This window comes from Rhodoblastus sphagnicola, assembly GCF_002937075.1.
Classification (GTDB): Bacteria; Pseudomonadota; Alphaproteobacteria; order Rhizobiales; family Beijerinckiaceae; genus Rhodoblastus; species Rhodoblastus sphagnicola.
Map to the genome: position 1 here is coordinate 1 of NZ_NHSJ01000100.1, position 51763 is coordinate 51763.

Genomic DNA, 51763 nt, shown 5'->3' on the forward strand with positions numbered 1-51763 from the left:
CTCCGCCGCAGCAATCGGCGCGTCGATCAGTGTTACGATTGGCGCTGGCGGCGCCGGCGGAACGTCAGTTTCAGGAGCCTCCGCGGTTGTTGGAAATAATGGCGCGGCGGGCGGCAACACATCGTTTGGCTCGCTGCTGACCGCCTTTGGCGGCGGCGCAGGTGCTGGAGGCCAGCTTGCAGCGGCCTCGGGCGGCGGCGGCGGCGGGACTCCGTGGCTTCAAGGGGGGAATGCGTCCGGCTCTACGGGGGGGACATCGCTATCAATAGGAAGCGCCGGCTCGTCCGGCGCGGCGGTGGCGACTGTCGGCCTCGCAGGAGGTGGGAGTGGAGGCGCTGGATCTTCTGCGGCTGGCGCCGCTTTTACTGGAGGATCATCGCTGTTTGGGGCGGCAGGTGGGGGATCTGGAGCGGGGATCACTGCTGGTAACGCGGTGTCTAACGGGGCGACAGGTGGAGCGTCGATCGCAACCGGGACGCAAGGGACTGCTGGCGCGGGGGCGGGAGGAGTTGGCACATCTCCGGCGCTGTCCGGCAGACAATTCAATTTGTTTACTGGCGCTGGAGGTGGTGGCGGCGCGTCCGCCTTGGTGACGGCGTTTGCCGGCGGCGCAGGCGGAACTCCTGGTGGCGGCGGCGGTGGTGGCGGCTGCGCGCAGGTCAATGGCGCGTCTGGCGCAGGCGGGGCGGGTGGCGCGGGCTACGTTATTATCGTGGAGCATTTCTAATGCCCCAATCCTGTGCGCTCCTCGACCAAACTGGCGTCTGATAGCACACTATCGAATGGGACGGCGTCAGCGCCACGCTGACCAATGGCGCATGGGTTGCGCCCGCAGTTACACCCATCGTCCCACAATCGGTCAGCCGAGCGCAATTCTTCGCGGTGGCGGCCAATGCCGGGATTATCACCATCGCCCAGGGCGAAGCGCTTTTCGCTAATGGAACGATCCCGGCGAACCTCGCGACTGCGATCGCGACGTTCCCCCTGGCGGAGCAAGATGCCGCTGAAATCGCGATTCTTGGCGAGCCAACCTATTGTCGCACCGACCCGTTCGTTGCGGCGCTTGGCGCGGTCCCGCAAAGCCTTCCCTGAAAGGAATATCGATGACCTTCCTCACCGATCCGCGCGGGTTCACCGCGACGGAATTCGTGGCCTATGCCCGCGATCTGAAATGGGCGCACGGCTGGCGTCCGCAATTCGTCACCCTGCACAACAGCGCCGAACCGAACTTGGCGCAGTGGACGCACTTTGGCTTAGGCAAGGACCAGGGCGCCAAGCGCGTCCGCAACCTGAATGCTTATTACAAGGGTCTCGGGTGGCACAGCGGCCCGCACCTCTTCGTCGCGCCGGATTTCATCTGGCTCGCCTGCGATCTCGAACATGATGGCGTCCATGCGTCCTGCTACAACAAGACTTCGATCGGCGTCGAAATGGTTGGCGATTATTCGGTGGAATCTTTCGACAGCGGCGGCGGCGCAAACGTCCGCGACAATGCCGTGGCGGCGGTCGCGGCGATCTATCGCGCGCTCGGGACAGACCCGGTCACGCTGCGCTTCCACAAGGAATGCGCGCGCGATCATCACGACTGCCCAGGCAAGCATGTGGACAAGGCGGATTTCGTCGCGCGCGTGAAAAAGGCGGTGACGTGAGCCTCACCGCCGCGCTGAGCGAATGTGCGGCCAAACTCTCCCTATTTCTGGAGCGGAACATGGACATGAAAGCCTATTACGCCTCGGCGGCCATGATCCTGAAATTCTGGATCGCCGTCGGCCTCACCCTCGAACAAGCCTGCGGGATGCTGGCCCAGGCGGACGCGGAAAGCTCGCTCGATCCCAAGGCGGTCGGCGATCACGGACAGGCTTTCGGGCTGAACCAATGGCACGAGAGCCGCGTCGACGCCATCCGCAACGGTTGCGGCGTCGACTTGCGCGCGTTGCCCCCGCTCGAAGATCAGTTGAAGGCGGCGCATTGGGAACTGACGCACACCGAAAAGCGCGCCTGGACGGCGATCAAGCAGGCGAAAACCGCCTATGACGCCGGCTATGCCGCCTGCCGGTTCTGGGAGCGTCCCGGCGCGCCCGGCCAATACGCTAAGCGTGGCCAGAAGGCCGAAAGCTGGAAAACCCACTTTTTGAAAAACCCGGTCGCCTGACCGATCAAACCGCGCGTCGGGCGCCGGCGGGCGACGCGCGGTCTTTCACCGCGCCGGCAACCCTTTGAAGGTCTGAAAATGAAACAAGTTCTGTCCATCAGGGCGGCGCTGGCGCTTGCCTTCGTTGTCATCTGCGTCATCCTCGGGTTTACGCCGGCCAATGCCGCGGACGCCGCCGCCGCTTCGACCGATGTCGTCGTCCCCTGGGGCGCGTGGCTCTCGTCCGCGCTCGCCAGCATCGTTTCGATCGCCATTACGTTTCTGTCTTACGCGGTCGCCAAATGGGCGCCAGCCTATGTCAAGGTCTTCGTGACCGACGACCTTATCAGCAAGGCGGTCAATTACGGCTTCGGCGCGGTCGAAGGCGCGGTCGCCGGCAAGTCGCTCGACATCAAGACCGCGAACGCCGTGATCGCCTCGGCCGCGAATTACGCCGTCCAGTCCGAACCTCTGATCGCCAAATGGCTCGGCGCGAACCTGATGCCGACCATCCTGGCCAAACTCTCGGCGCTCGGCGTCCTGCCGGCGGACGCCTCCGCCGCGAATACCGGCGCCGGCGTGACCGGAGCGGCGAAATGAGCGAAGACACACAAGACATCCTCGCGGGCTTTGGCGTCGTCGCCGTGGTCATCGTGTTTATCGCGGCCGCTCTTGGTTTCTACCTCGCGCATTTGGGAATCACAGGGCCGCAGGCGTGGGGGCCGTGACCGCCGCGCGCCTCCAGACTATTGAGCAACTGCTCAAAAAGGTCGATGCGCTCAATATTAAAAAGCTGATCGCGGACGTTGAATCCGCGATCAAGCATCCGACGATTCCCGGCGCCATCGAGGCGCTGGAGGAGGGCGCGGCGGACGGGTCGGTCATCGCTGGACTTATTCCTGGCGGGGCTGCAATCGCGGTCGATCTCGGCCTCGCCGCAACTGTGCTCAGCCTGCTGGACGAGGCGGTGAACGCCGCTCCGCTCGCTCCGGATTTCGGCGCGCGCCTCGCCAAGGTCCATATCCATGCGCCGGCGCTGTTCACCGTCAACCACGGTCCGATCAAGTCGATTTTCGGCGACGACGACGGCCCGGAACGCGTCTTCGGCTTCACGCCGGACCCCTGAAACCCACCACGATGGAAGAACACCATGATCCGCATCTCTCTTGCGGGCGCGCTGGCTTGCGCCCTGTTCGCTTCGACGGCTTCGGCCATGTCGTACAAACTTCCCACCGCTGACCAAATCCAGCAGGACGCCAAGACCGCCGCCGCCGTCGCACAAATCTTCGCCTGCGACATCAGCGCCGCCGCCAATATCGCGCTTGTCGCGGAGGAAGCGGCGAACTCTGGCGGTCAGGTTGTCCGCACCGGAACCACGACCAAGATTGTCGGCGTCTCGACTGCGCTTTGCGGCGCCATTGGCGGCGCGTCCTCGACCATCGCCGTTTCCGCCGTTCCGGCCTCCAGGTAATGGTCGCCAGGGCCGCGCGGCCTCGGTCTCTATTGCGGGAGACCGGGTCCGGTGACGCGCCGGGTTGACTGGGACGCCGCCGCTTGAGGCGCGATCCATCCGTGAAAGCAAAGCAGGACGACGCATGTGATTATGGCCGAGATTCCCAGTTGGCTGGTGACATTGGGCGCCAGCGTCCTGACGGCGGTGGGCGGTTTCATTCTCGCTCTGGTCAATCGCGGGCCGGCGATGCAGACCGCGCTGGACGCCCGTCTGCAAACCTTGATCGACGGCTATGAGCGGCGGGTCGATGACCTGATGCTGGAAGTTCATTGTCTGCGAGAGGAGGTCGTCAATCTTCGTCGCGCGCTCGCCGAAGCGCATTACAAGAGTGGTTTCGGCGCCTGACTCTCGCCCCTCCGGGGTATTGAAAATCCGCCCCGTCCGGCTTGCGCCGGTGTAGCGCGGCAAATCAGATGGCCAAATGCGTCAGATCATTTGGCCAGACCCTCGTTTTTGCAAAAGGCCCCTTGAGCTAATTGCTCACAATGATCTCCCGCGCCGGTTGCTGTCTGCCGCTCCCCGGAGCCGAATAGGTCAGGGAAACTGCTTCGACCTTGAACCGTCTGTAGACTCGGCGTGTTTCTGGCAGGTCGTTTATCGTCAGGATGAAACGGCCTTCAATGCGGCTTAAAGCCTCCGCCATGTGCTCGTGCTGCGCTGGATCGAATAGGTCCTTCCCGTAATAGTCTTCCGTGCCGAAATAGGGCGGGTCGAGGAAGAACAGCGTGCGCGGACGGTCCCAGCGGGACAGAAATGCCGCCCAGTCCAGGCATTCGATCGTCACGCCGGCGAGCCGCGCATGGATGGCTTCGAGCGCCACCCCCAGCTTGATCACGTCGAACCGCGCCGGGCCGCCCATCTGGACGCCGAAGGTGCGGCCGGCGACCTTGCCGCCGAATGAGAGCTTTTGCAGGTAGAGAAACCGCGCCGCGCGCTCCAGATCGGTAAGGCTGTCGGGGGTTTGCGCCCGCAGCCGCTCGAACTCCGCCCGGCTGGTGAGCTGCCATTTCAGCATGTCCATGAACGCCTGGTAATGACGCTGGAGGACACGAAAAAAGATTGCGACATCCCGGCTCATGTCATTGATCACTTCGCAGCGCGGCGCGGTTTCGCGGCGGAAAAACACTCCGCCCATACCGACAAACCCCTCGGCGTAGACCTCATGAGGAGTCGCGGCGATCTTTTCCGCCAGCCGGCTCGCAAGCTGCCTTTTGCCTCCGATATAGCCAGCCGCCGGCTTGGCGCGCGGGGCGGCTCTGAATTCCTGATGATCTTCCATTGCACAAACATTCGTGATCGCGCACCATCGCACGGCCGCCGTAGGCCAGTGAGAGGGGCAGCGTGATGTGCTGATGCGTTGCGCGGGTTTGGTCGCCAAACTCACCCCGCGTCCGGGTTTAGGCCCGGCCCTTCTCGCAGCGGTCAACCGCTCGAGTCCTCTTTCGCCGGCGGGTTGGCCGCCTTCACCTCGCAGTCGAAGCTGATCTCGATCCCCGCGTGGAAGGCCGTGCTCTTGTGCTTGATCGTCCAGTCCCGATCGTCGTCATCACCGAAGCCGCTCGTGGTGATGATTCCGCCCGCCGCCGGCGCGATGATCCCGGCCCGCAGCGCGCCCCGGAAATGCGCCTCGTTGCGCTTGAAGTGCCCGGAATGCGCCGAAGCCGCATTCTTGGCCTCGGTTTCCGTCCCGAAAATGTGCGGAAACACATAGTCCGGCCCGTTGCTTTCATCCCCCGCCGAGAATGTCTTGCGCTTGCCCGACGCCCGATCGACCATGCTGGCCTTGCATTTGCCGCGCTTGGGCCGTTCCTTCGCGCCGAGCGACCAGCCATCGTGCAAATCGTTGGGCGTCACCACCAGCGCCGGAATGTCCGCGCCCGAGGCGCTCTGGCCTTGGCCCTTGGGCACGATCACCAGCCGGCCCTCGGCCACCTTGGCGATCGCGCCGACGCTCCGCGCCAGCCTGGTGGCGAAATGCATGTCGGATTCGCCGTGCTGGGCGACCACCTTCTCGATCTTGATCTGTGCGATCGAGGCGTGGACGGCGGCGGCCAACCCGTTGTCGCCGGCGAGTTGTTGGAACACGTCGCCATAGGTTTTCGGCGCCTTCCAGTTGCGGTTCTTCTGGGTTTTTAGCGTCTTGTCGAGCTGTGCGGCCTGCGCCGTAATGTCGAACACCGCCGCCTCGCCGTGCTTGGTGACCTCCTGGACCTTGAAACTGCCCTGTTTGGCGATGCCGGTTTCCCGCCAGCCGAGCACGACCTCCAGCACGGCGCCCGTCGCCGGCTTGCTCAGCCGGCCGTCGTAGTTGGACACCTTCAGCCGCAGCGTGTCGGTTTTCTCGCCATCGGTCTCATCGATCCGGGCCGCCAGCACGCGGCCGGCGAGGCGCCCGCTGATGTCCTGGCCGTTCAGCCAGATTTGCACAATTGGGTTCATGTCAGTCCCACAGGCTGAATGTAGCGAGGGTTTTGGCCGGGGCCGGCGCGATATAGGGCAGGATGATCGTGGTGGCCTGCGGCAGCACCGGGCCGAGATCGGCGAGGCCGGGATTGGCGGCGAGCACGGTTTCGGCGGCTTGCGCGACCGAGGCGCCGTAAAATCCGGCGCAGATCGCGTCGAGCATCTCGTTTTGCCCGGTGACATAGGTGGTTGAGCCGCTCATACCTCATTCCTCACGCTGGCCAAAATGCGAAAATGCCGCCGCCGAAATCGTCGGCCGCGCTGAATTTAAGGGTGTATTCGACCTTTTGCGGTCGGCCGTCTGGCAGATGACTGGAGGCGCGATATTCGACCTCCTCCAGCCGGAACAGCCCGAAGGCGTCGCCGCCGCCGGAAAACAGCATGTCCACCGCGCCGGCGCCGGCCGCTTGCTGCATGGCCACGATCTGGCCAAACGGGTCTCCGTCCATGGCGGCGGGGTAGATCGTGCCCTTGACGGTCAAATCCTCCTCGGCGGGGCCGAGATATTGCCCCGGCGGCCGGCGGCCGAACACGGGCGGTTTTGACCAGCGCCCCGCCCATTTGTGGGTCAACTCCTCGAACGAGGCGGCGCCGGCGTTGAAGGAATAATCGCCCCAAATCAGCAGAGACATCAGCGGTGCTCCGGTCCGTCATGGAGCGCGCCGCTCGACGGGCTGAATGAATGGCCGCCGCCGCCGGGTCCGAGGCCGCCGAGCACCTGTTTGAGCTTCATCGCCTTTTCGATCGCCACGTCGAACGAGGCCGTATCGATCTTCGGCGAGAATGTCCCGTTGATCTGCTGCAGCACGGAATGGGCCTCGTTGCCCTTGGTCACCGCCAGATCGAGCTGGCTTGCGTCCACGTTGGGCGTCACCTGCTCGCCATTGAGCATTTGCAACGTTTGGATGGCGCTTTGCCCCCGCTGTTGCACTTCCTGGAGCGCCTGCGTGGCGCTCGCAAGATTTTCGGGTGTTGGAAGAGGCAGGCCTACCGTGCCGGGCTTGCCGCCTGGACCAAACCACGGCTTGTCTGTCGGCGATGGGAAGGGGATAGCATTTTCCCCCTTGTTGCCAGGGACTGAGCCAAGCATCTCGCGGTTGGCGGCCCCCGCCGCCGCAATTATGGGAATTCCTGCGAGCGCAGCCAGCGTCGTCCAAAGGGGGAGACCACCAAGTGCGCCCAAAGGTGCAGCGCCCTTCGGCAGCGGGCCTTTTGTTGGCAGGCCAGAGCTAAGCGCCAGCTTGCCCGCAGCCGCGTCCAGCGCAGCCGCAGCTCCGGTGAGTTGCGTCGCCGCTACGGATAGGCCGAAGCCCTTGTAGAGTTGGTAAGCCAGATAGCCGGAGCCAGCGAGCGCGCCAGCGCCCAGGCCGGCGCCGATCCCCGCCGCAGCAATGGGATGCTTTGACGCCGCCTCGGCCAGGGCGTTAATGCCGGACGTGATCTTGTTGAGCCCTGCGGCGATGGCGGGCATGGCGCCCCGCGAGGTGGCGGCGCTGAGGTCATTCAGCGATTTGGTCAGCGCGGTGAACGAGGATGCCGCCTCCTGCGCCTGATTGGCGGCCGCCTGTTCCGCATCCGCCGCCGCCTCCAAATTCCTCTGGTGCTGCTTGATCGCCTCCTCCTGCTGGAGAAGCTTGGAGACGAGGTTGGCGGCTGTCCCTGGCAGAGCCTTGTTGGCGAAGGCTATCTGATCCTCAAGCGATTTGATGCCATTGGCCTGCATCGCCGGCTTGAAAACCTCCCAGACCCATCGGTCCGGGTTGGTGGCGAGCAGATCGTCGCCCTTGAGTTTACCGCCGTAGCCAGTGACCTTGCCGGCCTTGTTTCGGTGGATTTTGCCATCGTCGGCGAACAGACCTATGTCGCTCAGGAGTTGCGATGCCGTTCCCCGATGCTCCAAGCCGCCGCGCAGCGTCTTCACCATCATCGACAGCGCGTCGCCGGCCGAGGAGCCGCGCAGCTCTTGGATCAGGCTCGGCATGGTGGCGTTGATGAAATGGTCGGACAGCGTGCCGCCCGCCGACTTGGAATATTTCGCGGCCTCGTAAATCTGTTCCGGGGTGATCGTCTTGCCGAACACCTGCATGGCCTTCACCTGACCGTCCAGGTAGGCCTTGAACTGTTCGGGGCTATTCATGCGGCCAAGGGACTCGGCGGCTTTCACGATCAGCGCGAGTCCGCTGTTGTCGACACCCATGCCTTTCAGCACGGAGCCCGCGCGCGCGAGGTCGTTGATGATGTGGAACGTTTCTTCGGGATGTTTCACCGCCGAGCGCGCCTCGGTGAACAGCTCCTCGATCTCCGTCACGCCCATGTTGGGCGCGCCGCGCTTGGCCTCGATCGCGGCCTTCTGGATGCGCGCGATCTCGCTGGCGGGGATGCCTGCGTTGAGCGCCTTGACCTCGACATGCTGGCGCTCGGCGCCGGCCTTGATGGTCTCCTCGCCCATATGCCAGATCGAATGCGCCGAGACGGCCGAAGCGGCCCCGCCCAGCATCAAGGCGCCCGCGCCATGATGCCGCTGCTCGCGCTCGATGCGCGCCTGTTCGCGTCTTTCGCGCGCGGCGGCGGCTTCGCGGTCCCGCTCAGCCTTCACATAGGCCGCCGACCGCTGCCGCTGCAGGCCCGCCTGCGCCGCCGCCTGCTCCCTGGCCGACCGTTCGATCGCGGCGACCGTCCGCTGTTCGCTGGCGACCACGCGCTCGTTGGCGGCAACGATCTCATTTGCCGCAGCGGCGGCGCTTTCGGCCTTGGCCCGTTCCGCCGCCTCGACCGCGCGCGCGGCCTCCATCTCGGCCTTCTGCGTCGCCAGCATTTCCTCGCGGCGACGGACGAGGCCTTGCGACGCCCGGTCGAACGTCGCCTTGTCCCACAGATCCTTGGTGGTGCCGGTGGTGCGGATCGTGTGCAGCGCGTCCATCTCGCGCTTGAACTTTTCCGCCGCCGTCTCGGCGTTCTTCGCCGGCCCGGAGAACTGATCCACCAGCTTGAGGATCATCGAGACGGACATGTCAGTCATCTCAAGACCTCAAGTTTGGGCGAGACGGGCGCGGGCGCGCTCCCAGAGGCGCGCCAGCAGGGGCAGTTTCAGCCCGCGCAATTCGGCGAGCGTGTAGGGGTAGCAGAGACCGACATCGAGAATAAGATCGTCGAAACCGCCGGGGCCTAGCCCCACAAAAGCTTTCCCAGCGCGACATCCAGCGCCTTGGCATCGACCGAGGCCATTTTTTGCAACGCCTCGATCGGCAGGCCAGTGAAAGCCGTCAGGAGCCCGAATGTGTCGAGTTTCGCATCCTTGCGGGTGGAGCGCTCGTAATCGGCGCCCGTCGGGATGCGCAGGGCCACTTGCTTGTACGTGACGCCCTTCAGCTTGAACGGCCGCTTCAGCGCGACCGTCTCGCCGTCGAACGTCTCACCGGCATCGAAATCGACGATTTTAGGCTCGTCCGCAGCCGCGCCGCCCATGGTTTCCTCGCTCATGAAATCCTCGTTCAATCCCGTTTAAAGCGCCCAGGCTCAGAGAGCATTCGCGATCCAGGTATATTCGTCCGTGCCGCCGATGATGTATTTGTTGGCCTCGACGTCGATGTCGTAGATCGTTGTGCCGTCGATGATGAGCTTCAGCGCGTCGAGCGAGGATTTCACGGTGAGCTTGGCAAGCTTGCCCGCCTCCCAGCCGCCCGGATCGAGCGTCATGAACTGCCCGCGACAGGTCAGGCTGGCCGTGTGCGTCGCCCCGCCGTCGCCGTCGAGCGCGGCCGTGTTCGACAGCGTGATGCTCTTCTTCGAGAACAGCCCGGCCTGTTTGATCACCTGGGGATCGTAGGAATTGAAGGTGACCTCCCACTCGAATTCCTTGTAGCCCATGGCGATCTGGCGCGTGCCGAGCATGCCGCCGCCGCGGAACTTCTCCATGACCTTTTCGATTTTCGGCGTCGAGCATTTCTCGGTCGAGCCGAGCTTGCCCACGCCGTCAACATAGCTGTTGAACGCTTGCAGGACATAATCGAGCTGGTTGGACATAAGGGGCTCCTCAACCGCCGTTCAGGCTGGCGGCCACCGCCGTCACCAGCGCCGTGTAATAATCCTGGTTGCGGTGCGCGTAGTTCTGGATGTGCTCCATCGGCGCGACCGGCTCGGGGTCGAAATCCCACGCCCAGATGCCCTGGCTGGTTTGCTGCGGCGTGTTGCGCTCAGGATCGAGCCAGACCTTGCCGCCAACAATGGCGCCGAGCTTGGCCAGATAATCGAAATAGCCCTGCATGCTCGCGGCCATCTCGCGCAGCAGCTGCACGGAGGGCGGCTTGTCCACCGCCCAGGCCTGCACCGCCTGCACCGCCTCGTAGATCATGTCGGCGCAGGTGCGCACCGCCTCGAACACCCATTGGGGATCGTTGGAACAGGTGCCGTTGCCCCAGCGCCGCCAGCCGGGATAGCCGTTGTCGGGCGCCGACAGCGTAAGGATGATTTGCTCGGCGTTGAGCAGGTTGGCCTGGTCGTTCGGGCTGTCGGTGTAGTCGATCGGCGAGGATACGCCGCCCACGCCATTGTAGGCGAAGTTGGACGGCGAGAACCAGAATCCGTTTTCCAGATGCACGCGGGCGGTCAGGCCGGCGGCCGACGCCGAGGTCGGGCGCGCCACATAGGCGTTGGCCGTCTCGTCCCACACTTCTACGCTGGGATAGAACACGTTGATGCGGGCGCTGGTGAAATCGTTGCGATAGGCGATGGCGTCGCTGTCGGAGGTCGAGGGGCAATCGGCGTAGATGCGCCCGCGCAGGTCGGTTGCGATCGGCAGCAGGGCGGAGACGACGGGATTGACGCCCGGCGCGCCGCCAGCCACGGGACGGTCCGAGGTGAAGCCCGGCGCGATGAAAGTGCGTGGCTTCACGCCGGTCAGCGCGAGCGCGTTGCGGAAGGCGTTGACGCCGGTTTTTTGCGCAACCGATCCGACCAGGTCGGACAATTGCGAGCCGCGATCGGCCGTGCTGGCGACACGCACCACCACCACGGCGGCTCCGGCTTCCTCGTAAATCTGCGAGACGGAGTTAAGCAGCGTTCCGGACGTCCCCAGTTTCGCGGCGAGGCGCGGCGTGGCCGCGAGCAGGACCGGGGTGTTGAGCGGAAAAACGTCGGGGTCGGCGGCGTCGGCGGTGCCGATCAGGCCGATCGGCGCGGAAGCGGCGGTTTTTACCGGCCGAATGCCATCGTTCAGTTCGATGGTTTCGGTGCCGTGCAGGAATTGCGTGGTCATGAGCGCCCGCGTCTGGTTGAGAAATCTCAGGCCAGACGTTGCCCGCGCGACCCCGCGCCTTCCACGCTGGTGGGGCCAGCGGGAAACAAAAAGCCCGGTGCGGGTTCCGAGGAACGCGGCCGGGCTTTGAACGGAGCTTAAATCGAATTTATCCGGTGGGCAAATGGGCGCGCGCGACGTTACGCCATCACGTCGAGACCCGGATAGGTGGCTTCGAGGCGAAAATTCATGAGATTCTCGTTACTGAGCAAGCGCCGCATACGGAAATATCGTCACCTGAATCACCTCCTTTTGGGTCGAGTATCCGATGATGAGATTTGTGCCATCATAATCGACGCCGGGGTAGGATGGGCCGCCCAATTTGGCGGATCCCGCATAAACAGGATTCGGCTGCACGCCCGACCTGACCGCATAGACCGACTGCAGCGACCCGTCCGTGCGAAATATGCTGAGCGTCAGCGTGTCGCGATACGACGATTGATCCAGCGGGTTATGCACCAACCCTATTCGCCCATCCGGCAAGAGGATGCCTGCACCGTTCGACGGCTCGTTGGGAATGTCCGTGGGCGTCAGCGGCCCCCAGGTTTTGCCCGCATCGGTAGATTCCTGCCCCCAATACAGAGTCAGGCGGTTTGACGACCATGTGCCGAATTTTCGCCAAAGCCGTTGCAACCGCTGACCTGTGGAATCCGTCGCCAGAGTGACCGGCTCGATAAACAGGCCCGTCGCGGGAAAACCAGGAAACTGAGTCGTCCCGACCCATGACGACGGCTGCGTGGCGCCCGGCCAAGCGCCGCCGTTCGGGCCGAAAACATTCGCGGATCCGAACAGCAAGGGGGATACAGCAGGGTCATATGCGCCGACAGGATACCCAGACAGCGGGGTATAAGGCTCTGTCGAGATCAAGAACGGCGCCCCGACAGTTCCATCTGCCTTGCATTCGGTGGCGACGAGCGCCAGAGCTGTGACGGTGGAATCCTGGATCGACGATACGAGGTACAGCCGCCCTCCGTTTTTGACAAATTGCCTGGGCCATACCAGTCGACCACCGGCGCCGCCGACCATGGCATCGGCTTGGGCGGCGACGAGCGGTGCGCCAAAATTTGCGCCGCCGTTTGTGGACGACGACACCGCCGCGATTTGACCTCGACCGTCCTCGCCATTCAGACCGCTCGAGAATGCGACCCAGAGTCGCCCCGGCATGGACGCAACGCGCACATGATGATGGTATCTGTGCGACGCCAGCACCCCGTCCGTGGGTGTAGTGCCGTCCGGAGTGATGACTGTGGTTGTCACCGCCGACGGGATTGCGGTGTATGGTCCCCGCATGGCGACTGCGCCGGCTCCCCAACGTAGAAAATGCGACGTAGTGGTCGAAATCGTGCGCGAGGACGCAAATCCGGCGATGAGGCCCGAGACCTCGTAATCCGTCATGATGTTTGCCGACAAAATCAACGCGGCGATTTTGCCGTTGAAATACGACGCGCCCTGCATACCGATGTAGACCATCGTTGATGCGGTGGCAGAGGTTGCCCCCGTCGTCTGAAACGGCGTCTTGACGTCCATCGCCCAGTTGACCTGGTGCGTCAATTTCGCGTTGGTGAAATCGAATCGCGCGATCTCCACGTCCCACCCGGTATCAATCGGGAGGCCGGTCGTCTGAGCAAACGCATCCGTATCAAGCCGGCGCCCGCCGGCCTCGATCGCCCCGTTGTTCAGCCCCATGATCAGGCGGGTGGAACCGCTCCCCGACGACGCGTAGAATATCGGCTGCGCCGCACTGGTCAGTGTCGTGTCGTATGCGCGCAGAGCAGCAACAGTGACACCTGACGCGCCATTGGCAAATGCGGAGAGGGCCGACGTCGCATCGATGTAATTGGCGACGCCATCAAAGTCCCAGACGCCGCGACCGTCCGTGACCGTCCACAGAGGCATCTGAGCGACGGTCGAGATCGTGATATGACGACCCGCGCCGCTTTCGTCGTAAACCCGCGAGATCAGGCCGGGCGAACCCGCCAGCCATGCCCCTATGCGGGCGCTGTTTGGCCAGCCGTCGATGGCAGCGCGCGGCGCGTAAACGTCCAAAGTCGAGAGATCACTCTCGCGCGTGATTTGGTAAAGTGGCCCCGAATAGCTGCTGACGAGCCGACGCGCGCCATAAACGGCGTAGGGGGACGAGACTTGATCCAGAGGGGATTCGAGGGATGACGCCAGACTAACCGGCGCGCTCGGCGGAATTGCCGGAGGCCCTCCGGCGACGACGGCGGTCGCGCCAAAAACCAGCAGGAAGACGAGAGAGAGCAACCGCTTCATGGTCAATTCCCGGTGTACTGGACGGCGTCGGTCGTGACCGTACCCATGATGCAGATCGAGGACAGATTGGTGGCGCCGTAGGCGGCCGCCTGGCCGGGCGCGAGGCCAAACCCAGTGGACGCCGACAGCGTCGCGCACGGCCCGACCAGCACGGCCGCCGAGTTTGACGAGAGCGCCTGGATGACGACGCCATTGACCATCGCCTGCGACGGCAGCGCGGCCGGCGTCGCGGTCGCGATCTGGCGATTGGCGAAAATCGTCGCCGGATTGCCGGCCGACGCCACGCCGATCCGCGTCGAGGCGGCGTTGGCGCCCTGCAATGCGTACCAATTGCCGTTGGCGGTGAGCGCCGGAGAAATGGCGCCGAACGGCAGGAAAATTGCGCCGGTGGAACCGGTCGGCGTCGTCGCGGAATCCATCAGCCAAACGCCCTCGGTCGAGAGCGAATTGACGATGATCGTGCCGGTCCCGATCTGCGTCCAGCCCGTGATCGTCTTGACCGTCGTGTCAGCCCGCGCCGGAGGGGCGACTGCGAGCAGCAGCGCCAACACCGCGCCGATAAGCCGTACAAAAACCCTCATTTGAGTCCCCTTCAAGGCGTCGTCACGCCGGCGCTGATCGCGATGGCGAGCGGCGCGGCGCAGAGGTTGAGCGTCTCGCCGTCGCCCTCGGCGAGGATGTCGGCGACGGCTGTCGTCCCGGCATAGGGCGCCAGGAATTTGGTCTGCGCGGCGGTGAGCACATAGTGCAGGACGCCGCTGGCGTCGCCGGAGAGCGCGCCATTGGACGAGGACAGATCGGCGAGAATATTCGTCGATCCGACCGCATCGCGCACCTGCATCCGAAACACGATCCCGGTGAGATCGACGCCGGCCAGCACCGTGAGCGCGCCGCGAAAATCAGCGTTGGTCTCGATGGTGAGCGACGGCGACAGCGCCACGCCGGCGAGTTGGGCGATGTTGGTCATTGCCGCATCACGCGTTGACGCCGGCGATCGTGATCGCGGCCGGGGTGGAGATCGTGGCGCCGGCGGCGTTCAATTCCGCCGCGACAGCGCCGAGCGCGGTCTCGAACGCGGCCAAGGCGCTGGCGAGCGAGCCGCTCGCGCCCTGAGCCGCCGTCGCCGCGTTGGCGCTGGCCGTCAGCGCGGTTTGCGCCGCCAGCAGATCGAGCGAGGCTTTCTGCACGCCCAGAACCCGCGCCGCGAAGACGCTGGCCGAGGACGCCCCGAAAGCCGCCGCCAGATTGGCGAAGGCGGTTTTCAGCGGATCGGCCGTTGGCGCGTCGCCGGCGTTGCTGTTGAGGATCGACGCGGCATTGGCATAGGCCGTGGTGTGATTGGCGTCCGGCGTGATCTGGGTGACGATCGCGGCGCAGGCGGCGCCAGCGGCGGCGATGACGGCCGCGCGCATTTGCGGTAGCGTCGGAGCCGCCAGTCCCGTCGCCGGCAATCCCGCCGCAATCAGCACGGCGTCGAGCGCGGCGAAAGTGGCCGCGCCGGTCTCGTCGACCGGCCACGCCGGCGCCACGCCGCCGCGCGCGGCGACGAAGGCGAGGTAATTGGCGTCCGTGGCGGCCACGAGGGCGCCCTTGGCCGAGGAATAGATGACGGGCGACGTCTCGCCGACCGGTTGGCCAGACCAGAACCAGGCGGGTGGTGTGTATCTCATTTAAGGAGTCCGTTCGTGTTGGTGCCTGCGATGGTTCCGGGTATCCAGTACTCGCCCTGGCCTTGCGTGTTGAGTTCGGCGAATTCGATCGCGAACCGCTTCCCGGTCGGCGTCCCGTTGAAGGTGACATAGCCCGACGCGAAGCTCAGGGTTCCGGCGGCGCCACAGCACATGTTGGCGATCGCATAGGATGAGCCGCTGTAGGACAGCGCCAGCGGCGCGCCGACGCCGCCGAAAATGATCGAGGCGCCCTGCGCTGCGTCGGCGAACCAGCCGCTGGCGCCGGATGCCTGGACATTGCCTTTGAGATACAGGGCCGCGGCGCCGTTGACGTCGATCTGGCCGTTGGCGGCGGTCGGACCGAAATTGCAGTTGGAGATGTGGACGACGGCGGACTGGTCGGCGATCAGGCCGCTGCCCGCGCTCGACTGGATGGTGCAGCCGGACAGCGACAGGTTGGTGTTGACGGCGCTGACCGAAAAGCCGGTCGGCGACTGGGTGTTGAATATGGTCTGACCCGCGCCCGCGCAATTGACGATCCAATTTGAAATGCCCGACGCGCCTAGCGTCAGATTGTCGTATGTGCCCGCCGCGATGTTCAGCGTCAGGCCCGGCGAAGAGAATTGTGAGAGATAGCTGGCCGCGTGGTCCGTCGTCTTCCACGGCGCGGTCGCGGCGGTCCCCGGGTTGGAATCCGAACCGATCGCAGGGTTGATGAAGAATGCGTTCGCTGGCGCCGTGTTGGTCTGGCTGATGGCCTGCTTGACCGCGTTGGTTCCGGGCGCCTGGAGGAAAGCGAGGAATTTGGCAGGCGAGATGTACAGATTGTCGGCGGTCCCCGCGATAATGTCGGCGACCAGCGCCTCGGCGGGAATGGTCGATTGAAATTGCGCGATCAGCGCCTGGAGCGTGGTGTTTTCCGCGACCAGGGCGGCGGCGGCGGCGTTGATATTGTCGGCGAGAGCCATGGTTACCTCAGATCGTTGTCAGGTTGATCGCCGTGGCGATGGCGTCGATGCGCCGGCGCTGTTTGTCGAGCGCGGCTCGATGCTTCAGTTCGTGGCCTTGCAGCATGAGAATGGTTTGGTCGGCCTGCGCGATGGCCTGGAGCAGCGTGGCCAGCGCGGCGTCGATCGAGAGCACGTCGTCGCTGGTGGCATAGGTGACGGCGGGCGTGAGGATCAGCGGCGTGGCGTCGTCGACCGAGACGGAAACGGTCAGATTGAACGCCGAGACCTGTCCCGTCGCCGAGGTCGATTTCTCGATCTGGGTGTTGGCGACCACGACGACATTGCCCTGCTCGTCGAGGATCGCCACTTCGCGGATCCAGAACGGGCCGATCGCATTGCCAGAGCCGTCCACCGCCGGCAGCGGGCAGACGATATCGATCTGCTGCAAATTGCCGGGATTGACGGAGGCGCTCATGATCGGCGCCGCATAGACCATATGGATCAGGCCGCTTTCGATCGAGCCGAGCAGCGGCACGGCGCCATTGCCGTCGCCCACGGCGAAACTCACGAACTGGACCTTGGCGCCACCGGCCTCGGCCGCCGTGACGCGCTGTTTGTATTTGGCCGTAGTTTTCGAACCATAAGTCATTGCATTGGCTCCACCTGGACGTCGCCATGCACCCACAGCGCCGCGCCGAACACGGCGCCGCCCAGCGCGCGCGGATTGGGATCGTCGGGCAGGATCTGGATCAGACCGCCCACCGCGCAGGCCGCGCCGAACACGTTGCCGGCGGCGGGCGCCTGGTAACGGAGCGCCGGCCAGTCCCGCACATTTTTCCGCGCCATAACCGAGGTCAGCACGGAACCGGAATCGGGCGGATCGCGGGTCGGATCGAGCGTGACCAGCGCCTCGAAACCGGGCCAGGCGAGTCCGGCCTCGAAGAAGTCGCGGATCGTGACGGGATAGCCGAGGTCGAACGAAATCTCCGTTTCCAGCATGGCCGGCGTTCCCGCCAGTTCGTGCTCTACGAAGGCGTTTTGCGCGCGGGCGCGATTGAAATAGGAATCGGCCGGATCGAACCGGCGCAGGCTGCGCTCCCAGCACAACAGCGGCAGGAAGGCGGCCGAACATTGCATCGGCTGGCGGTTGCGCCGGATCGCCTGAACGTCGAGCGCCAGCATGCGCGCGCCAGCCGATGACAGCGCATGTTCGGTGGGCGATGCGGTCGGGGGCAGCATGGACTCGGTCATGAGCCCCTCCGCGACCACGTCAGATTGACGCCGGCAAGGATCGGCGCGGCAAAGGGATCGCCGCCGATCGCGGCGCCGGGCCGCGCCAGCGTCACGTCATTGACGAGGCCGGCGGCGTTATAGGCCAGCACCGCCGCGATCTGGTTGGGCGTGACGCGATTGCCGATGGTCGCGCGATCGGCGCAAAAGGTTTTCAGCGCCGCCGCCCGCGCCGCGACCACGGCGAGCGGATCGGCGCCGGTCTCCAGCACCAGATTGGCCTCGACCGTGTAGAACAAAGGCGTGGCGGCGAAGACGGACACGGAATCGTTGACCGGCCGCGCCGCGCGGTCCGAACAGGCGGCGAGCACGGCGGCGAGCACATCCGCGCTGGCGACGCCGCTGGGTCCAGACCCCAGGCAGTAAATCCATACCGCGCCGACCGGGACGCCCGTCGTCTCGTGGCCGTAAACCGCGACATCGGCGATCTGCGTAGGCGAGACGGACAGGGCCAAAGCCTGATAGCGCTGTGACGTGCCGCCGGTCGCCAGCGCCTCCCAGGCCAGTTGCGCGCGCTGTTTCAGGCTGGCGTTGGACTCGCCCATGGCGCGCACAATATTGACGTCGGCCGCGCGCAGATCGACGTCGGAATCCTCGACCGCGCTCGCCAAAAACGTGCTCGCCGCCGCCTCGTTGATGCGCTGGATCATCAGGCCCTCGCGATAGGCGTAGGCCGACAGCACGAAAGTGAGCGGATTGCCCTTGAGCGCGTTGACATTGTAAGCGATCCCCGCCGCTTGCAGCCGCGCGCTCGCATCCGACAGGGTGGCGTCGAGGATGGCCTGAAACGACCAGGGCGAAACCGCCGAGGGCGTGGGCAAAGCGGCGAGGTTGATGGTCTGATACATCAAGCCCCCACCGCGATCATGCCGGCCGGCGCGACCTGGACGGATTGGCCCTGCGGGTTGGAATAATCGCCCAGATGCCCGTTGGGATAGAACACGCCGGCGATATCGAAACCGACACCGCCATCGGAGCCCAGCCGCGTCGGCGTGATCTTCGTCAGCCGGAAGCCCGGCTCCCAGGCGCGGAAGGCGCGGGCCAGCGCGGTGAAATAGCGCCCGATGGTCGGGCTGTTCTGCGGCCGGTCCAGCAGGTCCGGGATATCCGAGCCGAAAGTGCGGTTGAGCACGAGCGAGCCGATCGCGGTTTGCGCGATGCAGTTGAGCGACTGGGCGCATTCGTCCCAGCCGGTCAGCGTCTCGCCAGTGTTGCTATCGAGCCCGACGCGCATCAGGACGCGGCCTTGTCCGTGGCGGAGGCGGCGGTTTTGGCGGGCGCGGCGGCGGCGCTGGCGGCGGCTTTAAGGGCGATCACGCCCTCGCTCAGCCAGTGCGCGGCGACGGGCGCGCTGATAGTGATTTCATTGCCCTTCAGAACCTTGCGGCCGGCGATGTGGAGGTTCTCGACATCGGCGACGACGACATAGGTTTGCGTCGGCAAGGTCTTTGGCGTGCGGTCGAAAAAGGGCATTTAAACACCTTTCAAGCTTGGTTCAGCGCTTCGGGTTTGATGGTGTATTTCGTCCCGCCCAGCTCCAGAACGAACTGGGGAATGGAGCCGGCGACGACATGGGCGCCATTGCCGTCCACGGATTTGAACTGACCGCCGCCGGGCTTCGACATCACCTTGGAGCCGTCATTGGCGGGCGGCTTCTGCTGGCCGGAATAGCCGGCGGCGCGGCAATAGGCGTTGGCCATGTCGCCCGACGGCGCGTAGACGTGGACGAGATCGCCCTTGGCGAGCGGCGACACATTGCCGCCGGAATCGCAGACGGGAATGTCGTGGCTGTCGTAGCCGAGATCGACCACGGCGACGTGCTTCTTGGCGTCGTAGCTCTTGACGATCGCCATCATGCCCGAGGCCAGATGGATGCGCCGCTCCATCTCCGCGAGGAGATAGGCCATGTCGTCGATCTGTCGTTGCAGGCTGGCCAGGGCGTCGTCGCTCATCCGACGCTCCCGTCCGGCTGGAATGTCCCGGCGAGCGGCGCGGCGTCGGGCGCCGAGACGGTGACGTCGGTCAGGATTTCGTCGCCGCTCTTCATCGCGACGCCGTTGATCCAGATGTCCGAGAGCGCGGCGATGGCGCCCGCCTCGATCACGCCGAAATCGGTGACGCCGAATGTGTCAGGGTCGATCATCTCGCCAATTTTCAACGGCGAGGTCCAGGTGACCTGCCAGATGGCGACGCCGGCGAGATCGGAGCCTCCCGAATATTCGTTCTGCGCGGCCAGATCCTCGGGCCGCCGCGCGCCGGCGGTGGCGAAGCGGTTTCCCTCCAGCGCGAGCGTCATGGCGCCGGCCATGGCGGCGGCGGCGATATTCCGATCCACCCTGTTCTGGCCCTTGATCTCGTCCTTGGCGATGAGCACCAAGGCCCAGCGGGTCGGCAGCATCACGCGGCCGTCGCTGACCCGGAGCGTGCGGCCGAAACCGACCAGGGCGAGCGCGGCGATCGGCGCGCGCACCGAATAGCGCTTCAGCTCTTCGAGCGTGAACGTGCCGCCATGGGTCTCGACCGCGACGCCCGGCAGGGTCTTTTCGACCTGGGCGAGGATGGCCTCGCGGAAGGAGAAGAGGGCGGCGGTCATTGCAGCACCTTGGCGACGAAGCGGGCGGCGGTCGCCTCCAGTTCCTTTGCGTTCTCGGAGGACACGCCGAGATATTGGCGCTTCGGCATAGTGACGCTCTTGACCACCGCGAATGCGACATGGCCCTTGCTCACCCACCAGAATTTCAGGGCGTTGCCGTTCACTGGCTTGATGACGCCGCCGAAGTTATGGATGCGCGCGCCGATCCAGCCCGAGCCCCAGATAGCGGCGTCGCCCTTGACAGCATGATCGATCGATCGCGCCAGATGCGCGCCGGTCTGGAAAAGCGCCGCGCGGCCGTCATACGTTTTCACCCACGGGAATCCATTGGGCGAGCGGTGCTCGACTTCGATGCGGCGCTTGGTCTGCTCAGCGCCGAGCCGCGAGAGGCCGTCGAGCAGATGATGGAAATCCAGCGACCCCATCGCGTTCAGCCGCGCGGTCGCCTGATCCAGTCCGGAGATTTCGAGTTTGAAGCCGATGCCCGACATCACAGCCTCCGCAGACGGCGGCGCAGGCTGTCGCCGGCGTCGTCGATCAGCACGGGCTCATCCGGCCCGATCGGCGTCCCGGCCTCGGCCGAGGGGATGATGTTGAGGGTGGCCTTGCCTTCGGAGAGATCGCGCAGGAAGGCGAGCGCGGCCTTTTCGGCGGCGATGATGATCTCGTTGCGCGCGGCGGGCGTGTTGGCGAGCTGGCCCACGGCGAGATCGCAGCAAAGGCCGCGCAGCAGGATGGCGGCGTCGGGCTGCGCCAGCACCGGCAGCTTGTAGCGCCGGCCGAGATAGGAATCCATGATGGCCGCGCCGGCGTCGAGCGCGCCGGAAATCCGGGTTTCGTCCGGAGCCTCGGCCGCATCATCCCACGCGAGGAGATTGACGCCCTCGGTGGACCATTTTCCGCGCAAATCTGCAATCGTCGCGTAGGCCATGCCGGCTCCTGAAAAGAGCCGGGGCTTTCGCCCCGGCAGTCTGGGAGGAAACGCGCCTGAATGGAGCGCGGGTTATCCGGGCGCCATGAACTTTGCGCCCGAATTCGTGTCAGGCCTGCGGCTCGGGCGCCTTGGGCGTCTCCGGCTCCGGCGCGGGCGCCGGTTCGACCCAGCGCACTTCGAGATAGCTGTCCGCCTCGATCTCGGCGAAAGCCTCGGCAGTGATTTCTGAAAGGTCGATTTCTCTTTCGGTCGGGCCGAACTGGACGCCGCCGCGCCAGCGCCCGTCCTCGGGACCGCGCACCTTGACCTTTTCGCCGGGAGCGCCGGCCATTTCCGGCGCGGCCTCTTCGTTTTCCGCCTGCGTGGATTTGGGTGTCTTCGCCATATCCACCCCCTCACGCCAGCCAGGGCGACATGAACACTTCGACCAGATTGCGGTCGGTGTTGTCGATCATGCCGAGCGCGCCGGACTGCACCGCGCCGCCGGGGACGCCGTCCACCGGCAGGAACTGCGACGTGATCAGGTCGCGCGCGACTTGATCCAGCGAGGGGCCGACCACCAACAGGTTCGGTTTGACGTTGAGCGGGCGGCCGAAGTCGCCCTTGAGATTGATCATGGCGGCGCGCGCGGCGCGGAAATTGGCGCGGGTCAGTGGCGCGTTGGAGGCGAAGGCGGTCTGCCAGAAGCCGTAGCCGGCATTGCAGCGGCCGTCCGTGCCATAGACATATTCGTTGCACTCGAACACGCGGTCGGAAGAGTTCGGATCGGTCTTTGAGACGAAGCCGAAAGCGCGGCGCTTCTGGTAGATGAAGGGCTTCACGATCTTCGTGGTGTCCAGCAAATACCAGGGCGCATTGGTCGGGCTGCCCACCGTCTGGACATTCGACACGAACGTGACGGTCCCGTTGACGTCCTTCACCGGATGGTTGGTGTCGAAGAAGTTCTGGCCGTCGAAACAGCGGCTGGCGAAGCCGCCGGCGAACAGGCCATAGACCAGTTCGTCGGGGAACAGGGCGACGGACTCGCCCAGGCCCGTGAACAGCGGGTTGAACAAGCCGTAGCTGTCATCCTCGATCTGCTCGCGCTTGACGGTGACCGTAGATTCGAAGGTGCGGTTCCTGATCTGGTAGCCGAAGCTGTCCAGCGCATTGGCGACGCGGTCGCCGACCCATTCGCGGATGCGCGGCATCTGGCCGAGCCAGCCGTAATTTTCGGCGGCGGCCGTGGACGAGGTTTCCATCGCCACGCGCTTCCAGGTCGGCTCGACGCTTCGCAAACCGCCGTTGAACTGGAAGTTAAAGCCCTGGAAGATCGCATCCAGGACGGAAGGCGTAATAATTCTGGGCATCGCGCGCTCCTATTCGGCCGGGGTCAGTTGAACGTCACCCAGGCGGCGCCGGTGGAATCGATGTTGAAGAGAGTGCCGGCGGCTGGCTTCGCGCCGGAATTGCTGGTCTTGGAAATCGTGTTGTCGTCACTGACGTAGACGGTGTTTCCGATGTCGGAAATCGTGACCGGGTCGGTCGCGTCATTGTTCATCAGATACGTGCCGAGATTGGCGTCGGCGCTGAGCGCGCCCGCGCCGCCGGTGCGGTTGTCGGCCGTACCGTCGGCGACGCCGACCACCTTCAGCGCCGCGCTGGCGGAAGCGGGAACGGCGACGGCGGACGAACCGGCGCCGGACAGGGCGACCATGCCGCCTTCCCAAATCACGGTGGAGGCGGCGACCGGAAACCGGCGCCAGGTGCGGTTGAGCAAAACCTTGGGCAGACGCCCGGCGGTGAGAGCGGCCATGGTGCGTCCTTACTTCTTCTGACTGGAGAGAAATTCGGCGAAGGCCTTGTCGTCGAGGCCCATGGCCACGGCGACCGCCTGCTGGTCGGAATTGAGCGCGACAGTCTGAGCGCCGGCCTGGGCGTCGATCTGGACATCGATGTCGGGCAGCAGCGCCGGCAGGTCCTTCACCATGGCGGCGAAGCGGTCAAATCCGATCTGGTCGGCGCAATTGGCAAGATGATAGTCGCGCGACGTTGGCGCGATCTTGCGGTCGCGGATCGCCTGATCGACGGCGGCTTCGGCGGCGGCCTTGAGGCGCGCGGCGCCATCGTCGGCGATCTTCTTCTCGGCCTCGGAAGCGCGGTTGAGCGCGACATGATAATCGGCCACCGGCACGAACAGGGACGGGTCGGGCCTTTGCGCATTCTGCGCGACCTGCAACCGATCGACCGCCGCGATGGCGTCGTTCTCGGTGGCCGTGTCGGGGAGGCCGAGTTTTTTGAGCAGTTCCTTCATGGATATCGACTCCTGATTGAGCGCCGCCTGTCTGAAATTGGGGCGATTGACGAGACCCGCGCCGACGACCTCGATCAGCTCGCCCCGCGCGTCATGCGCGAAGGACGGCGAGAGATAGCGGTACTCCCGGGAATTGATGGCGGCGGCGCCCTTTTGCGTCCAGGCGACGCGCCCGAAGATCTTGCCGTCGCGAATTTCCAGCGCCTCGATCCAGCCGGCGGCTGGGGCGGCCTCGCCCTTGGGGGCCTTGACCCATTGCGCGTGCTCGAAATCAATCGGCAGGTCGAGCCCGCGCCGGTTGAACGCGACGATCATCTTTTGCGGATCGGACAGCGTCCAGCTGCGACCGTCGACACCCTGGAGGCGCGGACCCGCAGGCAGCAGCTGGACCCATTCGGGAGCGCCTTCTGCCGCCTCGGCGTTCAGAGCGACCGCCGCGCCGAAAGCCGCGTCGGCGGCGTCGGAATTATGGGCGAGCGAAGTGCGGCGGGGTGTTGTCATGGCCCGGCGACAATCGCAACGGGGCCGGATTGCCTCCACGCTGGCGCCGCCAGCGGGAGCAAATCCTCGTCAGGTGAAACCGCGTGCGAGGGGCGCTTAAAACATCGCCGTTAAAGCACCATTGAAAGCCTTGGGCGGCCTTCGCGTCCGATCACGCCCGGATATGGCGGCGCAGCGACAATAGGGCTCAGCGGGCCTCCCTGCAATGGTTCCTATTCGGCAATGTCCTGCACGTAAATCGCCCCGCTTTTCTCGACGCGCAACGTCACGGCGCCAACATAAATCAGATCGCCCTCGCGACGAAACCGCCCGCCGTCGATCTCCGCCTGCAAGGCTGCGTACTGTTCCGGCGTCGCGCCGATCCGCGCGGCGTCCGCAACCGACAATCTGATCACCGAGGAACTGAGATCCAGCTGCTGCTTCTGGTCGTCGGGTAGCGAGGCGACCGGCGCCGCGATCTGCCCGCGCTGCAGATTGGCGACCTCGGACAAAGCCGGGTTGAACTTGATCTCGCCAGACTTGATCATCCGCGCGAGCCAGCTATCGGCAATATCCTCCACCGCGATGCGGCGCATCTCAGGCGTCATCGCGTCGATCTTGCCCACGAGGAAATCGGCCGCGCCGCGCTGGCGCACTATGCCGGGATTGCCCGCCCAGGCCGGATCGACGCCAACGGGCACATCGCGCACTTCGCCGGTGCGCTTGTTGACATGGGGACGCCGGCCGAAGCTCTGGGGACGATCGAGATTGTCTGGATCGACGCCGCGCTTTGCCGCCTCCCAGTCCGAAATCTGGCGCACGCGGCATTGGCAGCCCCAGCCGTTGGGCGGGTAATGCTCGGACCACCATTCATCGTCCACCGGCAGGATCGTACCCACCCATTCCAGATGTTCCAGACGCTTGTGGACGGCGGTCGAGATCAGATATTCGAGATAGGGTAGGATGTCCTTGGTGCGCTGGATGCGCTCCCATTCGCCGGCGGCATAAGCCGAATTGACGTTCGCCCAATAGATCGTGCGCAGCCGCCGCGATGAGCCAAGCTGAACTTCCTTCATTTCGCCGGTGAGCGGGTCGCGCTCTGTCGCCTTGCCCCACCAGCCCTTGGCTTGCAGCGTCGGCCGCAGGTTCTTGCGGAACTCCTCAAAGTCCTGGCGATTGTGGATCGCCTCGGAGACCGCCGCCTTGATGTCGCCAAGCACGTCAAAGCCCGCCGACTTCGCCACGGTGAAGGCGTGGGCGTGCTCCTCGACGGAAAAATCCTCGTAGTGAAACGACGGTTTAACGCCCTTTGAATCGAAGAAGCGCAGCACCTCCGCCGGCGGCTTCTTGAACAGGTCGGAGGAAAAAGCGTCAGCCATCCAGACGCCCGCCCGGCCCGGAGCCCTCGCCGAAACCGCGCGCCTTCATGGCGGAGATCATCAGCCTTTTGGCGAGTGGATCGAGCTTCAGTTTTCCTGCGAGCCGGTCCAGCCGCGCCAGAAAGTCGTCAAATCCCGTGGCCTGCGCCAGTTCGGCTTCGACCTGTTCAACGATTGGCCCGAGCTGCGCCTCCCATTCATCCGCCTCGTCCTCGCCGATCGCATCGACCACATCGGGCTCCGTGGCCGGCGCGCTGGCATTGTGGGCAAGCCGCAACGGCCGGCCGCAGCCGCAGGCGCACCGGCCCTGCGCATTGGTCGCGGCCATGCGCTCGGCCTGGCTGGTGTCCGGCGCCGGTTCTTGCGCCGCGCCCTTCGCCGCCGCCCGCAACAGCTTCTCGCCCTCTGCTGGCTCGCGCAGCCCCACGATCTCGCGCGCCTCCGCCTGCGCCACCTCCAGCCCGACATTGACCAGCGTCGCGATCGCCGTGCTCTTGACCGCAATGTCCTGCGGCTCCGCCACCGGGAATTTTACCCATGGCGCCTTCGCGCCCGCGCCGAAATTGATCTGGACGAACCATCTGATGACGTCGCGGTTGACCGTCAGCTCGGCCTCTTCGGCGTCATCCTCCAGGATGTCGATGCGGACTTCGTCATGCACCTTGGCTTGCGCCAGGCCGCCGGCCTGGCCGTCCGTGGTCATCGTCTGCCCGAGGATCGCCTTGGATATTTGCTTGTCGAGATAATCGGCGAAAGTGGCGAACGGCTTGTCGGCGTAGCCCTTGGCTTCGAGAAACTCGATGACCATGGTCTCCGGGATGATGGCGGCGGCGTCCACCGCGATGCGCGACACCGCCTGGAGCAGCTTGCGCTTGTCCTCCGCCGTCGCGCCCGGATGATATTTGCCGACCCGCAGCGGCATGCCGTAGACGTCGAGAAACGTCATCCAGTCTTTCAAGCTGAATTGCTTGAACAGCCACGACCAGGCGCACAGCCAGGCGTAGCCGCCGCGAATGGGAATGCCTGATTTGATCTCCGGCTTGTGCACCACGAATTTCGCCGGCGGCAGCGCCGCGCCGTCGATCGCGCCAAGCACGGCGATGCGCGCCTCGGTGCGCGACACATAATCGAAGGTGAAATATTTCGGGTCGCGCCAGACATAGGCGACCGGCTTGAGCAGGCCGTCATCGACCGCCCACATGATTTCCGTGACGGAAAACCCCTTGCCGAACGCATCCACCATGCTCTTCATCAGCGAGCGCCACGCCGGCGCCGCCACCAACTCGCGCACGGCATCGACAATCCGTTTATCGACGTTGCGCGCGCCCTCCTCGATCGACGGCTTCAGCCGCGCCACTTGCCGTTTGCGCGTGGACAGCACGGCGAGATAATGCAGGTCGCGCTCCTCCATCTCCTCCGCGAGTTCCAGGAAGGACCGGAGATCGCCACGCTTGGTGTTTTGCAGGATGCTGGCCAGCCGCTCGGGCGACAGGCCGCTGGCGACGCTCTGATCCCAGAACGAGCGGACGCCGATCAGTTCGGGCCGCGCCAGCTCTTCCGAAAGCTCCTCCACCTCGGGCAACGACAGCTCGCGGTCAGGGATTTGGCCGTCTTCCAGCAGCGGCGACGGGCCGTGCATGCCGACTTCGCCCTCCGGGGCCTCGCCGACGCGCGGCTGCATCGGATCGAGCGGCGCGGTTTGCTCCTTGCGCTTTTTCTTCTTGTCGCGCGCCATCAATACAGCCCTCTCGTGTCGACCAAGCCGGCATCCTCGGCCTCGTCTTTGCTGCGCTGAGCTTCCAGCGCGGTCGCGATGCTCTCGTAATCATATTCATGCAGCGACGACCGGCTGGCGGCATGGGCCAGCATCAGGGCGACGGCCGAGTCGCCGTGGCGGTCTTTTTTCACGCCCGACCGCAACGCCGGCATGAACGGCACGCCGCCCTTGACCTGGACGAGGCGGAGATCGGCGGTGATTTCCGCGTCGGCGGGAATTTCCAGCATGTCGTCTTCAAAGGCCGATTTCACCGGCTCGGCGTTCTCGCGATACCAGGGCACGTTCAGCATCACGGCCTCGGAGCGCAGCTCGCCCAGCTCCTGCTGCGCGGCCTCGGCGACGGCGAAGCCGAGCCCGGTGGCGTCGCCCTTGAACCCACAGAAGCGCGGCAGCCGCTTGAAGATGTAGCTCTGCACCTGCTTCTGGCAGTCGAACGGGATGGCGCGCATTTCGACCACGAAGGGCGTCGTGCGCTTCAGCGTGCGCTGGATGGCGAGTGGCCACAGCACGGAGAGATCGGACACGCGGCCGTAGTCGCCGCCCATGAAATGCATCAGCAACGGATCGCATTTCATCAGCAGCGGCAGCAGCTCGCGCTCGCACCAACTTTCGATGTCGGAGCGCCGCAAATGGTCGGACCAGAAGGTGAAGTCGCGCGGCCGAGTCAGCCGCAGCACCGGAATCCCCTGCCGCGCCCGCGCCTCGATCAGCGCCGCCGACAACCACGAGCCCTCGCCCTCGCTGGGGATGCAGAACAGCTCCTCATCCGCCGCGTCGCCATATTCCCGGATGATGCCGGCGCGCCAGGCGGCCTCGGCCTCGACGCTCCATTGCTCGCCGGTGCGCAGGCACACCCGCTTGTAAAGCCCGTCGCGCAGGGCGTCGTCGAAGTCGAACCGGCAATAGCCATAGCCCTTGGAGCCGGAGCGCGCCTCCTTGACGAGGGTGTTGTAATAATTGTCCTCGCCGTTGTGGGTCGAGATGACCAGGACGCGCCCACCCCAGATCAGGAGGGCGAGAGCGGCCTTCATGAGGCCCTTGAGGTCATCGTGGAAGGCGGCTTCGTCGATAATGACGAACCCCTGAAAACCGCGCAGCGAGCGCGGACGCGATGCCAGGGCGATGATCTCGAATCCGCTGGCGAAGCGGATGCGGAACGCCTTGATGTGTTTCGACGGGTCCGGCCCGTCATCGAACATGAATTCCTGAATGCCGGCTTCGGTGATAGCGTCGTTGAACGCACGCGCCCACATGCCGCAGCAGTCGATGAACTCCCGCGCCATGTCGAGGTTGTAGCCGATATAGAGCGAGTCCATGCCGCCTTCGGCGCGCTGCGACGCCGAGATTAGGACGGCCTGCGAACCCACACCCCAAGTGGCGCCCGTCCGCCGGGACTTCTCCACGACAGTGACGCGGAAGGCGGCGACGGTCGAAAGCAGTTTCTGCTGGTAGCCGAGCAGGATCGCGTCGAGGCTGTCGCCGGTGTCCACGCCGGCGGCCAGCGACTCCAGCCGCAGCTTCTTCCATTCAGCTTCGGTGATGAACCGGGCGGACTGGATTTGCTCTTTGGTCGGGAGCGCGGTCAAGCGGCGCTCATTTCTTCAACGGCCAGTTCCCAGGCGGCGTCTTGCGCCAGCATGATCACGCCAGTGTTGATCTGACGGCGGTACTTGTTGACGAGACGAAGGACCGTTTCCTTCTGCCGCTTGGTCCATTTTTCGAATGGCTTCTGAAGCATAGAATTAACGAAGCGCTTGTCCCAGCGGCCCGGCAGGAACGAGCAGCGCGCCAGCGCGGCGAGTATTTGCAAATAGGGGGATTCGGCCATCTCAGCAGACCTCCGCGAGAACGGCGCGCACGCGGATCACTTGGCCGCAAAGGCCATTCCACACCCAACCGCCGCCATTGAAGTCCGTCCAGTAGCCCTTGCACCACTCGCGCCAGCGTGCCTTCTCGTCGGCAGGCGCGTAGCGATACATCCAATGCTCGACCAGCAGCTCGACAGGTTCGTCAATTTCCTTCCACCAGCACAGCTCCGGGAGGCCAGTTAGCGCATCGCACATCTCACGCCCCCTTCTGGATAACGCCGAGCTGCTCCATGATCTTGTTGCGCGTCGCGGCGGTGAGGCCCTTGGCGCGCGAAACCGTCTCGACGGCGCCGGCCACTTTGCCCTCGAACTCCGCCAGCGCGCGGCGCTTGGCGTCGCCGGACAGCCTCTGGCCTTCGATTGTGTGCTTGTAGGCGCGCGAAAGCTCCATCGCGCCCTTGGGGTCGAATTCGTCGGCCTCGCGGTCGAGCAGCTCCGTGATCAGCGTCTTGATCAGTTCGCCTATCACGATATCGGCCTCGGCGATCTTCTCCGGCGTGAACTGCGGGGCGATGCCCTCGAACAGGGCGCGGCGCTCCGCGATCTTCTTCGAGGCCTTTGCAATCCGGATTGAACGGCGATTGAACGCCGATTTGCTGACGGGATCGACGCCCTTGACCGCGAGCCTGTCATTCAGTTCGAACAGGATATCGGCCTGCGAGCGCTTGCGCGCGTTCAGCTCGCTCATCGCCCAGACGAGATCGTCCTGCGCCTCGTCGGGCAGAAGGTCGAGGGAGGAGAGCCGGCCGCGTCCCTCCGCCATTTATGCCTCCGGCGGGCTGGGCCGCTTCACGCCCGGAAGCACGATGCGGCGCTCGACATGGTCGAGTCCGCGCGCGGTCAGCGTGGCGATCTTCACCGTGGCCACGTCCTGGACCGTGATGGCGCCCATTTCGGCGAGCCAGCCGAGCTGGACATGCAGCCAGTCGCGCGTGCGGTTGATGCCCCACAGAGCGTCCAGTTCGTCGCGCAGCATTGACGAATTCACCCGCAGATCCGGCTGCTCGGCCAGAACCCGCAGAATGACCAGCCGCGCCTCTTCTTCCAGACGACTCGCGAAGCTCATTTTGCATGCCCTTCCAGCGCCCAGTTCTGCAACCGCTCCGAAATCGCCTTGATCGGCTCGACGCGCGCCAGCAGCGTCTTCATCTCACCGCGCATTTCGGCCATGGTGAGCTGAAGCTCATGCACCAGGTCCACGTTCGGCAGATGCTTGACCTCGGTCTCGACGGTGGCGAGGCGCTTGTCGAGCGCGTCGCAGGTCGCCTCGACCGCCTCGATTTTGTCGGAGCGGCGATTGATCCAGGCGAGGACCATCGCCGCGAGCGAAAACGTCACCGATACGAACACCGCCGCCCACTGCGCCATAGTCCCCGAATCCATCAGCTCATTCCCATCAAGCGCCCGAGGCGCGCCAAAACACTGGTGAAAACGGCGAGGAACGCATCGTCCCGCGCCGGTAGAAGAATAAACCCCGCCTCTTCCAGGCGGGCGATCTCGCCCTCGACGATCAGGGCGTATTTGCGCCAGATCGCCTCGTCGTCGGCGGGGTCGAAATCGAACGACGACAGCTTGTTCGCCAGCATGTCCGGATCGAACCCGCCCTCGGTCGCGCGCCGGCGCGCCTCCGCCTCGATCAGCCCGGCGCGGCTCACTTGCCGTCCCTGCAGATACGGATCGCGCTGGTCTCGCGCTCCCATTCCTGCGCCAGCACCTGCATGCCGGGGTCTGTGCGGTCGCGGCGCATCACGGCCGCGACCTCACGCTTTTGCGCCGCCGTCCACTGGGTCGGCTGGCCGCAGCGGGCCTTGAGCGGCGCCAGCGCCGCCGCCGTGATCCTCGTCGTCGGCGTCGTGTTGCAGCCGGTCAGCAATATCGTCGACAGAGCGAGTGCCCCGATCATTCGCAAGCTGAGCATCGGCGGTCTCCACGGTTTTGGCGTCGATGTCGGAGGCGAGCGCGTCGGCGCCCGCCTGCCTGTCTTGTGCGCGCGCCGCCTCGGCCTGCCGCGCTTTCAGGGCGTCGAGCAGGTCCTTCAAGAACACGAAGATGGCGGCGAGCATTTGCAGCATGGATCAACCCGCCTTGAAGACCGGCGAGTTGGTCAGGGCGCGGACGCCGATGATGGCCGCGCCGATCACGCCGCCCGCCGTGGGCGACAGGCCGAGCGTGGTCCAGTCGATGCCCGCGATATAATTCACGGCCGGAGAGACGACGGCGACGCCGAGGCCAAGAAGAACAGTTTTCCAACCCTTCATGTCGAACCCCTCAGTTCAAATCTATAATCAGGACGCAGCCGGGGCTTCGGCGGCGGGGTCAGCGGCGGCCGGGGCGGTGGCCGAAGCAACGGCGGCTTCGGCGCCGACGGCGGCGTCCTTCAACGACGCGGTCAGGGCGTCGATCTGGGTGGCGGCGGCCTCGACAGTGGCGCTGTCATCGGAAGCGAGACCCGCCTTGATTTTCGCCGTCTCCGCCGTGATCGCGTCGCCGATCTCCTTGACGACGGGCGTCAGCGTGGCGACGGCGGAAGTGAGATGTTCGATTGCGCTCATGAGACTGTCCATCCTTTTCCCAAGGTCCAAAATCAGGGGCCGCAAATCGCCCCCGTCGTCCCGCCTCTGGGTCTGGCGGGAATTCGAACGCCGGCCGCTCACGGCAACAGCCGCGCGAGCAGCACCACCACGCCAAGCAAGAAAGCGGCGCAGCCGATATTCGCTGAGGGCGGGTCCTCAGCCAGCGCCACCAGCGCCAGACCGCCGAAGATGAGGAAGACGGGCGTGATCATGCCGCAACGCCCATGTGCTGCTTCACCCGCGCGACAAAATCCGCCTTGTCCACGGCCTTGCCGGGACAGTCGTGATGGTCGCGCGCGCATTCCTTGTGGAATTTCAGACTGTCCGCCGCGATCCCCAGCGCGTGGGACAACGCGCCGACCGCCGCCGCCGCATTGTCGCGCACCTTGGCGCCGTCGCCGGTGGTGAAGGACTCGACCGCATAGTCGCCGACCATCTCGACGCCGATCGACACCTTGTTGAAACAGGAGGCGTGAACGCCATCATGCTCAAGGTCGCAGGCGATCCAGATGAAATCCGGCGCGACGAAGATGTGCGGCCCGGAATGCCAGCCCTGCTCATCATGATAATAATGGTTGAGGTTGCGAATGCGGCGCTCGCCCTCCTCCTTGCCCATGCCGAAATGCGCCCATTGCTTCAGGCTCGGTTCGGCCGTGTTGTGCAGGGTGACGAATTTCGGACGCCACGCCGCCCACTTCAGCTTGGCGACGTAAAACGTGAATTCGGCGGGCGTGAAAGCCAGCGGATTGGCGAGGAAGGACATGGCGGCTCCGGGATCGGGCGCCGGGGCTTATCGCCCCGTCGGATGATCCCGAAATTGCACGGGAATGCCGCGCCGCTTCACGCTGGCGTCGCCAGCGTCAGTCGTCGAACAGGGAAAGCTGGTTGGATTTGACCAGGTCGCGCGCACGATAGGAATAGATCGTGCGGACATGGACGCCGGCTTTTGCCGCGGCCTCGTTGGCCGATGCGCCGGCCTCAAGCGCGGCGAGGGCCAGACGGCGCCGCCCGGCAGGGGTGTTCTGCGGCGCGACCGGCAGGACTATATCCTCGCCGCCCCGCCAATTGCAAATGGCCTGCGCCGCCGCCTCGCCGACCGCGAAACGCAGCCAGTGTTCTGGTCCGCAATGCTCCGGACGCGGGATGAAAACCCGCGTGCCGCCCTTGGCGGCGCCAAGCTTCATCACTGCGTCGAGGCCGGCGATTTCGGCGATTTCGCGATAAATCGGCGGCAGGAAATCAAGCATCGCTCGCCTCCCCTTGGGAGGTGCGGGCCACCCCGAACTTGCCGGCCTGGTCGCCCCAGCAATCCCAGCCCGGACGATTGGTGCGCGAGAACAAGTCGAGCCGGAACGCCGTGGGCTTGAAGCGCTCGACCGCCGCGTAGAATTCCTCCGGCTTTTCCGAATGGCGGCGCGCGACGCCGTCGAACATGCCGCCCTCAGCTGCGTCGAGAATGGACTCGAGCGCACCCGCATAGGCCGGACCGCCGCGCTTGCCGATCAGAATGTCCTCGTGCTGCGTCCGCACAACGAAGCCCGGCCCGGTGCGCACGGCGCCGGCGCGTGTCACCTTGCGCCATGCGATCCGCGTGCAATAGCGGAAACCCCAGGCGCGCAGCACGTCGAAGCTGCGATCCAGCAAAGGCGCGGAGGTCCACAGGAACAGCCAGGCGTCCCGCCGCGCCACACTGGCGACGTCGAGCGTGCAAATGCGCTCGATCGGATGGCAGGCGTAATGCTTTTGCGGCGCCTTCTCCCAGCCTTTGGGCGAATAGGTCTTGACCTCCCAGGGCGGATCGGCGGCGATGATGTCGTAGCGGCGCGAGGGCAGCGGCGGGAAAAGGGGTATCATGCCCGTTCTCCGTCACGACGGGCCGCCTCGCGGTCATAGGCTGCGCACAACGCCGCAAACAGCCGATTGCATTTGGCGTCAGCGCGACGGCACGCTGCGAACGCCTGTTCGCATTGGACATTGGCGACGAGATAAGCCCGATACTTGGAAGGCTTTGTTCGCGCCGCCTCTCTGGCGTCACCGCAGGCGCGGCTCTTGGCCAGATAGTCGGCCGAAGCGGCGTCGGCCTTGAGGGCGAGGATGGTCTCGACAGGATCAAACTCCATCGCCGCCTCCCTCAAACGCCTGCAAAATCCATTCCGGCACGTCATCCCGGCGCGCCGCAAGCGCGGCCAGCCCGCGTCCCACGGCTTCGAGCTGGGGCAGGCGTCCGCGCCTTTTGGCGATCTCTTCGACGGTAAAAGTTGTGCGCTTGTCGCCACGCGCCAGCGCCGCTTTTTGCGCCTCCAGGCGGTCGCGGCGCTCGGCGTAAGTCAGCCGCATCTCGTTGACGAGGGCGTCCAGCGCGATCATGACCGGCCTCCCATGCGGAAGGCCGGCTTTATCGCATTACTAATCCGGGTCAGACCGCCTGGCTGGCCACGGCGTCCAGATGGGCCAGTATCGTCTCGGCGTTCTGCGTCAGCATCTCCAACATGGCCGACAATTCGTCCGGAGTCGCGGCAACCGCCTTGCATTGCGCAACCAGCGCCGTGATTGCGCGCATGGCCGCCACCAGCTGCGCGGTCCGCGTCGTCGCCGAGTCGAGATTGCGCTGTGCGGCGCACCAACTCCGCAAGTCGGCCGCGCTCGGATTTAGGGCGAGCACCGGGCAAAGGGCGGGGGTGGAAAAGTCTAAATAACTCACAATGTACACCTCTCTGAGCCATTCGGCTCCGGGAGTTAGCAACACCGCCGTAAGCCGATGCCCGCGCGTCTTTAGGCTTGCACCCTGGACATACACGTGCGGCTCCCGGATGAACGTCGTGAGACGCTTTCTCGGGGCGTAGCCGCTTACGGAAGTGGATGTCCGGGCCGCTTGCTACGGCGGGACTGGACCTGAAAACGCTAGGCGCTTTAATGGGATTGGTCAATTTGATCTGGCGCAAGCCTGTCATGCGCGGACCCTCGCCGCTTCGCGCGCGACGGCCACGCGGCGCTGGAAGGCCTTGCCATAGGCCGTCCACAGCTTCGCCGCTTGCCGCGTCGACTCCTTGGAAATTCGCATCAGATTGGTGGTCGCCTCATCGAAACGCCCGGCCTCGATCCGGGCGCGGGCGGCGCGGGCATCGGCGATCGCCGTGTCGCTCGCCTTCTTCCAGGCGGAAAAGCTCGCCGCCTCCCGCTTGCGCGCCGCCTCGACCCGCGCGCGCAACAGCGCGGGACCATCCGCCGGGCAGAATTGCTCCGCCAGCGCCAGCAGTTCGTCGCGGTCGAGGTCGGCGAGCTGCATGTCACGCGCCCTTATCGAGGAAGGAGAGGCGCGGCAGGCTTACGCCGCCTCGCTTTACGACGCCCGCCGGCTCGGCCCGCGCCTGGGCGCGGCGCTCGTCTAGCGCCGAGCGCCCTGCCGGCGGCTCGCCCATGGGCAGGGCATGCCCGGACCGGCGCGGCTTCGGCTCCGGGCGATATTTCACCGGCGCGCTCCGGAGGATTTCGCGCACCAACTCGACCGGCAACGCGCATTCGCGCGCGATGAAGACGGCGCCCTGACCAGCGGCGGCGAAGCCGCGCACGGCGCTGAGCACCGTGCGCGGCATATGGCTGGCGAGCGCGGCCGGCGTTTCAGGCTGTGGCGCGGGTTGTTGGACCGACGGCGCGGGCGCCGCCGAAACGAGTGGCGCCGCGTCGAGCGGGGCTTCTGCCTCCGCCGCCTCGATCTCCGACGCCACAATGGCGCCGACAACCTCATCGACCCAATCCTCGCGCCACCAGGACGCGGACGCGCGATATTTCTGGACGTTCGAGGCCGACCCGCGCGCAAGGCCGAGCATCCGCTCGATCGCCACAACCCGCAGGTCGGGCAGCGCCTCGCGTAGCGCGACGAAGGCGATGGTCCGCGCGCGCGCCATGGGCGAAGACGCGCCCGTCCTGACCTCGTATAGCGTCAGGGGATCGGCCCCGGTGAGCCGCGCCGCCGCCACGACGGCGCGGGCGATCCGGTCGGCGGTGGCGAACTCAACCATTGGCGCCCCCGATCTCCTGCTGGCGGCGCAGCACCGCGCCCATTTTCGCCGCGAGCTTGTCGAGTTGCCGATCGGTGCAGTCTTCCAGCTTGCCGAACCCTTCGAGCGTGGCGAAACTGCCCATGTCGAAGCCGGCCAGCCCGGCCCAGCGGATGCGCCGGTCGATCGCGGCGAGCACCCGCAGCTTGTTGCGCCGCCCCGCATCGGCGCCGCTCACCCATTCGACGCCGGCCTCGCGCGCGATCCACGCCTTGAGCCCCTCGATGGCGGGCCGCGCGGCCTCGCCATCCACCATGAACCTGTCATGGTCGACCTTGCATTGCCGCTTCACGAAGGCGAGCATGGCCGCATCGTCGGGCTTCTCGACGATGCCGAGGTTGTAGGCCGCGATCCACAGCGCCTGAAGCACCGGCGCGAACTTGCCCGACGCCCGCTTGGCGGAAAAAGCGGGCTTCGGCTGACCGGCCGCCGCGCGCAAATCGTCGAGCAGCGCGCCGGCCTGATCCTCGGAAAGCTCCCGGCTTGAAACCACCTTGAAGCGGCCTTCAAGGTGGGCGCGATAGTCGGCGTCGGTCATGCCTGCCTGTTTTTTCAGGACGTGGATGGCCTTGGTTTGATCCAGACGGGGGCTCATGCGGCGGTCCTCGCCAGGCGAGAGATGACGCCGAGCACGGCGCGCGCCAAGGGAGTCAAAACGGCGCGGCCGTCGCGGCCCTCGCACAGATCGCGCGTCGCGGCCAAGGTGACCTCCTCCCAGGCCAGGGGAGCGCCGGAAAGCTCCGCCAAGGCGACGGCGGCCAGTTGCTTCAACGCGTCATCGGAAAGCGAGGCCGCGACCATATTCACGGCGAACAAAACGTTTTCGTCGCTCATCTCGCACCCTCCGCGAAAATGCCGACGCCACCGCGCGCCACCAGCACATGGGCGCGGTCGAAAACGGCTTGCGCATGCAGCCCGGCGGAGAAGCCGCAGCAGTAGTAGAACCCGGCGTCGAGGGGCACGATCTCCCCGGCCACGGCGTCGAGAAACCCGCGCCCATAGTCGGGATGATCCGGGCTGTCAGGCGGGAACGGCCGGGCCTCGAAAGCCCGGCACTCCGGCCCGTCCTCGCCGATTACCCAGGCTTCGGGATAGTCCGGAGCCTCGGCGTCGTAGATCGCGGCGGCGAACAAGATCCAGCAGCCCGAAGCATCCGAGGGATCGCCATGGCGTGAGCAATGCTCACACCAGGCCTTTTCGAAGGCGCGCGCCACCGGCCCGGTTTGCGGCTTGAACACGCGCCGCTCAGCCATGTCGGTCTCCCACGAAAGCGCGGAAGGAGATGTCCTCGAACTCCGCGAAGGCGCGGGCGCGGACGTGGTCGATCGCGAGGCCGAGAAACCCGGACGCGGCCGACACGCACAGGGCGGCGAGCCACCAGTCGGCGCGGAAGAGCTGAACGCCGGCGCCCGCCGCGAAGGCGAGCGCCGCGATGCAATAGGCGAGGAGTCTCACGCCGCCCTCCCGATGTATCGGCTGGACACAAAGCGCGCGATGCGCGCCAGCAGCGGCAGCACGCGCGAGATGCGGAAGCGCCGACGCATCGGCGCCAAGTCGAAGCTGTTGCGCACAACAACCAGCGCGCGCGACCTGTCGACGCGGAGGGACTCCACCCCCTTGGCTTCCGCCCAGGCCTGCTTCATGGCGGCCGAAAAATCCACCGGCGTGGCGGCGAGGCAGGCCTTCAGCGTCATCGTGTATTTGTAGCGACCGCAGACAACGGACCGGGAGTCCTCCCAGGCCGCGCGGGCTTTCGCCTCGCGGGCGTCGCGGGCGATTTTGTGGGCGCGCCGCATGATGTCGCCCTTGTTGTAAACGTGGATGGTTTTCATGTTGCCCTCCCGATGATGTCGAGGATGGCGTCGGGATAGACCAGAGCGAGGATCGGCCCGGCTTCGGTCTCGACGTCGATCAGCAGATGGCCGGCGCGCAAAGCGCGCACGGTTCCCTTGTGGCGAGCCCCCTGAAAATCCACCGTGACGATGTCGCGGGGCGCGACGGCGACGGGCTCGGCCGCCTTGGCGAGGAGCATCAGTTCAAGCATTCGCGGCCTCGCTATCGGCGGCGACCACGGGGCGGCTAAGCAACCGCGCGACGGTGTAAAGCCGCAAGAGGCTGTCTCCCTTTGACGTGCCGTAGCCCCAATCTCCGGGCGCGCCGAAAGCCTTGCGGACTTCATCGATGATCTGGACCACCTCCTCGCGCGTGGGCTGCGGAGGGAGCGGTTGTTGGCCAAGGCCCGCGAGCAATTCGTTCGTCATCATGCGTTGCCTCCCTCAAGCCGCTGCGAGATCGATGGTGATGCTGGACCAGGCCGCCTCGGGAGCCGGCCGGCACTGGAAGCGCAGATACGCCTTGGAGCCGAGGACGCGGATGGAATCGCGCACGGCGTCCATGGCCCGCTGCCAGCGCTCGTCGGCGATCTCGACGCGCAACAGCATGAAGATTTCCGCGCGGTTGATCCGGCCTTCCTTGTCGACCTGGAAGGCGCGCGTCACCAGGGCGCGGATGTTGGCCGAGGCGTCCGCCGCCCATTCGGACAGGCATTCGTCGACCAGCTTCTTCGCCGTCTGCAGCTCCGGCCCGAAGTCGAGCTGGTCCTGCATGTGCAACATCACGCGCATGCAGCCGTCGAAGCTGGTCAGCGTGAGATTACCTTTCGCGCCGCCCAGCTTGGCGCCGTATTCCTGATCGACCAGCGCCTGAAGCGCACCGATGTCCTCGAAAGTGTGCCCCTTGAACCGGGATACCTGCGCCGACAGCTCGGCCGCGAAGGCGAGAATTTTGCGCACCTGTCCGTCAATCAGCAGGTCCATCGCCTTGATCGATTCGACAGGCACGAGTGCGCCGCGCGCGTCGCGAAGGTAGGGACGACCGGAGACATCGATGGCGCCGGGATGAGAATGTTCAGAAGCCATTGTGATAAGCCTTTTCCATGCGCTCGATTTCGCGCCTTTGATTGTGGAAGGTGGAGATGATCGAGCCCGCCTCATGCGCGAGATCGGGAGGAACGGGCGCCGGCCCGAGCCGGGGCCGGCCCTTCGCCTTCCCCTTCATCCAGGGCTTTTTCCGCGTCTTCACCCGCTCCGGCGCGCGGGGCAGCTTTGCCGCCAGCGCCGCGTCGAGCGCGGCGAAGGTTTTGGCGAAACGGGCCTCCCGCAAATAGCGGTCGAAGCGCCGCCAGCCGCACGAGACCGTCTGGCCCATCGAATGGATCGGCGCGGCGATTTCCTCGGAGCTGCGCGCCGTGTAGCGCCGCGCCAGCTCTCCATAAGCAGCCCGCGCCGCGACGATGTTGCGTCGCTTCGTGGCCGTGCGCACCTCGGCGACGGAGAGGCCGAAAGCTTCCGCCACCATCACGATGAGATCGGCGAGCTTCATGCGACGCCTCCCGCGTTCGACGACGCCTTGCGCCGGCGCGACATCCGGTAAGCCGCCAGCACGGACAGCTTCCCGGACCGCGCGGCGGCGACGACGGCCTCGGCCTTTCGCGCCACCGCCAGATCGCGCGCCGCCTTGGCGGCAAGCCGTTTCAACCGCTCCGGCTGCTCCAGCGCCTCGATCTCGGCGACAGCCACCTCCAGCGTCAGCTTCAGCAGTTCAAGCCCTGGCCCCTTTAGCTCGACGCCCCAAGGATTAGCCGCCAGATAGTCGCGCCAGGCGCGCAGCCCCTCAGCTCTGGACATCGGAGCCTCCCTCGTCGTCGCGCTTCGACAGCCGCGAATGCGGGCAGCCGGAGCGGCAGGCGCGGGAAATCCGCGCCCGGAGGGAAGACGAGCCGATCCGCCTCATCTTCTGTTCGGAGAGGCAGCGGTCGCGGGTCAGTTCGCCGAGAACGGGGCAATCCACCGTCTCGTTCATCAGCGCGCCGCGCACTCTTGCCTCGACCGTGCCCATGTCGCCGGGATAGGTCCCGTTGATGACGCCGGTGACCACGGCGGGCGAATAGCCGAGACGCCGCGCCACCTCGGAGCCGGACGAGCGGTTTGCCTCCTCGGCGAGGACGCGCACCCAATCGGGCAGCGCCGCCCCCCAGTTGCGTTCGGCGTTCCCGACAAAGTTGGTCCGGGATTTAGACGAGGCCATTGCGCACCTCGCTTTCGCCGACGATTTTCTGGAGGTTTTGGTCGAACACGAAGTCGGCCTGCAGCAGCTTCGGCGGCAGCGGCCCCGTGTTGCCGGTGCGGGTCAGGTTGTAGCGCGCGGAGACCGAACCACGGCGGGTCCGGATCGGCGGCTTGACCACATGCACGATCCCGGCGCGAACCAGCGACCGAACATATCTTTGCACCGTGTTTCGAAGGACAACGACCTCTTCGGTGGAGGACGCCAGCGCCAGCTCGTCGGTTGTCCACGAGCCTTTCAGCATCCGCATCGTCTGCCAAATTTGCTCAGTGACCAGCCCGTAAGCGCCATCGGAGGTTGGCCGCCGCAGGCCCGGCCCCTTGGCGCGTGGACGCTTGACGGCGTAGACGTGCTTGGGCTTTCCGGCGAGTGAAGGCACAGAGCCCACCACGATCAATTCGCCCTCATTCCGCATGGCGCGAATCCAATTCCGCACGGTGGCGTAAGCCACCCCGCAGGTGCAGCCGGCCAGATCGGCGGTCGTGAATCCCTTCGATCCAAATTCGCAGGCTGCCTTCCAATAAAAGGCGGGCGACCGCATGAGGGAAACCTTGAGAGAGTGTGTCATAGCCACCCCCTCACAGCTTGCCGTTGCGCATGGCCGGCGCGTCGCCGGTCGCGATCAGAGCGCCGTAATTTGCGAGGGTCAGCCCACCTGCCGGCTGGTTAGTCGCGGCCCAGTCGCGCGCATTGGCCAAATTGGTGACAATGCGTCGGGCGCGTCCCTGCGTCTTTTCTCGGATGGCGACGATCAGCGCGTCCTCGATCGGGGTGTCGCCGAGGATCATCTGCGCCAGCGCCCGCGTATCGTCCTCTTCACAGGGCTGAGCCTGGACGAATTTCAGGACGCGATTGTGCACGCGCTCGATGCGCACGAGCAGTTGCGGCAGCGCCTCCTCGCCGATCAACAGCACCGGCACTTGCGACTTGTCGGCGATCTCGCGGACGATCTCGACATAGCCCTTCGTGACCATCTTGTCGGCTTCGTCGATGATCAGCGGACGGTCGGGTTCGTCGCCGAGCAGCCGCACCACCTGCTCGACCATATCCGCGACCGAACCGCGCGGATTCACGATTCCCAATTCATAGAGAATGTTGGTGGCCAGCGTTTTCGAGGTCCAGGACGATCCGACCTCAACATAAATTCCGCGCATCAAATTGCGCACGTAGGCGGCGGCGTAAGTCTTGCCGTAGCCGGAAAATCCTGAAAACACGCCGAAATTCGGCAGGCCCGGCGACCGGTCCTTAACCAGCATGGCAAGTTCGACGAAGGCGAGAACATTGCTGAGCACGATCAGCGATTGTCCGGTATTGACGTTTTTCGGCCTATCTGCCATTTTCTTCTCCTGTAAGGTCTATTTCGAAATCCGAAGCCTCTGAGGTTCCAGCTCAGGGGCTTCATTTTTTCGCGGATTGCTCCGCGAAAGCCTGCACAGCGACCAGGGCGCGGTACTCCGACCCGGCGCGGTAGCCCGCCAGCCAGCGGGCATCCTCAATGCTCAATGCGATCCCGGATTTTTCCTGTTCCTCCATCTGTTTGGCGCGCGCGAAGCGCTGGTGGCGGGTCTCGGGCAGCACCGCCAGAACGGGCAGTGGCGCGATCGTGATGCGCTCGATGTTTTGCGCGGGTGACAGTGCGGCAGGCGCCTGAGCCTGCCCGTCGATCGCGGCGCGCGCCGCTTCGAGCGAAGACGTGGAATAGGTTTCGGTGGGACGCGGCAGCGCAATCAGCTTGCCCGCCGCCTCGGCCTCGCGGCGGGCGATCTCGGCGGCGAGCGCCGGCTTGTTCTTCTTGAGGTCGCGCAGCTCGCGGCGGATTGGCGCGGTGCGCTCGGCCAGCAGCGCTGCCTGCGCCGTCTTGGTCTGCGCCAGCAGTTTCGACGGATCGACGCCCGCCATCTCCGGGCACACGCCCTCGCCGAGAAATCGCAGACCATCCTCGCTAAAGCAGAAGATGCGGCCGAGGTCGGCGGGGTCCATGCGCACGAACACGCGCGTCCCCGGCAGCACGGCGGGAACCATGTAAACCGAATTATCGGTCCTCACGCCCTTCTTGGAAACCGTGCGCACACCGTCGTTGCCGGCGATCGGAGCCATCAGCAAATCGAGCGCATGGACATCGTCGATCTTGCGGATGCTACCCTGGTACGAAGCCGCCTTCTGAAACGGCGACATCCGCCCCATGTCATCGCCGCCATGTTTGCGATGCTCGTAGCGCACGCCCGCCCAATGGTCGCAAGCCGCCTGAAACGCCTTGGCGTCGAGCGACACGTCGAACACTTTGTCGTCGGACATGCCCATGCGCTCAGCGAAGCTCCGGCGCTCTTCGATCACCTTGCGCTCGCCGACATTGTGGCCGACGAAGCCCGGCAAATCCGACGCGCAATCGTGCTGAAACGTCTTGATGACGCGCTCGACGTGCGCCTTGGCCTTGGGGTCATAGGCCCTGGCGACATTCACCTCGATCTTGAGCGCATGCTCCATCAGCGCGACGGTGCGCCGCGCCTTGAAATCCGAACCATTGTCGGTCTTGATCCGCTCGGGAACGCCCCACGCCAGCAGCGCCCGGCGCAGCAGCAGGCACACAGCCTCCGAGCGCGGCGTCTTGGTGACGTAAATGATGGTGCGGCGGGAGAAACGGTCGATGCAGGCGTAAATCTGATGCCGCCCGGAGGTCAGCATCACGTCGGCCGGCGAGGCGTCGATCAGCCAAAGCTCATTGAGCCGCGAAACCGCGTTGGAGTTGGCGCCGGAAATCTCATATTTCGATTTGTAGGCATCCGGATTGGTGACGCAGCTGAGCGCGACCTTTTCGACGTCTTTAAGCGCGGTTAAAGCGCGCGAAACCGTGACCACGGACACGTCAATCTCGGGGAACTGCGCCCGCAAATAATCGTGCGCCGACTGCGCTGAGGAATGCGGCTTGAGCGCGATGTAACCCAGCAGCCAGCCGCGCACTTCCGGCGCATCCAGCACGCCCTTGCCGCGCCGCCCGACGCCGCGATCGACAGCGAGACGCCCGATCTCTCCGGCCGCGCGCAGGTCGCGCCAACGCCGAAGCGAACGCGGCGACAACTGCTTCACCGCCGTGCGGACCCAATCATCCACCTCGACCTTGCCGGCATTGTAGTGGGCGCAGAAAATGGTGTCGGCGGTCTGCCGAGTCATCGCGCCGCCTTTGGCGATCCGGTCGGCGGCGCAAACCAGCGCGAGCCGCGCGTCGCGATGTTCCAACGCCGCCGCATTCACCTGCTCCGGCTCGAATGCCTCGCCGAGCAGCCGGTCCTCCTCCGCCACCACCACGCGCCCGGTCGCCTTGGCGACATAGGCCGCGAGCACGGCCGGCGGCAGCAGGTCCACATGATATTCCACACCTCCGCCGCGCTTCTGGCGGTCCCGGCTCAACCCCGAACGCTCCGCCCAAGCCTCGCGCGCAGCCAGATCGTCCCATCCCTGACGGGTGGAAGGGAAGCCGGGCAGCGCCAGCACCGCAAGTTCGGATGTGGTCAGCCAGGATTTCATGGGATCAGCGAGACCGGGGAGAGCGGGAGCGCGCGCGCCGCTCAAGCATGAGCGCGCCAAAAATCACGGCCGCCGCCACTGCCCAGGGCGCGAGACAGAACACGAGCAGGAGAAAGCGGTCGGGGGAGATCATTTCGCGGCGATCTCCGGGGAATTGAGATCAGCCACCGCCGCCATGATTGAGAAAAAGCGGTCGATCGGCGGCAATGTGCGGCCGGTGGAATAGTCCTTGAGTGTCCCGCCTGGAATCCCCGTCCTCTGGGCAATTTGCTGACGCGGTTCGGCCTCGCCGAGAACCTCGCGCAAGAACTCGGCGGCGTCGACGCTGAGCGAAGCCAAGATTTTCGCCTGATGGACAATGCCGACCTGCTCATCCTGCCTGACCAGATCACGTAGGCGCGCAAGCTCCGCCTCAATTTTGCCGATGGAGGCATAGATCGCGAGGCGGCCATCGTCGGAAGGGGAGCTCATTTCTTCGCTCCCCTGGTCGCCGCGTAGGAGAGTCCTGCGAATTCTAGAAACTGCGAGCGTGTGATCTTGTCGGCCCGGTCCCAGGCGCCGACCAGTTCGGCATAAATCCGCTTTTGAGGCGGCTCGATCGGCGGCGGCTCAGCCAGACCCACAGCAACCAGCGCCGGCGCGATGGCCTTGGCCCGCCCGTCGCGGATCGCAGCCGCGATCTGGCGCTGTTCATCGGCGGGCCGCTTCGCTAGCGCCAGCAATTCCCGCTGATTGTCTTCAATTGCCGAACCACGCAGGTCACGGACGGCCTGTTCGTCCAACTTTGAGATTTCGAGCAGATACTGGATGGCCCGCTCGGAGACATCGAGCTTACGGGCAATGTTCTTGGAAAACCGTTCGCCGAAGGTTCGCAAACTTTGCGATTTTTGAACCGCATGTGAATTCCGCGACTTACCATTTATCTTGTCGGGATAGATGCGGTCATAGACGCCCTGGCGGGCGGCGACGAACATGGCGAGATCGAGCTGCTTCAGCTCGCCGCGCATCAGATTTTCGTCAATCTCGGCAAGCTGCGCCTGATCGTCATCCATATCTCGGATGATGACGTGGCCGTTTTCACCGACCTCAAGCCGTTCGATTTTCAACAGCCTAAAACATTCCAGGCGATGTAGACCGAAGATCAGCCCATATTCGAAACCGTCGCACAGCTTCGGTCGCACAAGAATCGGAGAGCGCGGCTTGCCAGCATTGTCCCGGATTGACGGGGCGATGAATTCGACCACGTCCGGGTCAAAATCGCGCAGTCGATTGCGCGTATCAATGCTGGTGATATCAATGAAAGGAGGAGCCATCAGGACGCCTTTTTGCGGGACAACAGCGCATTTTCGGGTGTAGCTTCGGCCAGCGGCGCCGGGTAAAAGCTCGGCCAAAGTTCGTGAAGCGGTACGCCGATGAATTTGGAAATCGCGACGTTCGCACGCGGATGGCGCTTACCCAGCGCCCAATGCATGCTTTTCGGCGCTAGGCCGATGTTGCGACCCATCTCCGAGAGGGTCGAACCACGTTTTCGCACCGCAGCGATGATGTCGGCGCGATGCCAGCCGGAGGGAACATGTGAGGAAGCGGTCATCACCTAAATATCACCCACAAATCAGTTATGGGTGATTATTCGCAAGCGAACGAGATAACGTCAAGCGGAAACCATCACCCATGGGTGATTTATTGAAAAACGAGCATGATGATAACGTCGCGCGGTTCGGCGCGCGCGCGCTCGACCTGCTGCGCGGAGCGTTGCAGGGAACAGCCCAACGCAAGGGCATCGCGCAAAAGACTGGAATTTCCGAGAATACGCTCAAGGACTATTTCACCGGCCGCACGACTCCGCCGATAGACCGTTTTTTCGCGATCTTACTCGCCGCAGGTCTTAGCCCGGCTGACGCTATGCGCTTCGAGGGCGGAGCGCCGGATGAATCCTCCGACATTCTGTCCCTCTCAGCAAAGCAAGTAGATTACACTGCGTGCCAGTTGAGCGCGTTATTCCTTGAAAAGCTTCAGGGTTATCTCTATATCCCAACAAAACGACGTATAATCAGTACTTTAACAAAAATACCTGAAAAAACGTTGGTGGATTACCAGACCGGTCGTACATCTCCCACGGTCGATCGGTTCTTGTTGATAGCCGCCGCTTGCGACACCGTGCCGTCGGTTTTCTTTGGCGACGCTGAAATTGTGGCGCAGCCGCCTGGAATTTCATCCAATTTTGCCGCGCCGACATCGGCTCTCCCCGCCCCACCGATCGAGATCGTCCACATCCCGCACCTCGACGTTTCCGCCGCTGCGGGCGAAGGCAAATTCGTCGATGTCGTCCAGGTCGAGAGCGTCATCCCTTTCCCTTATGTCTTCCTGGAAAAGCTGCTCGGCGACGATGCGGCCAGGGCGAGGCTCGAAACCCTGCGTGCGCGCGGCTCCTCGATGAAGCCGACGATCGACGATGGTGCACTGCTGATGATAGACCGCGCCCAATCGATCCTGCCTTCGGCACACTCCAAGCGCAGCAAGAGCCCGCTCGACGTTTACGTGTTCCTTCAAAAGGGAGACGTGCGACTGAAGCGCCTGCAAAGGATCGATAATGACTGGATCTCCATCCACAGCGACAATGCTGTCGAATACCAGCCTGAAGTATTCAACCTGAAGCGCGACGGCTCCTTTAAAATTATCGGCAAAGTTGTTTGGTGGGATAATCGGCTATGAAGCATGCTCTCTTTGCATTCGTGATGTTGCTTTCATCTTCTTGTTTTGCGGCGCCTACGTTTAAGGCTGACGAATTCGCAACGGCTTTCAACGAAGCCGCGAGAAAGCTTAAAATCGATACCCGCTTTGCTCTCCAGCAGTGCGCCAAGGATGATCGAGACACTTGCACCTATCAGGCCAGTGAACATGTCGCCGCGTTAATCGTCAAAAGGGCGTCCGGCCTGACCGGCGTCGTTATCTGGGATGGCGACTCGAAGTCGATGGCCGACTGGCTCCTATCGATCTCCGTCGCGATGGAGATTTTTTCGCCCAGCGTCGATAAAGATCAGCGCGGCGTCGCCTTAAGAACGATCATGTCCGGCTTTAAAGGTAAGGACAAGAAGGGGGAGGCGATGCTCGATGGCGAGAAATATGCGCTCCAGGTGGTGCAAGGGATGGGTCTCTGGTTTTCAATTGATCCGGCCGAATGACCACACCGGGAACACCTTCGAGGCCCGTAAAATTTGCATGTTGGCCCAAAACGCCAAGTCGCGCCCAATGCACTGCACTCTCCCGAATTCCGGGCAAGTCCGCCAAATCGCGGCACGCCTCGCCGCGCGCCTGACCATTTGCACCTTCCAGCCGGACTCGCCCGGAATTCGATGCCGCCGCGTCGATTCTTGGCCATTTGATCTGACACACGCCTTCGACGTAAGCTCGCCTCGCCGCCGCCCTCTGACGCCCGGTTTCCTAGGCCCTCGGCGCGCTCAATCCCACCCAATGCCGGCTAATCCCGCTGGCCATATGATTTGATGCATTACAGCCGGGCGGGGCTTTTTTGCGTTTCGGGCGCGTGTCGCATGCTCTCTTGACTCTTTCGGCGTTTCGGGATTTGATAAGAACATAGCAAGAACAATCTCGTGCAAACGCCATGCATGTCATGCAGAGGGGCGAATGATGTCTCGCGTCAAAACCTTGGCTGGCTTGCGGTTGGTTCTCGCCCGGATCGCGATCCGGCATGGCCTTGGCGCGCCGGATCGCGAGCAGGCTTTCGCTCTTGGCGCGAGCGAGGTGGATCATGTCCTGGGCGGCGGATTGAACCGCGCCGCCTTGCACGAAATTCATGCGCCTTGGGCCGATTGGTCGGCCGCCGCCGGCTTCTGCCTGGCTTTGGCCCGGCGCGCCGCGCCGGAGCGGCCTTTGCTTTGGGCGCGGCCGGATTTTCTCGATGACGAGGCTGGGCGACTGAATGGCGTCGGTCTGGCGGAGTTTGGCGTCGATCCCGCGCTCTTGTCGCTGGTGCGGGGGCGCGATGCGCAAGCCGTCTTGCGCGCCGGGATGGAGGCGGCGCGCTGCAAGAGCCTCGGCGCCGCCTTGATCGAAATTGTCGGGACGCCGCATGTGTTAAAAAATCTCACCGCCACCTTGCGTCTGGCGCGGGCGGCGGAAAAATCCGGCGTCACCTTGTTCCTGCTGCGCGTCGGTCTCGAAGACGCGCAAACCGGCCCCCCGCCCAGCGCCGCCGCCTCTCGTTGGCAGGCGCGCGCCTGTCTGTCGCGCGCCCTGTCCGCCAATGCGCCGGGCGCGCCCGGTTTTGAGATCACCTTGCTGCGCCATCGTGGGCTAACGGCGGAACGTTCGTGGCGTTTGGAGTGGTTGCGTGACCAAGGCCTGTTTCACCAGATCCCAGAGCCGGACGATGCGGCTTTACCTCGCTCTCTTCCTGCCCTTCCTGCCGACGGAGCGGTTGCGCCTTTGCGGCGGCGCGCCGGATGAAGGCCCCTTCGCCCTGGTGGAAAAACGCGCCAATGCGCAAAGGCTTTTTGCGCTCGACCCCGCCGCCCTGGCGCAGGGATTGACGCCCGGCCTGTCGCTGTCGGATGCGCGGGCGCGTTTGCCAAGCCTCCTCGTCGCGCCCGCCGATCCCGCCGCCGATCGCGCCCTGCTGTTGCGCCTTGCGGCGCGCTGCGAACGCTACACACCGCTTGCGGCGCTCGACGAACCGCATGGCCTTGTGCTCGATATCGCCGGCTGCGCGCATCTGTTCGGCGGAGAGGAGGCGATGCGCGCGCGCGTCATCGCCGATTTCCGCGCATGGGGTCTCACCGCTCAGGCCGCCGTGGCGCCGTCGCCAGATTGCGCGCGCGCTTTGGCGCGGTTTTCCGCTGGCGGAACCTTTACGGACCAAGCGGAAGGCGCAGTCGCGCGTTTGCCGCTGGCCGCATTGGAAGCGGATGAGGAAATCCATTTCGCTCTTGGTCGCGCCGGCTTCAAGACGCTCGGCGATCTGGCGGCGCGGCCGACGCGGGTGTTCGCCGCGCGTTTCGGAAATGAGTTTCCTTTTCGACTCGAACGGCTGTTCGGCCGCGCCGACCATCGCATCACGCCTCTGAGGCCTCCGCCCGACCGCATGGTCGAACGGCATTTCCTCGAACCTTTTTCGCAGCGCGAGGCGGTGGAATCTGTCATCGACGACCTGCTGCATGACGTCGCTCTCCTTTTGGAGCAGCGCGGCGAAGGCGGACGCAGGTTCGAACTGTCTTTCTTTCGCGCCGATGGCCATGTGCGCCGCCTTGATATAGAAACCCTGCGGCCGACGCGCGACGAAAAATTCCTCGCGCGGCTGTTTCGCGAAAAACTCGACTCGCTCGCCGATCCGCTCGACCCCGGCTTCGGCTTCGACGCCCTGCGTCTCGCCGTGCCGCGCGCGGAAACATGCGACGCGCATCAGGAGAGTTTCGACGGCGCCGCCCGGAACGACAACGAGCGGGAGTTGAGCGAATTGCTCGATCGCCTCACCACGCGTTTCGGCCGCGCGCGCGTGCTGCGATTCATGCGCGAGGATGCGCATGAGCCAGAGCGTGAAAGCCGCGCGGTTCCCGCCTCCGCGCCGCCTTCAACATGGCCCGCGCCGGTTCCCGGCGAGCCGCCGGCGCGGCCTCTCACTCTGTTCGATCCGCCACAACCGGTCGAGGTCGTTGCGCTCGCGCCGGATGGGCCGCCCGCGCGATTTCGCTGGCGGCGAAAAATACATGACGTGCTGCGCGCCGAAGGACCGGAGCGCATCGCGCCCGACTGGCGGTTGCATGGACTGGAGGCGCCGGAGCGGGACTATTATCGCGTCGAGGATGCGGAAGGGCGGCGGTTCTGGCTGTTCCGCCACGGCCTTTACGAGCGCGGCGAGGCGGCGCCGCGTTGGTTTCTTCATGGACTGTTTGCGTGACTTACGCCGAACTGGCTTGCGCCTCGAATTATTCTTTTCTGCGCGGCGCCTCGCAGCCGGAAACGCTGATCCTCAGGGCTTTGAAACTGGGGTATTCGGGCCTCGGCCTGTGTGATCGCAATTCCGTCGCCGGCGTGGTGCGCGCGCTTGGCGCGCTGGAAGATTTTTGCGAGGACGAGAAGCTTTCCAAGCGGGCGAAAAATTTCAAGTTCATTGTCGGGGCGCGTCTGGTCTTCGCGGATGGCGCGCCTGATATCATCGCCTATCCAAGGAACCGCGCCGGCTGGGGGCGACTCTGTCGCCTGCTCACCGTTGGGAAACGTCGCGCGAAAAAGGGCGAATGCCTTTTGAATTTCGAGGATTTGCTGACCGACGCGGGCGACCTTCTGTTGATCCTCTTGCCGCCGCCCCCACCGCGTGAATGTGAGTCCTTTCTGGCGCGCGCGAAAAACAAATGCGCGGGGCTCTGGCTCGGAGTCGCCATGCCGCGCGGCGGCGCGGATCGACGCCGGCTTCAAGCCTTGCGGGAGATGGCGCTGCGGCAGGGCGTAAAGAGTCTCGCGCAGAACGATGTGCTTTATGCCTGCCCCGAAGACCGCCCCTTGCAGGACGTGCTGACCTGCGTGCGGGAGCATGTCACGCTCGCGCAGGCGGGTCGTCGCCTGGAGAGCAATGCGGAACGGCATTTGAAGGCGCCAGGCGAAATGGCGCGACTGTTCGCCGACGCGCCGGAGGCGATTGAAGAGACGCAAAACTTTCTCGCGCGGGTAAAATTTCATCTGCGCGACCTCGCCTATGAATATCCCGATGAACCCGTGCCGCAAGGCTGGACGCCGCAGGTCTGGCTGGAAGAGTTGGTTCACCGCGCCCTGCCGTTGCGCTATCCCGAAGGGGCGCCGCAAAAGGTGAGCGACCTCCTTGCGCATGAACTGGCCTTGATCGCGGAACTCGATTACGCGCCCTATTTTCTCACCATTCACGACATTGTTTCCTTCGCGCGGGAAAAGGGCATTCTGTGCCAGGGGCGTGGCTCGGCGGCCAATTCGGCGGTTTGCTATGTGCTCGGCATCACCGCCGTCGATCCGGCGGTCAACGATCTGCTGTTCGCGCGCTTCATCTCGTCGGAGCGGCGCGAACCGCCTGATATCGACGTCGATTTCGAGCATGAGCGCCGCGAGGAGGTCATCCAGCATATTTACGCGAAATACGGTCGCGCGCGCGCGGGGCTCGCGGCGGAGGTGATCCGCTATCGCTCGCGCAGCGCCTTGCGCGATGTGGCGAAGGTTTTTGATCTGTCCGAGGACATGATCGGCGCGCTGTCGTCGTTGCAATGGGGCGGCCATGGTTCGCCACGGCTCGGCGGCGCGGAGGTCGCGAAGGCGGGCCTCGATCCCGACAATCCCGTCATTGCGCAAGTGCTGTTTTTCGCGCAAAAAACTCTCGGGTTTCCGCGTCATCTTTCGCAGCATGTCGGGGGCTTCGTGCTCACGCGCGGGCGGCTCGACGAGATTTGCCCGATCGGCAACGCCGCCATGGCTGAGCGCACTTTTCTCGAATGGGACAAGGACGACATCGCCACGCTCGGGTTGATGAAGGTCGATGTTCTCGCGCTGGGCATGCTCACCTGCATCCGCAAGGCGTTCGACCTGCTTGCGGCGCATGAGAATTTGCGCATCGGGCTGGCCGATGTCCCGCGCGAGGATTCCGCCGTTTACGACATGCTGTGCCGGGGCGATTCCGTTGGCGTGTTCCAGGTGGAGAGCCGCGCGCAGATGAACATGCTGCCACATCTGCGGCCGAGGGCGTTTTACGATCTCGTGATCGAGGTCGCCATCGTTCGCCCCGGACCGATTCAGGGCGATATGGTTCATCCCTATTTGCGTCGGCGCGCGGGTCTGGAGCCGGTTTCGTATCCTTCGCCCGCGCCCGGGCGCGGCGATGCGAACGAATTGCGGAGCGTGCTCGGCAAGACGCTGGGCGTGCCGCTGTTCCAGGAGCAGGCGATGCGCCTCGCCATGGTGGCGGCGGAGTTTTCCGAGGCCGAAGCCAATCGGTTGCGGCGCGCCATGGCGACATTCCGGCATCTCGGCGAGATCGGCCAGTTCGAATCCTTGATGGTCGAACGCATGGTTTCGCGCGGCTATGAGCGCGCGTTTGCCCAGCGCTGTTTCGAACAGATCAAGGGCTTTGGCTCTTATGGCTTTCCCGAAAGCCATGCGGCTTCCTTCGCGATTCTCGTCTATATTTCCGCCTGGCTGAAATGCCGGCATCCTCAGGTGTTCGCCTGCGCGCTGCTCAACGCGCAGCCGATGGGTTTTTATGCGCCGGCGCAGATCGTGCGCGACGCCCGCGAACATGGGGTGGAAATCCGCCCGGTCGATGTCAACGCTTCCCAGTGGGATAATACGCTGGAGCGCGGCGACGCCGGTCTTGCCTTGCGCATCGGCTTTCGCCAGATCAGCGGGCTGCGCGAGGATGAAATTGAAAAACTTGTGGCGGCGCGGGGGCAGGGGTTTGACACGCTGGAATCCTGCGCGGCGCGCACGGCTCTGTCCTCGCGCGCGCTAAAACTTCTTGCCGATGCCGACGCCTTCCGCTCCTGCCGCGCGATGACCTTTGAGCCGCGCGAGCGGTTCGATCGCCGCGCCGCGCTATGGGCCGCG

Annotated in this window: 78 protein-coding genes (1 of these 78 cut by a window edge); 13 read left to right on the forward strand and 65 right to left on the reverse strand. The window is 64.8% G+C overall.

Going from position 1 to position 51763, the window contains the following annotated elements; all coding sequences use genetic code 11:
- Positions 1-882 precede the first annotated feature (882 nt).
- From CCR94_RS16195 to CCR94_RS16225, 8 genes are all read left to right on the forward strand, one after another.
- Entirely contained in the window at positions 883-1092 is a 210-nt protein-coding gene (locus CCR94_RS16195; protein WP_104508883.1) for a hypothetical protein, read from the forward strand.
- A gap of 11 nt (positions 1093-1103) precedes the next feature.
- Positions 1104-1649 carry a peptidoglycan recognition protein family protein gene (locus CCR94_RS16200; protein ID WP_104508884.1) on the forward strand — a complete coding sequence of 182 codons (546 nt, stop codon included), beginning with the start codon at positions 1104-1106 and terminating at the stop codon, positions 1647-1649.
- 59 nt (positions 1650-1708) lie between these two features.
- Complete coding sequence (locus CCR94_RS16205; RefSeq protein WP_158254797.1) at positions 1709-2152, forward strand: phage tail tip lysozyme; 444 nt, start codon at positions 1709-1711, stop codon at positions 2150-2152.
- A gap of 78 nt (positions 2153-2230) precedes the next feature.
- Positions 2231-2731: a hypothetical protein gene (locus CCR94_RS16210; RefSeq protein WP_104508886.1), complete on the forward strand. Its 501-nt coding sequence runs from the start codon at positions 2231-2233 to the stop codon at positions 2729-2731.
- On the forward strand, positions 2728-2859 hold the full coding sequence (locus CCR94_RS26365; RefSeq protein WP_275112821.1) for a hypothetical protein: 132 nt from the start codon (positions 2728-2730) through the stop codon (positions 2857-2859). Before CCR94_RS16210 ends, CCR94_RS26365 begins: the two co-directional genes overlap by 4 nt.
- Positions 2856-3257 (forward strand): hypothetical protein, encoded by a 402-nt coding sequence (locus CCR94_RS16215; protein ID WP_146090050.1) that lies wholly within the window; start codon positions 2856-2858, stop codon positions 3255-3257. Before CCR94_RS26365 ends, CCR94_RS16215 begins: the two co-directional genes overlap by 4 nt.
- Before the next feature lie 24 nt (positions 3258-3281).
- Positions 3282-3602: a hypothetical protein gene (locus tag CCR94_RS16220; RefSeq protein ID WP_104508888.1), complete on the forward strand. Its 321-nt coding sequence runs from the start codon at positions 3282-3284 to the stop codon at positions 3600-3602.
- Between the two features lie 126 nt (positions 3603-3728).
- Positions 3729-3989, forward strand: a complete 261-nt coding sequence (locus CCR94_RS16225; protein WP_146090051.1) for a hypothetical protein — start codon at positions 3729-3731, stop codon at positions 3987-3989.
- A 127-nt stretch (positions 3990-4116) separates the two neighbouring features.
- On the opposite strand, the gene CCR94_RS16230 is transcribed toward CCR94_RS16225, so the two are convergent.
- From CCR94_RS16230 to CCR94_RS16535, 65 genes are all read right to left on the reverse strand, one after another.
- A complete protein-coding gene (locus CCR94_RS16230; RefSeq protein ID WP_104508890.1) occupies positions 4117-4923 on the reverse strand; it encodes a DNA adenine methylase in 807 nt (268 codons plus the stop codon).
- 143 nt (positions 4924-5066) lie between these two features.
- On the reverse strand, positions 5067-6083 hold the full coding sequence (locus CCR94_RS16235; protein WP_104508891.1) for a phage late control D family protein: 1017 nt from the start codon (positions 6081-6083) through the stop codon (positions 5067-5069).
- Position 6084: 1 nt separating this feature from the next.
- A complete protein-coding gene (locus CCR94_RS16240; protein WP_104508892.1) occupies positions 6085-6309 on the reverse strand; it encodes a tail protein X in 225 nt (74 codons plus the stop codon).
- A gap of 10 nt (positions 6310-6319) precedes the next feature.
- Complete coding sequence (locus CCR94_RS16245; RefSeq protein ID WP_104508893.1) at positions 6320-6739, reverse strand: phage tail protein; 420 nt, start codon at positions 6737-6739, stop codon at positions 6320-6322.
- Positions 6739-9126: a hypothetical protein gene (locus CCR94_RS16250; RefSeq protein WP_146090052.1), complete on the reverse strand. Its 2388-nt coding sequence runs from the start codon at positions 9124-9126 to the stop codon at positions 6739-6741. Before CCR94_RS16250 ends, CCR94_RS16245 begins: the two co-directional genes overlap by 1 nt.
- Before the next feature lie 9 nt (positions 9127-9135).
- Positions 9136-9282 carry a hypothetical protein gene (locus CCR94_RS25140; protein ID WP_158254798.1) on the reverse strand — a complete coding sequence of 49 codons (147 nt, stop codon included), beginning with the start codon at positions 9280-9282 and terminating at the stop codon, positions 9136-9138.
- Positions 9273-9587, reverse strand: a complete 315-nt coding sequence (locus CCR94_RS16255) for a phage tail assembly protein (protein ID WP_146090053.1) — start codon at positions 9585-9587, stop codon at positions 9273-9275. Before CCR94_RS16255 ends, CCR94_RS25140 begins: the two co-directional genes overlap by 10 nt.
- Before the next feature lie 36 nt (positions 9588-9623).
- Positions 9624-10130: a phage major tail tube protein gene (locus tag CCR94_RS16260; protein ID WP_104508896.1), complete on the reverse strand. Its 507-nt coding sequence runs from the start codon at positions 10128-10130 to the stop codon at positions 9624-9626.
- Between the two features lie 10 nt (positions 10131-10140).
- Complete coding sequence (locus CCR94_RS16265) at positions 10141-11361, reverse strand: phage tail sheath subtilisin-like domain-containing protein (protein ID WP_104508897.1); 1221 nt, start codon at positions 11359-11361, stop codon at positions 10141-10143.
- Positions 11362-11601: 240 nt separating this feature from the next.
- Positions 11602-13674 (reverse strand): exo-alpha-sialidase, encoded by a 2073-nt coding sequence (locus CCR94_RS16270; protein WP_104508898.1) that lies wholly within the window; start codon positions 13672-13674, stop codon positions 11602-11604.
- A 2-nt stretch (positions 13675-13676) separates the two neighbouring features.
- The gene (locus CCR94_RS16275; protein WP_104508899.1) at positions 13677-14255 is read right to left on the reverse strand and encodes a hypothetical protein; all 579 of its coding nucleotides are present in this window, start codon (positions 14253-14255) and stop codon (positions 13677-13679) included.
- A gap of 11 nt (positions 14256-14266) precedes the next feature.
- Complete coding sequence (locus CCR94_RS16280; protein WP_104508900.1) at positions 14267-14641, reverse strand: hypothetical protein; 375 nt, start codon at positions 14639-14641, stop codon at positions 14267-14269.
- A gap of 7 nt (positions 14642-14648) precedes the next feature.
- On the reverse strand, positions 14649-15344 hold the full coding sequence (locus CCR94_RS16285) for a hypothetical protein (RefSeq protein ID WP_104508901.1): 696 nt from the start codon (positions 15342-15344) through the stop codon (positions 14649-14651).
- Complete coding sequence (locus tag CCR94_RS16290) at positions 15341-16312, reverse strand: hypothetical protein (RefSeq protein ID WP_104508902.1); 972 nt, start codon at positions 16310-16312, stop codon at positions 15341-15343. The genes CCR94_RS16285 and CCR94_RS16290 overlap by 4 nt, the downstream gene beginning before the upstream one ends.
- A 7-nt stretch (positions 16313-16319) precedes the next feature.
- Positions 16320-16943 (reverse strand): phage tail-collar fiber domain-containing protein, encoded by a 624-nt coding sequence (locus CCR94_RS16295; protein WP_104508903.1) that lies wholly within the window; start codon positions 16941-16943, stop codon positions 16320-16322.
- Positions 16940-17545 carry a phage tail protein gene (locus tag CCR94_RS16300; RefSeq protein WP_104508904.1) on the reverse strand — a complete coding sequence of 202 codons (606 nt, stop codon included), beginning with the start codon at positions 17543-17545 and terminating at the stop codon, positions 16940-16942. Before CCR94_RS16300 ends, CCR94_RS16295 begins: the two co-directional genes overlap by 4 nt.
- Positions 17542-18432 (reverse strand): baseplate J/gp47 family protein, encoded by an 891-nt coding sequence (locus CCR94_RS16305; RefSeq protein ID WP_158254799.1) that lies wholly within the window; start codon positions 18430-18432, stop codon positions 17542-17544. Before CCR94_RS16305 ends, CCR94_RS16300 begins: the two co-directional genes overlap by 4 nt.
- On the reverse strand, positions 18432-18818 hold the full coding sequence (locus CCR94_RS25145; RefSeq protein ID WP_158254800.1) for a GPW/gp25 family protein: 387 nt from the start codon (positions 18816-18818) through the stop codon (positions 18432-18434). The genes CCR94_RS16305 and CCR94_RS25145 overlap by 1 nt, the downstream gene beginning before the upstream one ends.
- Entirely contained in the window at positions 18818-19057 is a 240-nt protein-coding gene (locus CCR94_RS16310) for a hypothetical protein (protein WP_104508906.1), read from the reverse strand. Before CCR94_RS16310 ends, CCR94_RS25145 begins: the two co-directional genes overlap by 1 nt.
- Positions 19058-19068: 11 nt before the next feature.
- Complete coding sequence (locus CCR94_RS16315) at positions 19069-19536, reverse strand: hypothetical protein (RefSeq protein WP_104508907.1); 468 nt, start codon at positions 19534-19536, stop codon at positions 19069-19071.
- On the reverse strand, positions 19533-20177 hold the full coding sequence (locus CCR94_RS16320; RefSeq protein ID WP_104508908.1) for a hypothetical protein: 645 nt from the start codon (positions 20175-20177) through the stop codon (positions 19533-19535). Before CCR94_RS16320 ends, CCR94_RS16315 begins: the two co-directional genes overlap by 4 nt.
- Positions 20174-20668 (reverse strand): phage virion morphogenesis family protein, encoded by a 495-nt coding sequence (locus CCR94_RS16325; protein WP_104508909.1) that lies wholly within the window; start codon positions 20666-20668, stop codon positions 20174-20176. The genes CCR94_RS16320 and CCR94_RS16325 overlap by 4 nt, the downstream gene beginning before the upstream one ends.
- A complete protein-coding gene (locus CCR94_RS16330) occupies positions 20668-21108 on the reverse strand; it encodes a DUF1320 domain-containing protein (protein ID WP_104508910.1) in 441 nt (146 codons plus the stop codon). The genes CCR94_RS16325 and CCR94_RS16330 overlap by 1 nt, the downstream gene beginning before the upstream one ends.
- 109 nt (positions 21109-21217) lie before the next feature.
- On the reverse strand, positions 21218-21496 hold the full coding sequence (locus CCR94_RS16335; RefSeq protein ID WP_104508911.1) for a hypothetical protein: 279 nt from the start codon (positions 21494-21496) through the stop codon (positions 21218-21220).
- Between the two features lie 10 nt (positions 21497-21506).
- The gene (locus CCR94_RS16340; RefSeq protein ID WP_104508912.1) at positions 21507-22460 is read right to left on the reverse strand and encodes a Mu-like prophage major head subunit gpT family protein; all 954 of its coding nucleotides are present in this window, start codon (positions 22458-22460) and stop codon (positions 21507-21509) included.
- 23 nt (positions 22461-22483) lie between these two features.
- Positions 22484-22906 (reverse strand): hypothetical protein, encoded by a 423-nt coding sequence (locus CCR94_RS16345; protein WP_104508913.1) that lies wholly within the window; start codon positions 22904-22906, stop codon positions 22484-22486.
- Positions 22907-22915: 9 nt separating this feature from the next.
- Entirely contained in the window at positions 22916-23905 is a 990-nt protein-coding gene (locus CCR94_RS16350) for a phage protease (protein ID WP_104508914.1), read from the reverse strand.
- Positions 23906-24117: 212 nt separating this feature from the next.
- Positions 24118-25263 carry a phage head morphogenesis protein gene (locus CCR94_RS16355; RefSeq protein ID WP_104508915.1) on the reverse strand — a complete coding sequence of 382 codons (1146 nt, stop codon included), beginning with the start codon at positions 25261-25263 and terminating at the stop codon, positions 24118-24120.
- On the reverse strand, positions 25256-26998 hold the full coding sequence (locus CCR94_RS16360; protein ID WP_104508916.1) for a DUF935 domain-containing protein: 1743 nt from the start codon (positions 26996-26998) through the stop codon (positions 25256-25258). The genes CCR94_RS16355 and CCR94_RS16360 overlap by 8 nt, the downstream gene beginning before the upstream one ends.
- Entirely contained in the window at positions 26998-28626 is a 1629-nt protein-coding gene (locus CCR94_RS16365; RefSeq protein WP_104508917.1) for a hypothetical protein, read from the reverse strand. Before CCR94_RS16365 ends, CCR94_RS16360 begins: the two co-directional genes overlap by 1 nt.
- Positions 28623-28868 carry a hypothetical protein gene (locus tag CCR94_RS16370; RefSeq protein WP_104508918.1) on the reverse strand — a complete coding sequence of 82 codons (246 nt, stop codon included), beginning with the start codon at positions 28866-28868 and terminating at the stop codon, positions 28623-28625. The genes CCR94_RS16365 and CCR94_RS16370 overlap by 4 nt, the downstream gene beginning before the upstream one ends.
- Position 28869: 1 nt before the next feature.
- Positions 28870-29103: a hypothetical protein gene (locus CCR94_RS16375; protein ID WP_104508919.1), complete on the reverse strand. Its 234-nt coding sequence runs from the start codon at positions 29101-29103 to the stop codon at positions 28870-28872.
- 1 nt (position 29104) lies between these two features.
- Complete coding sequence (locus tag CCR94_RS16380; protein WP_104508920.1) at positions 29105-29671, reverse strand: phage protein Gp27 family protein; 567 nt, start codon at positions 29669-29671, stop codon at positions 29105-29107.
- A complete protein-coding gene (locus CCR94_RS16385; RefSeq protein WP_104508921.1) occupies positions 29672-29974 on the reverse strand; it encodes a VpaChn25_0724 family phage protein in 303 nt (100 codons plus the stop codon).
- Positions 29971-30291 carry a DUF2730 family protein gene (locus CCR94_RS16390; RefSeq protein WP_104508922.1) on the reverse strand — a complete coding sequence of 107 codons (321 nt, stop codon included), beginning with the start codon at positions 30289-30291 and terminating at the stop codon, positions 29971-29973. Before CCR94_RS16390 ends, CCR94_RS16385 begins: the two co-directional genes overlap by 4 nt.
- Positions 30291-30563 (reverse strand): hypothetical protein, encoded by a 273-nt coding sequence (locus tag CCR94_RS16395; RefSeq protein WP_104508923.1) that lies wholly within the window; start codon positions 30561-30563, stop codon positions 30291-30293. The genes CCR94_RS16390 and CCR94_RS16395 overlap by 1 nt, the downstream gene beginning before the upstream one ends.
- A gap of 105 nt (positions 30564-30668) precedes the next feature.
- The gene (locus CCR94_RS16400) at positions 30669-30971 is read right to left on the reverse strand and encodes a hypothetical protein (RefSeq protein WP_146090054.1); all 303 of its coding nucleotides are present in this window, start codon (positions 30969-30971) and stop codon (positions 30669-30671) included.
- Positions 30972-30983: 12 nt separating this feature from the next.
- The gene (locus tag CCR94_RS16405) at positions 30984-31166 is read right to left on the reverse strand and encodes a hypothetical protein (protein WP_104508925.1); all 183 of its coding nucleotides are present in this window, start codon (positions 31164-31166) and stop codon (positions 30984-30986) included.
- 27 nt (positions 31167-31193) lie between these two features.
- Positions 31194-31460, reverse strand: a complete 267-nt coding sequence (locus CCR94_RS16410; protein ID WP_146090055.1) for a hypothetical protein — start codon at positions 31458-31460, stop codon at positions 31194-31196.
- A 98-nt stretch (positions 31461-31558) separates the two neighbouring features.
- Complete coding sequence (locus CCR94_RS26370; RefSeq protein ID WP_275112822.1) at positions 31559-31693, reverse strand: hypothetical protein; 135 nt, start codon at positions 31691-31693, stop codon at positions 31559-31561.
- Positions 31690-32244, reverse strand: a complete 555-nt coding sequence (locus tag CCR94_RS16415; RefSeq protein WP_104508927.1) for a peptidoglycan recognition protein family protein — start codon at positions 32242-32244, stop codon at positions 31690-31692. The genes CCR94_RS26370 and CCR94_RS16415 overlap by 4 nt, the downstream gene beginning before the upstream one ends.
- Positions 32245-32341: 97 nt before the next feature.
- A complete protein-coding gene (locus CCR94_RS16420) occupies positions 32342-32728 on the reverse strand; it encodes a helix-turn-helix domain-containing protein (RefSeq protein WP_104508928.1) in 387 nt (128 codons plus the stop codon).
- The gene (locus tag CCR94_RS16425) at positions 32721-33335 is read right to left on the reverse strand and encodes an MT-A70 family methyltransferase (protein WP_104508929.1); all 615 of its coding nucleotides are present in this window, start codon (positions 33333-33335) and stop codon (positions 32721-32723) included. The genes CCR94_RS16420 and CCR94_RS16425 overlap by 8 nt, the downstream gene beginning before the upstream one ends.
- Positions 33332-33601, reverse strand: a complete 270-nt coding sequence (locus CCR94_RS16430) for a hypothetical protein (protein ID WP_104508930.1) — start codon at positions 33599-33601, stop codon at positions 33332-33334. The genes CCR94_RS16425 and CCR94_RS16430 overlap by 4 nt, the downstream gene beginning before the upstream one ends.
- Positions 33591-33848, reverse strand: a complete 258-nt coding sequence (locus CCR94_RS16435) for a hypothetical protein (RefSeq protein WP_104508931.1) — start codon at positions 33846-33848, stop codon at positions 33591-33593. The genes CCR94_RS16430 and CCR94_RS16435 overlap by 11 nt, the downstream gene beginning before the upstream one ends.
- A 49-nt stretch (positions 33849-33897) precedes the next feature.
- Positions 33898-34041, reverse strand: coding sequence for a hypothetical protein (locus CCR94_RS25150; RefSeq protein WP_158254801.1), 144 nt, complete (start codon positions 34039-34041; stop codon positions 33898-33900).
- Positions 34042-34428: 387 nt separating this feature from the next.
- Entirely contained in the window at positions 34429-34767 is a 339-nt protein-coding gene (locus tag CCR94_RS16445; protein ID WP_104508933.1) for a hypothetical protein, read from the reverse strand.
- A gap of 1 nt (position 34768) precedes the next feature.
- Positions 34769-35500 (reverse strand): hypothetical protein, encoded by a 732-nt coding sequence (locus tag CCR94_RS16450; RefSeq protein WP_104508934.1) that lies wholly within the window; start codon positions 35498-35500, stop codon positions 34769-34771.
- Entirely contained in the window at positions 35493-36134 is a 642-nt protein-coding gene (locus tag CCR94_RS16455; protein WP_206605847.1) for a regulatory protein GemA, read from the reverse strand. Before CCR94_RS16455 ends, CCR94_RS16450 begins: the two co-directional genes overlap by 8 nt.
- Positions 36131-36373 carry a hypothetical protein gene (locus CCR94_RS16460; protein WP_104508935.1) on the reverse strand — a complete coding sequence of 81 codons (243 nt, stop codon included), beginning with the start codon at positions 36371-36373 and terminating at the stop codon, positions 36131-36133. The genes CCR94_RS16455 and CCR94_RS16460 overlap by 4 nt, the downstream gene beginning before the upstream one ends.
- Entirely contained in the window at positions 36370-36792 is a 423-nt protein-coding gene (locus CCR94_RS16465) for a hypothetical protein (protein WP_104508936.1), read from the reverse strand. The genes CCR94_RS16460 and CCR94_RS16465 overlap by 4 nt, the downstream gene beginning before the upstream one ends.
- The gene (locus CCR94_RS16470) at positions 36785-36994 is read right to left on the reverse strand and encodes a hypothetical protein (RefSeq protein WP_104508937.1); all 210 of its coding nucleotides are present in this window, start codon (positions 36992-36994) and stop codon (positions 36785-36787) included. The genes CCR94_RS16465 and CCR94_RS16470 overlap by 8 nt, the downstream gene beginning before the upstream one ends.
- On the reverse strand, positions 36991-37371 hold the full coding sequence (locus CCR94_RS16475; RefSeq protein WP_104508938.1) for a hypothetical protein: 381 nt from the start codon (positions 37369-37371) through the stop codon (positions 36991-36993). The genes CCR94_RS16470 and CCR94_RS16475 overlap by 4 nt, the downstream gene beginning before the upstream one ends.
- The gene (locus tag CCR94_RS16480; RefSeq protein WP_104508939.1) at positions 37368-37583 is read right to left on the reverse strand and encodes a hypothetical protein; all 216 of its coding nucleotides are present in this window, start codon (positions 37581-37583) and stop codon (positions 37368-37370) included. Before CCR94_RS16480 ends, CCR94_RS16475 begins: the two co-directional genes overlap by 4 nt.
- Positions 37576-37803: a hypothetical protein gene (locus CCR94_RS16485; RefSeq protein WP_104508940.1), complete on the reverse strand. Its 228-nt coding sequence runs from the start codon at positions 37801-37803 to the stop codon at positions 37576-37578. The genes CCR94_RS16480 and CCR94_RS16485 overlap by 8 nt, the downstream gene beginning before the upstream one ends.
- Before the next feature lie 12 nt (positions 37804-37815).
- Entirely contained in the window at positions 37816-38457 is a 642-nt protein-coding gene (locus CCR94_RS16490) for a DUF3164 family protein (protein WP_104508941.1), read from the reverse strand.
- A complete protein-coding gene (locus tag CCR94_RS16495) occupies positions 38447-38920 on the reverse strand; it encodes a hypothetical protein (RefSeq protein WP_104508942.1) in 474 nt (157 codons plus the stop codon). Before CCR94_RS16495 ends, CCR94_RS16490 begins: the two co-directional genes overlap by 11 nt.
- Complete coding sequence (locus CCR94_RS16500) at positions 38917-39225, reverse strand: hypothetical protein (protein ID WP_104508943.1); 309 nt, start codon at positions 39223-39225, stop codon at positions 38917-38919. Before CCR94_RS16500 ends, CCR94_RS16495 begins: the two co-directional genes overlap by 4 nt.
- Positions 39212-39625, reverse strand: coding sequence for a transcriptional regulator (locus CCR94_RS16505; protein WP_104508944.1), 414 nt, complete (start codon positions 39623-39625; stop codon positions 39212-39214). The genes CCR94_RS16500 and CCR94_RS16505 overlap by 14 nt, the downstream gene beginning before the upstream one ends.
- On the reverse strand, positions 39612-40205 hold the full coding sequence (locus CCR94_RS16510) for a hypothetical protein (protein ID WP_104508945.1): 594 nt from the start codon (positions 40203-40205) through the stop codon (positions 39612-39614). Before CCR94_RS16510 ends, CCR94_RS16505 begins: the two co-directional genes overlap by 14 nt.
- Positions 40206-40242: 37 nt before the next feature.
- A complete protein-coding gene (locus CCR94_RS16515) occupies positions 40243-41001 on the reverse strand; it encodes an AAA family ATPase (RefSeq protein ID WP_104508946.1) in 759 nt (252 codons plus the stop codon).
- 61 nt (positions 41002-41062) lie between these two features.
- Entirely contained in the window at positions 41063-43186 is a 2124-nt protein-coding gene (locus tag CCR94_RS16520; RefSeq protein WP_104508947.1) for a Mu transposase C-terminal domain-containing protein, read from the reverse strand.
- A gap of 129 nt (positions 43187-43315) precedes the next feature.
- Positions 43316-43657, reverse strand: coding sequence for a hypothetical protein (locus CCR94_RS16525; protein ID WP_104508948.1), 342 nt, complete (start codon positions 43655-43657; stop codon positions 43316-43318).
- The gene (locus CCR94_RS16530; protein WP_104508949.1) at positions 43654-44499 is read right to left on the reverse strand and encodes a ParB/RepB/Spo0J family partition protein; all 846 of its coding nucleotides are present in this window, start codon (positions 44497-44499) and stop codon (positions 43654-43656) included. Before CCR94_RS16530 ends, CCR94_RS16525 begins: the two co-directional genes overlap by 4 nt.
- Positions 44499-44777 carry a helix-turn-helix domain-containing protein gene (locus tag CCR94_RS16535; RefSeq protein WP_146090056.1) on the reverse strand — a complete coding sequence of 93 codons (279 nt, stop codon included), beginning with the start codon at positions 44775-44777 and terminating at the stop codon, positions 44499-44501. The genes CCR94_RS16530 and CCR94_RS16535 overlap by 1 nt, the downstream gene beginning before the upstream one ends.
- Before the next feature lie 80 nt (positions 44778-44857).
- Here CCR94_RS16535 and CCR94_RS16540 point away from each other — a divergent pair, with 80 nt between their 5' ends.
- The 5 genes from CCR94_RS16540 to CCR94_RS16560 form a co-directional block, all read left to right on the forward strand.
- Complete coding sequence (locus CCR94_RS16540) at positions 44858-45898, forward strand: LexA family transcriptional regulator (protein WP_104508951.1); 1041 nt, start codon at positions 44858-44860, stop codon at positions 45896-45898.
- On the forward strand, positions 45895-46368 hold the full coding sequence (locus CCR94_RS16545; RefSeq protein WP_104508952.1) for a hypothetical protein: 474 nt from the start codon (positions 45895-45897) through the stop codon (positions 46366-46368). Before CCR94_RS16540 ends, CCR94_RS16545 begins: the two co-directional genes overlap by 4 nt.
- A gap of 466 nt (positions 46369-46834) precedes the next feature.
- Positions 46835-47653: an ImuA family protein gene (locus CCR94_RS16550; protein ID WP_104508992.1), complete on the forward strand. Its 819-nt coding sequence runs from the start codon at positions 46835-46837 to the stop codon at positions 47651-47653.
- On the forward strand, positions 47577-49100 hold the full coding sequence (locus CCR94_RS16555; protein ID WP_184421626.1) for a Y-family DNA polymerase: 1524 nt from the start codon (positions 47577-47579) through the stop codon (positions 49098-49100). The genes CCR94_RS16550 and CCR94_RS16555 overlap by 77 nt, the downstream gene beginning before the upstream one ends.
- On the forward strand, positions 49097-51763 hold the 5' portion of the coding sequence (locus CCR94_RS16560; protein WP_104508953.1) for an error-prone DNA polymerase. Its footprint extends 570 nt past the window's final position; the window shows 2667 of its 3237 coding nt (coding positions 1-2667); its start codon is at positions 49097-49099; the stop codon falls past the right edge of the window. Before CCR94_RS16555 ends, CCR94_RS16560 begins: the two co-directional genes overlap by 4 nt.

Bases quoted from the DNA above. Each gene is read 5' to 3' on its own strand.
- CCR94_RS16200 (WP_104508884.1), top strand. From the start codon at position 1,104: ATGACCTTCCTCACCGATCCGCGCGGGTTCACCGCGACGGAATTCGTG.
- CCR94_RS16205 (WP_158254797.1), top strand. From the start codon at position 1,709: ATGGACATGAAAGCCTATTACGCCTCGGCGGCCATGATCCTGAAATTC.
- CCR94_RS16210 (WP_104508886.1), top strand. From the start codon at position 2,231: ATGAAACAAGTTCTGTCCATCAGGGCGGCGCTGGCGCTTGCCTTCGTT.
- CCR94_RS26365 (WP_275112821.1), top strand. From the start codon at position 2,728: ATGAGCGAAGACACACAAGACATCCTCGCGGGCTTTGGCGTCGTCGCC.
- CCR94_RS16220 (WP_104508888.1), top strand. From the start codon at position 3,282: ATGATCCGCATCTCTCTTGCGGGCGCGCTGGCTTGCGCCCTGTTCGCT.
- CCR94_RS16230 (WP_104508890.1), bottom strand. From the start codon at position 4,923: ATGGAAGATCATCAGGAATTCAGAGCCGCCCCGCGCGCCAAGCCGGCG.
- CCR94_RS16235 (WP_104508891.1), bottom strand. From the start codon at position 6,083: ATGAACCCAATTGTGCAAATCTGGCTGAACGGCCAGGACATCAGCGGG.
- CCR94_RS16240 (WP_104508892.1), bottom strand. From the start codon at position 6,309: ATGAGCGGCTCAACCACCTATGTCACCGGGCAAAACGAGATGCTCGAC.
- CCR94_RS16245 (WP_104508893.1), bottom strand. From the start codon at position 6,739: ATGTCTCTGCTGATTTGGGGCGATTATTCCTTCAACGCCGGCGCCGCC.
- CCR94_RS16250 (WP_146090052.1), bottom strand. From the start codon at position 9,126: ATGACTGACATGTCCGTCTCGATGATCCTCAAGCTGGTGGATCAGTTC.
- CCR94_RS16255 (WP_146090053.1), bottom strand. From the start codon at position 9,587: ATGAGCGAGGAAACCATGGGCGGCGCGGCTGCGGACGAGCCTAAAATC.
- CCR94_RS16260 (WP_104508896.1), bottom strand. From the start codon at position 10,130: ATGTCCAACCAGCTCGATTATGTCCTGCAAGCGTTCAACAGCTATGTT.
- CCR94_RS16265 (WP_104508897.1), bottom strand. From the start codon at position 11,361: ATGACCACGCAATTCCTGCACGGCACCGAAACCATCGAACTGAACGAT.
- CCR94_RS16270 (WP_104508898.1), bottom strand. From the start codon at position 13,674: ATGAAGCGGTTGCTCTCTCTCGTCTTCCTGCTGGTTTTTGGCGCGACC.
- CCR94_RS16275 (WP_104508899.1), bottom strand. From the start codon at position 14,255: ATGAGGGTTTTTGTACGGCTTATCGGCGCGGTGTTGGCGCTGCTGCTC.
- CCR94_RS16280 (WP_104508900.1), bottom strand. From the start codon at position 14,641: ATGACCAACATCGCCCAACTCGCCGGCGTGGCGCTGTCGCCGTCGCTC.
- CCR94_RS16285 (WP_104508901.1), bottom strand. From the start codon at position 15,344: ATGAGATACACACCACCCGCCTGGTTCTGGTCTGGCCAACCGGTCGGC.
- CCR94_RS16290 (WP_104508902.1), bottom strand. From the start codon at position 16,312: ATGGCTCTCGCCGACAATATCAACGCCGCCGCCGCCGCCCTGGTCGCG.
- CCR94_RS16295 (WP_104508903.1), bottom strand. From the start codon at position 16,943: ATGACTTATGGTTCGAAAACTACGGCCAAATACAAACAGCGCGTCACG.
- CCR94_RS16300 (WP_104508904.1), bottom strand. From the start codon at position 17,545: ATGACCGAGTCCATGCTGCCCCCGACCGCATCGCCCACCGAACATGCG.
- CCR94_RS16305 (WP_158254799.1), bottom strand. From the start codon at position 18,432: ATGTATCAGACCATCAACCTCGCCGCTTTGCCCACGCCCTCGGCGGTT.
- CCR94_RS25145 (WP_158254800.1), bottom strand. From the start codon at position 18,818: ATGCGCGTCGGGCTCGATAGCAACACTGGCGAGACGCTGACCGGCTGG.
- CCR94_RS16310 (WP_104508906.1), bottom strand. From the start codon at position 19,057: ATGCCCTTTTTCGACCGCACGCCAAAGACCTTGCCGACGCAAACCTAT.
- CCR94_RS16315 (WP_104508907.1), bottom strand. From the start codon at position 19,536: ATGAGCGACGACGCCCTGGCCAGCCTGCAACGACAGATCGACGACATG.
- CCR94_RS16320 (WP_104508908.1), bottom strand. From the start codon at position 20,177: ATGACCGCCGCCCTCTTCTCCTTCCGCGAGGCCATCCTCGCCCAGGTC.
- CCR94_RS16325 (WP_104508909.1), bottom strand. From the start codon at position 20,668: ATGTCGGGCATCGGCTTCAAACTCGAAATCTCCGGACTGGATCAGGCG.
- CCR94_RS16330 (WP_104508910.1), bottom strand. From the start codon at position 21,108: ATGGCCTACGCGACGATTGCAGATTTGCGCGGAAAATGGTCCACCGAG.
- CCR94_RS16335 (WP_104508911.1), bottom strand. From the start codon at position 21,496: ATGGCGAAGACACCCAAATCCACGCAGGCGGAAAACGAAGAGGCCGCG.
- CCR94_RS16340 (WP_104508912.1), bottom strand. From the start codon at position 22,460: ATGCCCAGAATTATTACGCCTTCCGTCCTGGATGCGATCTTCCAGGGC.
- CCR94_RS16345 (WP_104508913.1), bottom strand. From the start codon at position 22,906: ATGGCCGCTCTCACCGCCGGGCGTCTGCCCAAGGTTTTGCTCAACCGC.
- CCR94_RS16350 (WP_104508914.1), bottom strand. From the start codon at position 23,905: ATGACAACACCCCGCCGCACTTCGCTCGCCCATAATTCCGACGCCGCC.
- CCR94_RS16355 (WP_104508915.1), bottom strand. From the start codon at position 25,263: ATGGCTGACGCTTTTTCCTCCGACCTGTTCAAGAAGCCGCCGGCGGAG.
- CCR94_RS16360 (WP_104508916.1), bottom strand. From the start codon at position 26,998: ATGGCGCGCGACAAGAAGAAAAAGCGCAAGGAGCAAACCGCGCCGCTC.
- CCR94_RS16370 (WP_104508918.1), bottom strand. From the start codon at position 28,868: ATGGCCGAATCCCCCTATTTGCAAATACTCGCCGCGCTGGCGCGCTGC.
- CCR94_RS16375 (WP_104508919.1), bottom strand. From the start codon at position 29,103: ATGTGCGATGCGCTAACTGGCCTCCCGGAGCTGTGCTGGTGGAAGGAA.
- CCR94_RS16380 (WP_104508920.1), bottom strand. From the start codon at position 29,671: ATGGCGGAGGGACGCGGCCGGCTCTCCTCCCTCGACCTTCTGCCCGAC.
- CCR94_RS16385 (WP_104508921.1), bottom strand. From the start codon at position 29,974: ATGAGCTTCGCGAGTCGTCTGGAAGAAGAGGCGCGGCTGGTCATTCTG.
- CCR94_RS16390 (WP_104508922.1), bottom strand. From the start codon at position 30,291: ATGGATTCGGGGACTATGGCGCAGTGGGCGGCGGTGTTCGTATCGGTG.
- CCR94_RS16400 (WP_146090054.1), bottom strand. From the start codon at position 30,971: ATGCTCGCCGCCATCTTCGTGTTCTTGAAGGACCTGCTCGACGCCCTG.
- CCR94_RS16405 (WP_104508925.1), bottom strand. From the start codon at position 31,166: ATGAAGGGTTGGAAAACTGTTCTTCTTGGCCTCGGCGTCGCCGTCGTC.
- CCR94_RS16410 (WP_146090055.1), bottom strand. From the start codon at position 31,460: ATGAGCGCAATCGAACATCTCACTTCCGCCGTCGCCACGCTGACGCCC.
- CCR94_RS26370 (WP_275112822.1), bottom strand. From the start codon at position 31,693: ATGATCACGCCCGTCTTCCTCATCTTCGGCGGTCTGGCGCTGGTGGCG.
- CCR94_RS16415 (WP_104508927.1), bottom strand. From the start codon at position 32,244: ATGTCCTTCCTCGCCAATCCGCTGGCTTTCACGCCCGCCGAATTCACG.
- CCR94_RS16420 (WP_104508928.1), bottom strand. From the start codon at position 32,728: ATGCTTGATTTCCTGCCGCCGATTTATCGCGAAATCGCCGAAATCGCC.
- CCR94_RS16425 (WP_104508929.1), bottom strand. From the start codon at position 33,335: ATGATACCCCTTTTCCCGCCGCTGCCCTCGCGCCGCTACGACATCATC.
- CCR94_RS16430 (WP_104508930.1), bottom strand. From the start codon at position 33,601: ATGGAGTTTGATCCTGTCGAGACCATCCTCGCCCTCAAGGCCGACGCC.
- CCR94_RS16435 (WP_104508931.1), bottom strand. From the start codon at position 33,848: ATGATCGCGCTGGACGCCCTCGTCAACGAGATGCGGCTGACTTACGCC.
- CCR94_RS25150 (WP_158254801.1), bottom strand. From the start codon at position 34,041: ATGCGCGCAATCACGGCGCTGGTTGCGCAATGCAAGGCGGTTGCCGCG.
- CCR94_RS16445 (WP_104508933.1), bottom strand. From the start codon at position 34,767: ATGCAGCTCGCCGACCTCGACCGCGACGAACTGCTGGCGCTGGCGGAG.
- CCR94_RS16450 (WP_104508934.1), bottom strand. From the start codon at position 35,500: ATGGTTGAGTTCGCCACCGCCGACCGGATCGCCCGCGCCGTCGTGGCG.
- CCR94_RS16455 (WP_206605847.1), bottom strand. From the start codon at position 36,134: ATGAGCCCCCGTCTGGATCAAACCAAGGCCATCCACGTCCTGAAAAAA.
- CCR94_RS16460 (WP_104508935.1), bottom strand. From the start codon at position 36,373: ATGAGCGACGAAAACGTTTTGTTCGCCGTGAATATGGTCGCGGCCTCG.
- CCR94_RS16465 (WP_104508936.1), bottom strand. From the start codon at position 36,792: ATGGCTGAGCGGCGCGTGTTCAAGCCGCAAACCGGGCCGGTGGCGCGC.
- CCR94_RS16475 (WP_104508938.1), bottom strand. From the start codon at position 37,371: ATGAAAACCATCCACGTTTACAACAAGGGCGACATCATGCGGCGCGCC.
- CCR94_RS16480 (WP_104508939.1), bottom strand. From the start codon at position 37,583: ATGCTTGAACTGATGCTCCTCGCCAAGGCGGCCGAGCCCGTCGCCGTC.
- CCR94_RS16485 (WP_104508940.1), bottom strand. From the start codon at position 37,803: ATGATGACGAACGAATTGCTCGCGGGCCTTGGCCAACAACCGCTCCCT.
- CCR94_RS16490 (WP_104508941.1), bottom strand. From the start codon at position 38,457: ATGGCTTCTGAACATTCTCATCCCGGCGCCATCGATGTCTCCGGTCGT.
- CCR94_RS16495 (WP_104508942.1), bottom strand. From the start codon at position 38,920: ATGAAGCTCGCCGATCTCATCGTGATGGTGGCGGAAGCTTTCGGCCTC.
- CCR94_RS16500 (WP_104508943.1), bottom strand. From the start codon at position 39,225: ATGTCCAGAGCTGAGGGGCTGCGCGCCTGGCGCGACTATCTGGCGGCT.
- CCR94_RS16505 (WP_104508944.1), bottom strand. From the start codon at position 39,625: ATGGCCTCGTCTAAATCCCGGACCAACTTTGTCGGGAACGCCGAACGC.
- CCR94_RS16510 (WP_104508945.1), bottom strand. From the start codon at position 40,205: ATGCGGTCGCCCGCCTTTTATTGGAAGGCAGCCTGCGAATTTGGATCG.
- CCR94_RS16515 (WP_104508946.1), bottom strand. From the start codon at position 41,001: ATGGCAGATAGGCCGAAAAACGTCAATACCGGACAATCGCTGATCGTG.
- CCR94_RS16520 (WP_104508947.1), bottom strand. From the start codon at position 43,186: ATGAAATCCTGGCTGACCACATCCGAACTTGCGGTGCTGGCGCTGCCC.
- CCR94_RS16525 (WP_104508948.1), bottom strand. From the start codon at position 43,657: ATGAGCTCCCCTTCCGACGATGGCCGCCTCGCGATCTATGCCTCCATC.
- CCR94_RS16530 (WP_104508949.1), bottom strand. From the start codon at position 44,499: ATGGCTCCTCCTTTCATTGATATCACCAGCATTGATACGCGCAATCGA.
- CCR94_RS16535 (WP_146090056.1), bottom strand. From the start codon at position 44,777: ATGACCGCTTCCTCACATGTTCCCTCCGGCTGGCATCGCGCCGACATC.
- CCR94_RS16540 (WP_104508951.1), top strand. From the start codon at position 44,858: ATGGGTGATTTATTGAAAAACGAGCATGATGATAACGTCGCGCGGTTC.
- CCR94_RS16545 (WP_104508952.1), top strand. From the start codon at position 45,895: ATGAAGCATGCTCTCTTTGCATTCGTGATGTTGCTTTCATCTTCTTGT.
- CCR94_RS16550 (WP_104508992.1), top strand. From the start codon at position 46,835: ATGTCTCGCGTCAAAACCTTGGCTGGCTTGCGGTTGGTTCTCGCCCGG.
- CCR94_RS16555 (WP_184421626.1), top strand. From the start codon at position 47,577: ATGCGGCTTTACCTCGCTCTCTTCCTGCCCTTCCTGCCGACGGAGCGG.